We start from the raw sequence: 45547 nt of genomic DNA, 5'->3' as shown, positions 1-45547 counted from the left end.
TAAGCTATCAATCGGTGGTAATAAGCGAATATCTGGCGAGGCAGGCGTTAATGTTTCCTGCAAGGCTTTATCATGCTCTTGCTGACGAATAAGCTGATTATCACTGAGGATCTTTAACCCTTCAGGCGGTTGAGCAGCAAACAGAAACGGTGAGACAGAACAGAGTAAAACTGAGACGGGTAAATAAACCTTTAATAACGAATTCATCACAATACTTATATTATATTAACAATTGTTACAATTTCTTAACGAATGATTATGGTACTGTAAAAACGTTTGGTTTGTCTACAATTATTTTATAATTAATAAACTGAAATAGTTTATCATCCATTCTTAGTTGAATTACTATCAGTTAGTGAAGAGGATGAAATACAGAGTAAAGGAGGGCATAAATAAGTAATTTGATTATACCTTATTTTTATAATCAAAAGTAGCTATAAATTATATATTTATTCAATGGTAAAAGGCAAATTTTTTATTGATATAAAAAATCTGCCTAATTCAAAAAATTAAAGAAAATCAAAAAATCTTTAAAACTCCTCATTTTGATACGTGTTGTTGGTTAATGAGGTAATGTTATAGCGTTCAATGCCATTCATAGCTACCTCAATTGTTTCTGGTATTAACTCATTCAAATTATTTATATCCGATCTGAGCATAAATGTGGTTAATAGCATTGGAATATTAACGCCAGTGATAATTTCCATCGTCGGGTAATTTGGGATCAGCTTAACAAGAGTATTAAAAGGCGTACCGCCCTTTAAATCAACTAAGCATAAAATGGCTGATCCCGATTTAGTTAACATTGCTAACTTTTGTTCAATTTGCTGTTGAAAATCATCTAGCGATTGTCCCATTAAAAAAGGAACGGCTTCACATTGAGTTTGCTTACCGCATATCATTTCAGCCGTTTCAATTAAACTGTTAGCCATTGTGCCGTGAGTACTTACTAATACTGCAATCATGCACGACTCCTTTTAGTAATCTAAGCAACGATAATAACGACGGATTGACATTGGATGACGATTGAGGTGTTCGACATAAGCATCAATTCGGTTATTAATAGCACGAAAAACAAATGGAGATAAGTGCCCCCGATATTTTTCCGAAATACCTGGCAATTCATAATCTTTAGTATCAATTATGGTGTAATTAGCGCAGATTTGCGGTAAAAATTTAGCTACTCTTTCACTAAGTGAGCGCTGACTATCTTCACCAACGTAGACAGTAACAGCCGTATCCCTGTCTATAATTTCTAATGTTCCATGAAAAAATTCAGCAGATTCGATTGATTTTGAACGTAACCAATGCTGTTCTTCCCAGTAACACATAGCATGTGAATAGGTTGCTCCCCATTGATTACCTGCTCCAACAAAGTAATGCATGGCATCATCGTGATGTTTTTGCGCAACTTCTTGTCCAAAGGCATCGGCTTTTTTGGCAACAGCAACAATGTTTTTGGCAAAGTGCTGATCCATTTGTTGATAAAATTCATCATAGTCTGGAAATTCACCGGCTAAATACATCAGTCTGTCTGCGGTCATAAAGAATTTTAACTGTTCATTCATCGGATAAGAAATAACGTGATCTACCATTTTGCCTAATGGTGAATCAGCATTATCTAAAAAGGCTAATACCGTTGAGCCGACTTCTTTTTGAATTTTATCGATAGCCTCAACGACTTCTTGTGTTGAGCCAGTCACGGAGGAGATGATTATTAAAGAATCTTTGGTTATTCGCTTATTGCCAGTTACCAAATATTCCGCAGCATGTTGCACAAAAGTTTCTAGTGCAGATTTTTCTTTCATATGAACGACGGCTTGCATTGATGAAGCATAAGTGCCACCAATGCCTAACCAACAGATATTACGATAACCTCGTTCATGAATCTGATCAATAAACTGATTAATAAACGGACGTAATTTTAATGCGCCATTCATACTGTTAAGCTCTTTTTGTTCGTCAAATTTTCTCATACGGTGACCCTCTTAATTTTGGATTTAGTGATTTCATCAAATTCTTGATATGTTGATTTTTCTAGATTATGACCCTTTAACTGGGATAGCTGGTAACTGAGTAGATGAATAGGAATAGTCATAAATAATGATGTTAATAATTCATCACAATGGATATCAAAGTTTAGATCGTGCTCAGTAATAGAATGCGAGTGCTGTGCATATAGGGTTATTACCTGTTTTACATAGCGATTCAAAAAGGTTTTTAATGCTACGGCTCTTGCTTCTAATAACCCTTTTGGTTCAATAAATATGATGTAATCATCAGGATGTAAGCCAAGATAAGGGCCATGCATGTACTCTTCCAACTCTTTTCCAAACGCCGTGTTACGAACCGTTTCGGTGAATTTAGTTTCTCCTTCACGGGCGACACCATAAGTTGCCCCATAGCCAATAAAAATCACTCGTTTAGCGTGATTAAATTGTCTGAGATGATGATTTACCCATGATTGTGATTGTAGGATAACTTGTGGCAATGATATCGTAACATACTGTATTTGTTTAAGATAACTTTCAAATTGTTGCTTATCCAAACACCCTGTTTTTTGACCAATAATTAACGCAATCAGCATTAAATCAAGAATAATGACACTATAGCCAGCACTGACATAGGGCATTTCTTCAACTGGCATCCCCATTGATAAAACATGATTGCTGATGTTATATATCGGACTGTTAGAATTACTAGTGAGGGTATAAATAGTTAGATTTTTTTTAATAAATTGTTCAACCAAATGAATGGTGGAATAGCTTTCCCCACCTTGTGATATGGCAAAATAGAGCGTATTAGCGTCATTATAGTGTAAGTAGTTTGCTGCCATGGAAGGATCTTCAATATAAACAGGGAGTTTTAATATTTTACTCATCAATGGTCTGGCACCATAAGCGGCGTTGGCACTCGATCCTGTAGCAAAAATGACAATCGATTGAAGTGACTTTTCAGTATTTAAATCTATCTGATCAGCAAATAACGATTGATAATGATCTAATATGCTTTGATAAAATTCTGGCTCTAAGGCGACATAGTCTGCGATACTTTTCATTTTTATTTCCTAATTATCCCAATAATCCACTCCATGCCCCTAAAATCCCGATTGCGGCAATAAGTAGAAGTATCCAATGCGCTTTGATCCCTTTTTTGACTAACATAAAGATGAATAACGTAAACATCAAAGGCAAAATTTGCGGTACAATTCCGTTAAAGATATCTTGTAGTGAGGCTGAATCATCGCCAGACCCAATTTTTAACGGCATATTTAATGTCACCATAGTAGCAACCATGGCGCCAACCACACATAGCCCTAACACTGATGCCCCATAGGATAACTTATCCATTAAACCTGTCTTTTGAACCTTTTCAATAAAAGATGCGCCAATGTTATAGCCTATAAGTAAACCAAAATAACGGGCTAAAATGGCAGGTACGTTAAAGATAAGTAAAAAAAGAAGTGGACCTAGAATATTACCTTCCAGTGCTAAAGAGGTACCAATACCTGTTGCAATAACGCGTAATGTTCCCCAAAAGAACGAATCCCCCAGACCACTTAAAGGTCCCATTAGTGCAATTTTGACATCGTTGATAGCGCTTTTATCAAAATCACTATCGGTGGCATTTTGTTCTTCCATGGCAATACAAATACCTAGTGGAAAGGTGATTAACCATGGTGTGACGTTATAAAATTCTAAATGTCGTTGATAGGCATCAGTGAGTTCGATTTTATTATGACTGTAAATCTTATCTAAAGCTGGTCTCATCGCATAGGAATAGCCTAAGTTCATTTGTCGTTCATAATTCCATGACCATTCAGCGGTAAATGAACGCCAAAACGTTCTGGATAACTCCTTATTGGTTATTAGTTTAGAACTCTTCATTTTCATAATCGATCTCCTGTGCAACTACCGCATTTCCCATAGTGGTACTGAGTTTTTGCCCACTTTCTTCTGTAATCATCTTTTTGCCATTAAATGCCGAATAACCCGTTAAAATGAGCGCAAGACATCCCCCAAAGATTGCCACCCCGGTAACGGGTACTTTCATATAAACGGCAAGTGCAAAACCAAAAATAAAGAAGGTAGCATTGGTCTTTTTAATCATGATTTTCATTAACATTGCAAATCCAAATGCCGGCAATAAACCAGTTGCAATACCTAGTCCTTCAATAATAAATTTAGGTATCATTTCCAATAGACCATTCACCGCAGAACTGCCAAATAGATAAGAAAGTCCTACGACTAAACCGATTGGCAGATTGATTGAAAAGAATCCACCTAATAAATTCATTCGATCCATACCTTTACCATTGCCTTCACTGGCGTATTTATCCGCTTTATGAACAAAGTAAGGAAGAATAAAAAGAAAACATAAGTTTTTAACCAATAAAACTAAAGAAGCAATAGGAATACCTAACGCCAAAGCAATTTCGGTACTTTTACCTGCCCCAATGGCGAACGCGGTACCCAATATACTGCCTGATATAATTTCGGGTGGAATAGAAGCGCCAATAGAAAACGAACCTACAAATGCGAGTTCTAATGTAGCACCAATAACAATACCTTGTGTGATGTCGCCCATGACTAAACCAGCTAAAGTACAAGTAACAAGTGGTCTGGATAACATTGATGAACCTAATAAGTATTCACCATTGGCTAACATCGCAATCAAAGCTAAAACAACAGCTGTTAATTCGATACTCATATTTTTGTCCCTCTTAACTATTTTTCAAATTTTTGCTTTGATTCGCTTGGGACTTGTTGAATATAGATCTCAATGCCGTCTTGTTGTAATCCTGTTAATAAATCCGCCTCAGTATCAGTTAAATTAATTGTTTTAGAGTAATTTTTTGTCCCTTCTCGAGGTTTAGTACCACCTAAATTTAGGCTACTGACTTTACCTTGCGTAGCTCGAATGAGTTTTTCAGCATCTGCAACGGATTCAACGACAATTAACATTTGATATTTATCTGTTACGCCTGAATTGATCGCCTCAATACTGTCATCAATTGACTTCATCACTAATTTTGCATTTTCTGGTTTAGCTAAACGAATAGCAGATTTACGTAATTCGTCATTAGCCACGACATCATTAGCCACTAAAATAGTGTTTGCACCAACATTTTCAAACCATGAAACAACTACCTGACCATGTAATAAACGGTGATCTACACGTAATAATTTAATCATTGATATACCTCCTAGGTGAAATCGACCACATATTTAGTATTACTAGCAAACTTGTACTCAAGCGCAATCGGTTCGTTATTAATATCAAAATAGTGATTAGTAATTTTAAAAAATGGGGCGTTAATATTGATACGTAATTGTTTGGAAAGTTCAGCATTGGCTACCATCAATTGCAAATCTTGCTCTAATTTATCGACTTTTTTCTTTCCCGAATTAATGATTTCAAGTGCTGATAGTACCTTGATAATGGAAAGCTGAAAGTCTGGAAAATTAGTTAACGGTAGCAAAAAAATGGTTTTCGTTACGCTATTTGTTGCTATCTCCAAAAAACCAATAAAGTAGATAAGTTCCGTTGATTTTATTTTTAATAATTGGCTGTAATAACAACCTGCTTGCCTGAGATAGGCTTCTTTGATCTGCTTTTTATGATTTGAATAAGCTTGAGGTTTAATTATGCCTGTCATTTCTAAAATCGTTTGGGTTGAAAGTGTAGGAGCGACAAATAATCCAACCCCTTTCTTTCTGACCACCATATTTTTTTCAACTAAACGATCAATCGCTTTACGGACTGTGGTTCGACTGACTTCATAATCTTTTTGCAACTGACCTTCTGGCGGTAACTCTGCACCCACACTATATTGTCCTGTACTTATCTGCTCCATTAATTGGAGTGCTAATTTTTCAAATAACTTCATTTGTATTCTTCCTGATAATTAAAGATATTTTTTGCAGATAAGTGATATTTAAATCGATTACCAATTAAGTACTGGTCGGTGTGTTCAAACGGTTCAAAGTCATGATCATAACTGTAACTTGATACTTTATAGATAGGTGTGCCTTCAGTAATTGCTAAATATTTGGCTTTATCGTTGAGAGCGACTTCGTATGCGATCTCTTCTCGACCATGACTGGGTATAACATGAAAATGTGTTTTTAAATATTCATAAAGCGAAATATCATTTAAATCTTGTTTAACTAAATCTTTAAATTTTTTCGAAGGAAGATAACTTATTTCATAAGATAACGGAGTTTTATTCAATAAACGTTGTCTTACTATTCTGATTAATCGCTGATTTGATTTAAAAAAGGTGTTTAATTCGGTAGGCATTGGAATGATATCATTAGAGAGTACTTTAATTTTGATGTGAACATCATCTTCTTTTTGGCACTCTTCAGTAAACGAAGACATTTTTAGCATATTCATTTCAAAGACAGTATGATTAGGGAGATGGTGATCTTCCTGAAAAACATCACCTTCCATCATTAAATCACTTAATGCTCTTCTAACTGTCGTTCGACTTACCCCAAAATATTCGGCAAGCCCTCTTTCTGTCTTTATTTGACTGATTATTTTAGGATTTGCTCTAATTTGTTCTTCGACTTCAGTTTTGACTGCAATATCACGGTATTCCAAAGATCACGCTCCATATTTGGGCTTTTTTATCCAATAGATATATCTTTAACAACCAATTACTGATTAAAAATTATCTAAAAAAATACATGCCGTCAATTTTAAGTACCAAAAGTGTAGCCGAGATCACAATATTTATTATTAACTACATAAAATCAGGACAATAACGATTTAGTGTGAATTAACTAATAGGTGAAGTAATTAAAATAGAATAATTACAGATAATTTAGACAAGATAGGTGCAAGCTTATCTATGATTAAAGTGGAATCGCTTCCACCTCAATCTATTAAAATTATGGACGAAAATAATATTTATAAATTTGTTGAACTTGGTGTGAGTTATGTTTTATCAGATAAAGTGTAAGCGATTATTCTCGATTCTCTTCTCATCAAAACCTAGATAACAAAAAAGCCCGCTCATAAGAGCAGGCTTTTTGTTCAAATTGGTCGGCGAGAGAGGATTCGAACCTCCGACCCACTGGTCCCAAACCAGTTGCGCTACCAAGCTGCGCTACTCGCCGTCAGATTTATTATGCATTGCATAAATGGGGTGGCTAATGGGACTCGAACCCACGACAACTGGAATCACAATCCAGGGCTCTACCAACTGAGCTATAGCCACCGCTGAAGTAGGACGAAATATTACGCATAAAAAATAATATTGTCCAGTATATTTTTAAAAAAACTCTTCAATTGGTTATATAAAAACCGCCTTGTAGTTTAACTCCCTAGTATATTTAAACTTTATGCGACATGATATGAATAATCTGTGTATCAGTGGCTTTCATGCTGTTACTGACAATTGCCCCTAAATTATTAATTGACGTTTCAACGCTATCACACACAATCCCTTCTTTACCGGTGACCCGAATACGATTTAAAGCCATGAGAACGGCTTTGAAAGCTGAAGATACGGATGTTGAAACTTTCATAGCGCAACTATTAGATGCACCATCACAAATAATACCAGATAAATCCCCAATCATACTACAAATAGCCATATCTACCGGTTCATACTCTCTTTTGCCTAACAACCATGCCATTCCTGCTGCTGAGCCCATAGCAGCAGTTGAAGCGGCACAAAGCGCAGATAATGGCGGATATTTACTATGGATATAGATTGCTATGGTGTGCGATAAAATAAGCGCTCTGGCTAATTGCTCTTGAGAGGCTTTTAAATGTTCAGCCACAACAACAACAGGCATGGTTGCCGTAATACCTTGATTACCAGAACCTGAATTACTCATTGCCGGCAATGTAGCTCCGCCCATTCGAGCATCAGATGCTGCTGTGGTGCGAATAATCACTTTAGACAGTAAATCATCCGCCATTAATCCATTTTTTGTATGTTCATGTAATGTAGCCGCAATACTTAATCCGTATTCTCGTTTTAACCCTTCTTCAGATAAAGCATTGTTTAATTTAGCAGCCTGTAAAATAAATTTTATATCATCAAAATTTGCATAGGTAGCAAATTCATAAATAGATTTTACCGACATTTGTTTTATTATTGGATTTTGATTTAATTGATCGGCACAATCCGAATCAGATTGATAAATTATTTCACTATTTTTTTCGATTAAAACTAAATTGGTATGTGAATTTTCAACACAAACTCTAACATGATCTGTTTCAGTGTAGATATTAGCTTCGGAGTAGATAGCTTTGTGATTTTCAGCTATATGGACACTAACTTTATTATCGGTAAGCATTTTTTTTGCTTGTATAAGTTGCTGTGAAGTAATTTTTTTTAATACTTCCAAACCAGCATCAGCGTCACCACCGATAGCCCCAATCGCAGCAGCAATAGGTAAGCCAACCATACCAGTACCGGGAACAGTGACACCCATTCCATTCTTCATCAAATTAGGGGAAACATAAGCCTCTATTTTTTTTATTTTGCTTTTGTCTATATACTGAGTTGCTACAGCTGAAGCAAATGCCAGAGAAATAGGTTCTGTACAACCAAGTGCTGGTAAAACTTCATGCTTTATTAGTTCAATTAATGCCTGCCATTGCAATTGTTGTCCAAACTTATCCATTGATTAATCGTAAAATTATTAGGTGAAAATTTAACAAATTCTTTATTATTATTTTATTATATCTTAAGTCATATTTGAATGATGATATTACACAATCTCTATATAATAGTGCAATTTTATAGCAAATAAATTAATTAAAATAGAACATTATTCATTTTCGTTTAAATTTTAATTAAAGCTATAGTTAAACTAAAGTTTTTGTTATCAACCAGGTAGTAAATTAAACAGCCAGTAATTGTTCAAAATATGTAATATTTTAGTAAAGTTACCTGACATTTTTTTTATTATTGTAATAATGTAACTACCTATAATTAAATAATAATGGCGATTATGATAAATATTTTATTAATTGATGATGATGTTGAATTATCACAAATGCTTAGTGAATATTTAACCAACGAAGGGTTTAATATCAAAAGCGTTTATTTAGGTAAAGATGGTATCGAAGAGGCACTATCAGGCAAATATCGAGCAGCTATCCTTGATGTGATGTTACCCGATATTAATGGTATTGATGTTCTAAAAAGTATCCGTCAACAATGTAATATGCCAGTTATTATGCTAACGGCAAAAGGTGACAATATCGATCGCGTTTTAGGCTTAGAACTCGGTGCTGATGATTATATTCCTAAACCTTGTTATCCACGCGAATTATTAGCGAGATTGCGTGCTGTTTTGCGTCGCTTTGATGAACGTTCAGTTGAAACCGTAGACGACAAAAAATACCATTTTAATGGTTTAGTATTAGATTTACCGCAACGGTTATGTACTTGGAATGGTCAAGTTATTGATTTAACTTCTACTGAGTTTAATTTACTTGTTTTACTTGTAAAACATAGTGAACGGGTTGTCACAAAAGAAGAATTGTCCGAAATAGGACTTGGCCGTGCACGTGAGCTTTATGACCGCAGTGTCGATGTGCATATCAGTAATATTCGTCAGAAATTACATCAAGTCGCACAAAATGTGGTAACTATCGAAACCATCAGAGCGGTTGGTTATCGTATTCGTTAATATCATAATAGGCTTAAGATGAATCGTCGATTATTTTGGAAAATACTCATTATATTTTGGGTGATTTTCTATCTTACTTTCCAGTTAACCTGGATTGCATTTTCTTATTATATAGAAAATAAAAACCAACGATTTCTCAACCATATGCCGACAAAAGTCGACATGATTGCCCAATTATTACATGTAGCAGGTGAGAACGAAACCCTCAATTTTGTTGCTCATCTACCTGAACGTGAGCGAGTTTTGTTATCAATAAAACTAATCTCGCCTCAAAATGATCAGGTTAATATCATTACTGATGAATTAGAACCACCAAATTATATTTACCAACGTACTGCGGTTGCACCTGATGGTACTCTTTATGCGGTGTCGTTTAGGGAAGATAAAGATAAAGACGATCAAGTCAAAAAAGCCCTGTTTAATATGCCAATGCCAATTTTATTAATGGGTATTTGTGTCGGATTAGTATTTAGTCTTTTCTTAGCTTGGAATCTAACCAGACCAATGAAGCTACTAAGACAAGGCTTTTTTCGGGTATCTCAAGGCGATCTTTCTGTCCGGTTATTCAATAAATTAAAACCTCGACGAGATGAACTTAGCGAATTGGGCAAAGATTTTGACATGATGGTTGAACAGCTTAATATTCTAATTTCTGATCGCCAAGCTTTACTTCACGATGTTTCGCATGAACTAAGAACACCACTTGCGCGCTTACAATTAGCCATTGGTTTAGCCCAGCAAAATAAGCAAAATATTGATAATTCCCTTGCTAGAATTGAATTGGAATCTCAACGGTTAGATCAGCTTATAGGCGAAATTTTGAATTATTCACGTGCTGAAATGAACAATCGCACTGACGAATATTTTGATTTAAAAGATTTACTTCGGGTAGTCATTAATGATGCAAACTATGAAGCAAATCACCAATCGATTAATGTCCACTTTATTTCTTCACCTATTATCCATTCAATTGTTAAAGGAAATTCTGAACAAATCCGTCGAGCTGTTGAAAATATTATTCGTAATGCGATTCGTTTTTCTAAAGCTGGTCAAGTCGTAGAAGTTTTATTAAAAGAAGTGGGTAAATACTTACAAATTGAAGTTAAAGATCGTGGTCCTGGCGTTGATCCAAATAAACTATCCAGTATTTTCGAGCCCTTTGTCCGTATACAATCGCCTCAATTAGGTAAAGGATATGGTCTAGGTCTTGCTATCGCAAGAAAAACCTTTACCATGCACAATGGTACAATTCAAGCGACTAATCGTGATGGTGGTGGATTGATTGTCACTATTCGCTTACCGTATTGGCGAAAACACTAAAAAGAGCGACTTTTTAATTAATAACACTCGATATTAACGGTTAGTACATATTCTTTAATTAGTCTCTCTAAATCAATTTTATCATGACCGATAAAATTCAACACTTGTGTGATAATATTTGGTTCATTTTCCAATATAGCCTTATATTGTTTGATATATTGACTAGCAATAGGCTTATATGACCAATGCCACTCTTCTGGCTGATAGCCTCCATGTCTTCCTTCGTTAAACGCTTGGCAAAAGCCATATTTAGGTAAATTGTCCTGAAGCCATTTATATAAAATGATACCTTTTTTATCATTTTGAAAGTATTCAGATGAAACACTGGTAATATCGATATCTGTTCCCCAATGATGACGAGAAGTACCCGGCATTGATGAATATTTTAAAATCTCGTCGGCAATCTGTTGAGGATCATTAAGCTTATCTGACAAATTACCCCACTTACGCTGCCAAATCGAGTTTTGGTAGGTATAATTACGTGTTGCACTAACAATAATAAACGGAATATCAGGATGCTCTTTTTTAAAGGCTTGATAGGCTTTAATCAGTTGCTGCGTTGGCTCTTTTTGAAGATACATGCCCTTTTTATTGACAGGTAATATTGTTGAATCTAATGCAACAAAATTACTATCTATTTTTTCATCAAACTGTCCAATTAATTTATTTAAAGGTATTGGTTGTGCCATAGTAAAATTTGAATATAAAAGTAAAGTTAATGTTTGGATTAAATAGGAAATCTTGACGTATTTTACTAATTTTTTTTTCATTGTTGATATCACTAATATTCTATTAGCCAGATAAAAGGAAAACCAGTATAATTCTTCCCTTATATTTTAAACAGCCATAATGTGTAAAAACGAGGCCATATGTTAACACCTGCTACACCAAATACGTCTGTTAATTCTTCAGATACAATTAATCTTAATACAAGTAATCTCAAAAGTGAAAAAATAAATTTACTTGATTTAACTCGTCAACAATTAAGAGAGTTTTTTATTTCATTGGGAGAGAAGCCCTTTAGAGCTGATCAAGTCATGAAATGGATTTATCATTTTGGAATCGACGATTTTGATCAGATGACCGATATCAATAAAAAATTGCGTGAACATTTAAAGACGATTGCTGAAATTAAAGCTCCAGTTATTGCTCTAGAACAACGTTCAGCTGATGGGACTATTAAATGGGCGCTTGATGTAGGGAATAATCAGATGATTGAATCCGTTTATATTCCTGAACGAGATCGCGCAACGTTATGTGTTTCATCGCAAGTTGGTTGCGCTTTAGAGTGCAAGTTTTGTTCAACCGCTCAACAAGGTTTTAACCGTAATTTATCCGTATCAGAAATTATAGGTCAAGTATGGCGTGCCTCGAATGCCATTGGTGTGACTGGAAAGTTAGCAGATAGACCAATTACTAATGTAGTTATGATGGGAATGGGCGAACCATTACTTAATTTATCAAACGTTGCACCAGCAATGGAAATAATGTTAGATGATTTTGGTTATGGTTTATCAAAACGACGTGTAACGCTTTCAACTTCTGGGGTTGTTCCTGCTTTAGATAAATTGGCCGGCATGATCGATGTTGCACTAGCAATATCACTACATGCACCAAATGATAATATTCGTAGTGAAATTATGCCAATAAATCAAAAATATAATATGGCGATGTTACGGGACTCTATTTTACGTTATCTATCAACCTCTAATGCTAATCATGGTAAAGTAACAATAGAATATGTATTACTTAACCAAATCAATGATAGTGTTGAACATGCTCACGAACTTGCTAAATATTTAAAAAATGTTCCTAGTAAAATTAATTTAATCCCATGGAATCCTTTTCCTGGTGCACCTTATTCAAGATGTTCGAATACTCGTATAGACCGTTTCATGAAAACGTTAATGGGTTATGGGTTTACAGTAATTGTCAGAAAAACACGAGGGGATGATATTGATGCGGCTTGTGGCCAATTAGCGGGTGAAGTCGTTGATCGAACCAAACGTACATTATATAAAAAACAGAATCTTGTCCAACAGACAATATAATATTACTTAAGGAAATAAGGAAAATGATGAAAAAATTAATAATATTGTTAGGCTTTTTGGCATTATCTATGCTAACAGGCTGTCAAATGAATAATAATGAAGAGTTCGATCCTGAAACCGCAGCTTTAGCTAGAATGCGCTTAGGATTAGGCTATCTTGCTAAGGCATCTGAATCAGAAGAAAATGTCAAAGCTGCACATTATAATCTAAAATTAGCAAATCAATATTCACCTAATAATCCAAAAATAATGCTAGCTATGGCAATGTTTGATCAGCATGTTGGTGAGTATAAAGAAGCGGAGATGATTTATAAGCGTATTACCATGATGGAACCTGGTAATGGTTTATATCATGTTCATTATGGTTCTTTTTTATGTGGACTTGGGCGTTATCAAGAAGCACAAAAAGAGTTTGAAAAAAGCTTAGAATACGATCGTCATAATTGGAAAGCGGATACTTATGAACAATATGGATATTGTGCTATCCAAAATAATGATAAAAAAACAGCTAACCTAATGTTTAAACAGCTTTTTCAATATGATCCAAGTCGGCGAGACAGTGTACTAAAAACAGCGAAACTTTATCACAAAAAAGGTGATATTAAAATTTCAAACTATCTATTATCAATAGTAAAACAATAAATCATAATATTAATTATAAAGACTTAACGTTATGAATTTTTTAGCGCTTTTATTATTAGCTTTGGCGATGTCCACTGATGCCTTTGCGGTTGCTGTTTGCCGTGGAGTTTCATTTCAATCTACCCCCTTTATCGGCGCCTTAAAAGTGGGTATTTTATTTGGTATCGTTGAAGCAATTACACCATTGCTAGGTTGGCTCATAGGCATGTTGACACTGCAATATATAGAACGTTGGGATCATTGGGTAGTATTTACTGTCATGCTATTTTTAGGCGTTAGTATGATTTACAATAGTTTTAAAGAAGAAGATGAGGATTTTTCAGAAAAAGAAATAGCTTCTTCTAAAAAATCTTTTCTTATCTTAATTTTTACCGCTATTTCGACTAGTCTGGATGCTTTTGCTGTCGGAATTAGTTTAGCATTAGCTAGCGTTAATATTTATATCGCAGCAAGCATGATTGGATTAGCAACCTGTGTCATGGTGACTATAGGTTTATTATTAGGAAAAAAAATTGGTTGTTTTATCGGGAAACAAGCTGAGATTTTAGGCGGATTGGTGTTAATTGCGATTGGCGTAATAACACTTTATCAGCATCTTTCAAATTAAGTTCGCAAAATTCAATACTTTTTTTTCACATTCCAACATACATTCAATTTCAATTTGTTAATTTATTCAAACTTGTAAAAAGTTTTTTTGATAAAAAGAGAATGAAAAGGTGAAAAAGAGATTGATTTGTAAATATAAAAAAACTATCCGCGTAAACGGATAGTTTTTAAAATTATTATCTTGTGTGTAAGGATAGAATTACATCATTCCGCCCATACCACCCATGCCGCCCATACCTCCAGCAGCACCTAAATCAGCTTTATCATCTTTAGGTAAATCAGTAACCATACATTCAGTTGTGATCATAAGACCAGCGACAGATGCAGCATATTGTAATGCACTACGCGTTACTTTAGTTGGATCTAAAATACCCATTGCAATCATATCACCATACTCTTCAGTTGAAGCATTGTAACCATAGTTACCTTTACCACCTTTAACTGCGTTAACAACAACAGATGCTTCTTCACCACAGTTAGTGACGATTTGGCGTAATGGTGCTTCCATTGCACGAAGTGCAACTTTGATACCTACGTTTTGATCTTCATTCGCACCTTTTAGCTCAGCAATCGCTGAAGCAGCACGAACTAACGCTACACCACCACCGGCAACAACACCTTCTTCAACAGCAGCACGAGTTGCATGTAATGCATCTTCTACACGTGCTTTTTTCTCTTTCATTTCAACTTCAGTTGCTGCACCAACTTTAATTACTGCAACACCGCCAGCTAATTTAGCCACACGTTCTTGAAGTTTTTCTTTATCGTAATCAGAAGTTGATTCTTCAATTTGTTTACGAATTTGTTCAACACGAGCATTAATTAAAGACTCTTCACCCACACCATCGATGATAGTGGTATTGTCTTTATTGATAACAACACGTTTAGCTTGACCTAAATCTTCTAAAGTTGCTTTTTCAAGCTCTAAACCGATTTCTTCTGAAATAACAGTACCAGCTGTTAAAATAGCGATATCTTGCAACATTGCTTTACGACGGTCACCAAAGCCAGGTGCTTTTACTGCTGCAACTTTAACAATACCACGCATAGTATTCACAACTAATGTTGCTAATGCTTCACCTTCAACATCTTCAGCAATAATTAATAGCGATTTACCCGCTTTTGCAACCGCTTCTAATACCGGTAATAATTCACGGATATTAGAGATTTTTTTATCAACTAATAAGATATATGGACTATCTAATTCAACCGTTGCTGTTTCTGGTTTATTGATGAAATAAGGTGATAAATAACCACGATCAAACTGCATACCTTCAACCACATCAAGTTCGTCTTGTAAACCTGTGCCGTCTTCAACAGTAATAACACCTTCTTTACCTACTTTTTCCATTGCTTGCGCAATTAAAGTACCCACAGTTTCATCTGAGTTAGCAGAAATAGTACCAACTTGTGCAATTGCTTTAGAATCTGCACATGGAGCTGATAATTTTTTAAGTTCTTCAACGGCTGCAACGACTGCTTTATCGATACCACGTTTTAAATCCATTGGATTCATTCCTGCAGCCACTGCTTTTAAGCCTTCGTTAACAATAGCTTGAGCAAGTACAGTTGCCGTTGTTGTACCATCACCAGCAGCATCATTAGCTTTCGATGCCACTTCTTTAACCATTTGTGCACCCATATTTTCGAATTTATCTTCTAATTCGATTTCGCGAGCAACTGAAACACCATCTTTAGTGATAGTTGGAGCACCAAATGATTTATCTAAAACGACGTTACGCCCTTTAGGACCCAAAGTCACTTTTACTGCATCAGCTAATACATTCACGCCTTGAAGCATTTTAACGCGAGCGTCATTACCAAATTTTACATCTTTAGCGGCCATCTTCGTATATCTCCTAAATTCTGTATATAATTTTAAATTAGTTGCCAGTTATGCTTGTACAATAGCTAAAATATCGCTTTCAGACAGGATAAGCACTTCTTCATTATCGATTTTTTCTGTTTTAACGCCATATCCTTCATTGAAAATTACGATATCACCAACTTTAACATCTAGCGGTTGTACTTGACCATTTTCTAAAATGCGACCATTACCAACAGCTAAAACTTCACCACGTGTTGATTTACCTGCAGCTGAACCTGTTAAAACAATACCGCCAGCTGACTTTGATTCCACTTCTTTACGTTTAATGATCACACGATCATGCAATGGACGAATTTTCATTAGTTATCTCCTAGCACTAATATTTAAATAGATGATAATTAAAAATAAATCTTAAAATTACGATTTAATAATGTAGTGAAGCTTACATGGGGATCTTTTTATATTCTTCAAGAGATGAATTTCAAAAAAAAGACTAATTGATTATTTATTCATCATTTTTGCGGCGAAATTCTCCTTCAATAATCTCTTCAGACTGATTAATTGATGTTGATGAAACAAGAGTAGACTTAATAGGCATCTTCTTAACAATCAATTTCACTAAAAACTCTTGCATATATGGAATCAATAAAATCGCCCCTAATATATCAGTCAAAAAACCGGGAATCAGCAGAAAAAAACCAGCAAATAGCAAAGCGAAATTTTTAATTACTTCATCTTTTAAACTCTGATGATTAGCCATTTTTTGTCGCATAATACTAAAATTTTTTAAACCTTGTGTTTTAACTAAAGAAAAGCCAATAAAGGAAGTGGCAATAATACAAATTAGTGCGAGGAATACCCCAATTGAATCAGCAACCTTTATGAAAAAACTAATTTCGCAATAGGCATAAATGAAAAAAAGAATATATAAGAAAAATCGCATGTAACAATTCCCTTAAAATAACGTGATATTGTTAGATATTAGTAATAATATAAAGCCAATAAGTTATTTTTCAACCAAACAACCTATTTTTTTAAAAATATATCACAAAAAGAATTGACGAATTATCACAGATCGTGTTTAATGTGCATCCATTGTTGCCCGGATAGCTCAGTCGGTAGAGCAGGGGATTGAAAATCCCCGTGTCCGTGGTTCGATTCCGCGTCCGGGCACCAATCCTAAAAGAACACCAGCGAAAGCTGGTTTTTTTGTGTCTAAAAAAATTTCTTCATGTTTCAACCCACCTACTGGACTTAGTCTAAATCAATTTAAACCGTAATTTTCATAATTATTTTAATGATTAATTTATCTACATTAATTATAATACATTCGATAAAAATCAATAAGTAAGTAAAAAATAATATAATCAGTTAAGTGCATAATAATAAGTTCAACTTAACTAAAAAGTGTATTCATAGATTTTTAAATCTATTTAATTAATATTGTTTTGATTAAAAATGGCACTATTTTTGCAAATTCATTTGTTACACAGCACTTAACGGTCGTTATGCTCGTGTTAAAAGTTTATTTCTATAAAAAATGGATTATGTTACGACTTATTGAGTAATGACATAATTTTTAATTATTGTGCAATAAAGGTTGAAAAAAATTTTTTAATAAAATAAAAGTTAATCGTTCTGACAATATATATTGAGACCTTTTAATAAAAAATTTATCTAAAAATATCAGTAAAATAATACCTTTAATTTTGTTTAAGTAACATAAAAATAGATTTACAATTCAATAATTGGAGTAATTATCATGAAGAATTTAAGGAAATATAAGCGTAAATTTTTGTTAGGTGTTGGGTTGATGACGATGCTTGCTAGTACACAGCTTCATGCTGCCCAAACATTAGTATATTGTGCTGAAGCTTCACCTGAAACATTTAATCCACAGTTAGTGACAAGTGGAATTTCAATGGATGCTAGCGCTGTACCTGTTTATAACCGTTTAGTAGAGTTTAAATTAGGTACAACCGAAATTGAACCTTCTTTAGCTAAATCTTGGGATATTAGCCAAGATGGTTTAACTTATACCTTTCATTTACGTGATGATGTGAAATGGCATAACAATAAAGAATTTAAACCAACACGAAATTTAAATGCTGATGATGTTATTTTTACATTTATGCGACAAAAGGATAAAAACCATCCTTATAATAAAGTTTCTGGTGGTCAATACGAATATTTTGAAAGTATGGGATTACCTGATTTAATTAAAGAGATTAAAAAAATTGATGATCATACCGTTGTATTTGTGTTAAAGCATCAAGAAGCGCCTTTTTTAGCTGATTTAGCGATGTCATTCGCTTCAATTTTATCTGCTGAATATGCCGATGCAATGCTTAAAAAAGGCACTCCCGAAAAAGTTGATTTAGTTCCCATTGGAACAGGACCATTTACTTTTGTTCAATACCAAAAAGATTCAAAAATCCTTTATAAAGCTAATCCAGATTATTTTGGTCCAAAAGCTAAATTGGATCGTTTAGTTTTTTCAATTACACCGGATGCTGCCATTCGTTATGCTAAGTTGCAAAAAGGAGAATGTCATGCTATGCCATTTCCAAATATAGCCGATGTTGAACGAATGAAATTAGATAAGAATATTGTAGTGAAAGAAATGGCAGGGGTTAACATTGGCTATTTAGCCTACAATATGGATAAACCACCATTGGATAATTTAAAAGTCCGACAAGCATTAAATATGGCTGTAAATAAGGATGCGATTATTAAAGCTGTTTTTCAAGGTGCAGCTGAACCGGCTAAAAACTTTATCCCTCCATCTATGTGGAGTTATAACGATGAAATAAAAGATTACCCTTATGATCCAGCGCAAGCAAAAGAATTATTAAAATCAGCTGGCCTAGAAAACGGATTTACTATCACTTTATGGGCAATGCCAGTACAACGTCCATATAATCCAAATGCGCGCCGCATGGCTGAAATGATTCAAGAAGATTGGGCCAAAATTGGTGTAACTGCTAAAATTGTTAGCTATGAATGGGGAGAGTATTTATCCCGTATTCGTGATGGTGAACATGATGCAGTATTAATGGGATGGTCTGGAGATAATGGTGATCCAGATAACTTTTATACTGTTTTGATGAGTTGTGATGCGGTTAAAGCAGGTTCTAACTATTCACATTGGTGCTATAAACCATTTGATGATTTATTACAACAAGCTCGCATTGAGCCTGATCATGAAAAGAGGGTCAAGCTATACAAACAAGCGCAAGTTGAAATGCGTGATCAAGCACCTGCGCTAATGATTGCTCATTCCATGGTTTATATGCCAATAAGTAAAAAGGTTAAAGGCTATATTATGGATCCTTTAGCATTACATAATTTTAACCAAGTTTCTCTCGAAAAATAGCATCAATGCAATTAACCATAAAAAGGTGGTTAATTGCGGCATTAGCTTTTTTGAGGTTGAAATAGTAAATATTATTTTTATAAAAAATTATCTATCATATAAACAATAAGTTAGAAGCAAAATTTAAGAGCAATTATATGTTCCAATTTATTTTAAAGCGGTTAGGTGTACTAATTACGACGTTTATTTGTATCACGCTGCTTACTTTTATTTTTGTCCACCTTATTCCAGGGGATCCTATTATAGTGCTTGCTGGAGAGCGAGGGTTATCCCAAGAACGCCATGCTGAATTAATGATTCAACTGGGTTTGGATAAGCCACTTTATCAGCAGTATTTTCAATATATTATCAATATGTTTCATGGAGATTTAGGAATATCTTTCAAAAGCCAAACTCCTGTATGGGACGAATTTGTACCCCGATTTAAAGCAACATTTGAGTTGGGATTTTGTGCAATGTTGTTTGCTATCTGTTTTGGCATTCCAATCGGCGTTCTTGCCGCAGTCAAACGTGGCTCAATATTTGATCACACAGCTATAGGCTTGTCTTTAACAGGTTATTCCATGCCAATTTTCTGGTGGGGGATGATGCTAATAATGTTAGTCTCAGTACACTTAAACTTAACCCCAGTATCTGGGCGTGTCAGTGATATGCTATTTTTAGATGAAAGTAACCCTTTAACTGGTTTTATGTTAATTGATACTTTCTTATGGGGTGAAACAGAGGATTTTATCGATGCTGTTACTCACCTAATTTTACCCGCTATTGTGTTAGGTACCATACCTTTAGCAGTCATTGTCCGAATGACCCGTTCTTCGATGTTAGAAGTATTGAGTGAAGATTATATCCGAACAGCACGTGCTAAAGGAGTTAGTCGAATTCGTATTATTCTTGTTCATGCGTTACGTAATGCGATGATTCCTGTTATTACAGTTATCGGTTTACAAGTTGGTTCAATGCTAGCTGGGGCAATATTGACCGAAACAGTTTTTTCATGGCCTGGAATTGGCCGTTGGCTCATAGAAGCGTTACAACGCCGAGATTATCCCGTTGTGCAAAGTGGTGTATTAATTGTTGCAGGTATGATTATTTTGGTGAATTTATTAGTTGATATGTTATACGGTGTTATCAATCCACGTATTAGACATAAATAAGAGTATGAATACAAATGAATAAACAGAATATTACTGAAAAAACCAATACACAGCCAGACGCCAATTCTATTGCACCTAAACCTTTAACGCCTTTTTGTGAATTCTGGTTCTATTTTTCAAAAAATAAAGGAGCAGTCGTTGGTTTAGTTTTTATTGCTATAGTTGTCTTGCTAGCTATATTTGCTAATTTTATCGCTCCCCATTCACCTTCTGAACAATTTAGAGAGGCTTTATTAGCTCCTCCTGTCTGGATGAAAGATGGTAGTTGGCAATTTATTTTAGGAACTGATGATGTAGGTAGAGATATTTTGTCTCGGCTCATTTATGGTGCTCGTCTATCTTTATTAGTAGGTTGCTTGGTTGTCATTATTTCACTTATTTTGGGCATTACTTTAGGCTTAATTGCTGGGTATGTTGGTGGCTTCATCGATAACATTATTATGCGAGCGGTTGATATTATGCTCGCTTTACCGAGTTTACTACTTGCACTGGTTTTAGTTGCAATCTTCGGTCCATCTATTACTAATGCTTCAATTGCATTAGCTTTTGTAGCATTACCACATTATGTACGTTTAACTCGCGGTGCGACGCTTGCTGAAATTAATAAAGATTATGTTATTGCTTCCCGAGTTGCTGGTGCTGGAGCCTTACGGCAAATGTTTATAAATATCCTACCAAACTGTTTAGCACCGTTAATTGTTCAAGCCTCGTTAGGATTTTCCAATGCAATTTTAGATATGGCCGCATTAGGTTTTTTAGGTATGGGCGCACAACCACCAACACCAGAATGGGGAACAATGCTTGCTGACGTATTGCAATTTGCACATTCTGCATGGTGGGTTGTCACCTTCCCCGGCTTAATCATTTTAATGACAGTGTTAGCTTTCAACTTAATGGGAGATGGTTTGCGGGACGCACTTGATCCTAAATTGAAGCAGTAATGGAGATACAGTCATGGCATTATTAGAAGTAAAAGAATTATCAGTAGAATTTAGTGGCTTTAAAGCCGTAGATCATATTAGTTATAATGTTGAAGAAGGAGAAGTAGTCGGAATAGTCGGAGAATCTGGCTCCGGTAAATCAGTTAGTTCACTCGCCATAATGGGATTAATTGATTTTCCTGGCAACGTAGCTGCTAAAGCATTACATTTTGATGGCAAAAATCTTCAACAACTTTCCAACAAAATGCGTCGTAAAATTGTGGGTGCAGATGTGGCTATGATCTTCCAAGATCCAATGACTAGCTTGAATCCATGTTTCACCATCGGTTATCAAATTATTGAAACATTAAAAATTCACCAAGGTGGCAATAAAAAAGCACTTAAAGCAAGAGCGATTGAGTTGCTTAAATTAGTGGGTATTCCAGATGCTGAAAATCGTTTAAGTGTTTATCCGCATCAGTTGTCAGGCGGGATGAGCCAACGTGTAATGATCGCAATCGCAATTGCATGCAATCCTAAACTCTTAATTGCTGATGAGCCGACAACCGCATTAGATGTTACCATTCAGGGGCAAATTATTGAGTTATTGCTTGAGTTACAACGTAAAAATAACATGGCATTAGTTCTTATAACCCATGATTTAGCATTAGTTTCCGAAGCCGCACAAAAAATTATTGTGATGTATGCAGGGCAAGTTGTAGAGATAGGTAATGCTGAAATTATCTTTAAAGAACCGTTACATCCTTATACCCAAGCATTATTACGCTCACTTCCTGAATTTGCTCAAGATAAAGAACGGTTAGAATCGTTAGCAGGTGTTGTACCGGGTAAATACGATCGACCTACGGGCTGTTTACTTAATCCTCGTTGTCCTTATGCAAATGAGCGCTGTTATACCGAGGAACCAATATTAATCAGTTATTCAAAAACCAGGAAAGTAAAATGTCATTATCCATTATCGCGCGAAGGAATACCTCAATATGAACAACAATAATATGGAAAATAGCGAATTATTGCTTGATGCCAGAAACTTGAAAAAATATTATTCTGTAAAAACCGGTTTCTTTTCGGAACCAAAACAAGTCAAAGCGGTTGATGGTGTTTCTTTTACATTAGGTAAAGGCAAAACCCTTGCGATTGTTGGGGAATCAGGATGTGGTAAATCCTCATTAGCCCGATTACTAACCATGATTGAAAAACCAACTTCTGGTGAAATGTATTTTAAAGATCAGAATCTATTGAATGATGATCCTCAAGCGCAAAAATTACGTCGACAAAAAATACAAATCGTTTTCCAAAACCCCTATTCATCATTAAACCCACGTAAAAAAATCGGCTCGATATTAGAAGAACCTCTTATTATCAATACAGATTTAACGGCAAGTGATCGTAAAGCAAAAGTACTATCAATGATGCAAAAAGTTGGATTAAAAGAAGAGTTTTATAATCGTTATCCTCATATGTTTTCGGGTGGACAACGCCAGCGTATTGCTATCGCAAGAGGTTTAATGCTGGATCCCGAAGTCGTGGTTGCTGATGAACCCGTTTCAGCATTGGATGTTTCAGTGCGAGCACAAGTACTCAATCTAATGATGGATTTGCAACAAGATCTTGGGTTATCTTATATATTTATTTCTCACGACCTTTCGGTTGTTGAGCATATTGCTGATGAAGTCATGGTGATGTATTTAGGTCGTTGTGTTGAACAAGGTCGAAAAGATGAAATCTATCATCATTCTCAACATCCATACACACAAGCACTTTTATCGGCAACACCAAGATTAAATCCCGATCTAAGGCGAGATAGAATTAAATTAGAAGGAGAATTACCAAGCCCACTAGATCCACCTTTAGGTTGTGCTTTTCATGCTCGATGCCGTTGGGCATTTTCACGTTGTACATCTCAGCAACCAAAGCTTATTAATTATAATGAACATAAAGTTGCTTGTTTTTGCGTAGAAGAAAAAATTAATAACGGCTTATTCAACAAACATATGAATGAGTTAACCGTTAAAAATAATGTATAGATATGAATTTTTATTAATACGAGTTTTTACTAAACATAGATAATTTATGACTTATTATACTAATATATTTTCCCCTGAAACCTATCATGCTTTCACGCATTCCGATAAATCAATATCCGGTTTTCGTATTCGGCAAGAAGGGCTCGCTAAAAAGCTTAAGCCTGGAGATATTTTAATTTGCTATATAACACGATTATCTCGTTGGTGTGGTTTACTTGAAATTATTGATGGTCCTTTTCACGATTCTACACCCATTTTTTTAGATGAAGATGATCCTTTTACAGTTCGTTTTCATGTCTGTACTAAAGTTTGGTTACCGTTGGCTGAAACAATTCCTATTCATATTGATGAACTTTGGCAAAAACTTACTTTTACAAAATCACATAATAAAAAAAGCAGTGCTTGGACAGGGCTATTAAGAACCAGTTTAAATAAACTTAATGATAAAGATGGTAAGTTACTAGCAAGCACATTATTAAAACAGTCAAATATTGCCATACCCTATCTTTTAGATGAAATTGATAAGAAAAAACTAAAAATTCATACTGTTAATCGTGAAGATAAAGTAATTGAAGTTTCTATCCCAGAAAATGATGAATCTTTAGTGGAGAATGAACAAACTCAAACTACTGAAGTCCGCGAATCGATTAAAATGCAAGCTCTAATTGCTCAAATCGGGGCTTGTATGGGGCTTAAAGTTTGGCTGCCAAAAGCAGATCGAAGTCGAGTTTTAAAAGAATGGAAAAATAACACTGAAGTTTTATTAGATAAATTACCGCTTAATTACGATGAAACAACATTAAGTACCATTGAACAAATTGACGTAATTTGGCTAAAAGGTCGCTCAATTGTTCGAGCTTTTGAAGTAGAGCATACTACATCTGTTTATTCAGGTTTATTACGTATGGCTGACTTATTAGCATTACAACCGAATATGAATATTAATTTACATATCGTTGCGCCCGATAACCGACAAGAAAAAGTCTTTCAAGAAATCCGACGACCAGTATTCTCTTTACTCGAAAAAGGTCCTTTATCTGAAAGCTGTAGTTATATTTCATACAGTAGCCTAAAAGAGCTTAGTAAACAAAAACACTTAGATCGGATGACTGATAACGTATTAGATGATTATGCTGAATATCAAGAATAATAATATAAACAGTAATTAAAGTGCATTTATGAAAAGCTAGATAGGTGTAATGAATATAAAAAGATAACATACAATCTTTTAAAACTAATTACACCTGCCTTTTCAATTTTATATTTGAATTCTTATTTACTCTCCTATGGGGATAAATCCCTAAAATTTAGAGCATTCTTCTCCAATTGCATATGCAGTTATGCATCCCTCTGACAAATCCCATATATGCTTAAGCCAGTCAATACTAACTTCAATAATTAGATCATTGACTGAAAATGGAGTTTCATAAGGATCAAATAAAGGCACTTCCGGTTGTAATTTATTATCAATAATTTTTACGTCAAACAGTTCACGATAAGGTTCTATAACTTTATTAAGTACGTATAAATCTGGTCCGATAAGGTGAATAATAATAGAAAATATACCTTCCTCACATAAAACTAGCTATTGCTGGCTTTTTATCAAATACGATTTGGAAGTAAATATTCTCATTTGTTCTGTAATAAACTAATTTTTTACAGTATGTTTCATATTTTTGTGAACTAGATCACAAAAATAATTTTATTTTTATAATAATGTCCAATCTTTATCTTTACATTAATTTATCAAAAATAATGGATTGCAAACAATTACAGAAAAAAATCATTGATATCACCATTTGGAAAAAAGGCGAACAACGAGCACCACATAAACCTTTATTACTTCTGTATGTCTTATCAAAATATAAACAAAGTCATACACGTTTATTTAATTATAAAACTGAAATTGAGGAACCATTGCTTGATCTCTTGATGCGTTTTAGTCCTCGACGTACACATTACTATCCTAATATGCCTTTTTGGCGATTGAAAAATGATGGATTCTGGCAATTAACCAATATCGAAAATTGCATAAATATCAATAATCCAAGTAAAGAACCAACCAGTAAACAGCTAGCCTTATCACAAGTTTATGGGGGATTTGATGAACCATCCTATCAATGTCTAATAAAAAATCCATCAGCTATCGATCAAATAGCAGAACAGATTTTAAGTCAGCATTTTCCTGAAAGTGTGCAAGAAAATTTAATCAATCGACTTGATTTTAGTTTTATAAATTTTAATCGCCAACGAGATCCAAAGTTCAGACAGTTAGTCTTACGAGCTTACAATTACCAATGTGCAATTTGTGGTTTTGATTTAAGGTATGATTCAGTATCCATTGGTCTTGAAGCAGCTCATGTAAAATGGAAACAGCATGGCGGTCCTTGTGTTATCAATAATGGTTTAGCGCTTTGTTCATTACATCATTCGGCTTTTGATATGGGAGTAATTGGGCTTGATAGTAGTTTAAAAATTAAAATATCAAATGGTATTAACGGTAATCAAATTGTCGAGAGACTATTTTGGGATTTTGAAGGAAAAGATATTAAGCGACCTAGATCGAAGGAAGATCATTTACATGATCGGTTTGTTGAATGGCATTTGAGAGAAGTGTTTAGGAAGTAAATATGACTAAAATTGATAATCTAATGCATACTTCTGTTTGAAATAATTTATCCATTAATTAAAATAACTATCAAAATATACTCATTAGAAATATTCAATTAATCAGTTATTCCATACTTATTTGTAATGCTGATTTTTTGAAATGAATCATGAATACTCTATTAATATTCATACTTTTATGATTCAGCTAATTCATATCAACTTGATATTGTTTCTCATAATTTTAATATTTTTATAATTTTATTATGATTACTTAACTTTCCATCAAATAACATAGAACATCATAAAAATACTTGTTCCTTTGACAACAAAACACTTTTTTATGATATTATCCGCTCTTATCTTGTTCAACATTAGAAAGTGCCTAGATATGTCAAAAACATTCAGTCCAACAAAGCGCCTTTTAGTTAAAGGTATTCTTGCGACTTGTTTATTGTCTGTCACTCGTGTTGGTCTTGCTTCAGCAATGGCACAAGTGGTCGCTGTTCGTATTTGGCCTTCCTCTACTTACACACGAATTACGTTAGAATCCAATAGTAAGCTTAAATATAAAAGTGCTGCATTATTTAACCCTGATCGATTAGTGATCGATATTGATAATATCAATTCTAATCCTGTTTTAAAAAGTATTTCATCGAAAGTATTAAGTCACGATCCTTACATCAAATCAATTCAAGTTACCCAGCTGGATGCTAAAACGGTCAGAATCATGATCGAAGCTAAGCAAGGAATAGACCCCAATACTTTTACGTTACCCCCTGTAGCCGAATTTAAAAACCGTTTAGTCATCGATCTTTACCCTTCAAAGCAATCTTCAATAACGGATGATGATCCTTTATTAGCACTGTTAGAAGAATATACAAAAGGCGATCTAAACCAACAGCAAGCTGAGATCAAACCACCCATTAATAAAAAGAAAAATAGCCCGATTATTGTGATGCTCGATCCCGGTCATGGCGGTGAAGATCCGGGTGCGATTGGCTATAACAAAACCAGAGAAAAGGATATTGTTTTACAAATTGCACGCAGAACTTTTAATTTATTGAAAAAAGAGCCGAATGTTAAAGTCTATATGACCCGTAATGAAGATGTGTTTATTCCATTGAAAGTGCGAGTGGCTAAAGCGCGATCTTTACATGCCGATCTTTTTATTTCTATCCATGCAGATGCATTTACTAGTCGATCAGTTAGAGGATCTTCTGTATTTTCATTATCCACCCGTGGGGCGACAAGTTCAGCAGCAAATTATTTGGCTCAAACACAAAATAATGCCGATCAAATAGGTGGTGTGAGTCGCAGTGGTGATAAATATTTAGATAATACTATTTTAGATTTAGTCCAAAAAACAACTATTAGCAACGGGGTATTATTAGGTAATGCTATATTAAATCGACTAAAAGGCGTCAATAGTTTACATAAACCTTCACTTGAAAAAGCAGGTTTTGCTGTTTTGAAAGCCCCTGATATTCCTTCTGTTTTAGTCGAAACCGCTTTTATTAGTAATATTAACGAAGAAAAAAAATTAAAAACCGCTTCTTTCCAGAATCAAGTTTCAAAAGCGATTGTTAGTGGTATTAAAGATTACCTGAAAAAGCGTAAAAATTAATATTTCTTTTTCAGGTAAGAATTAAAATTATCGTCAATTAAACTTTAGTAATAATCGTTAAACATCTATCCGCATTTAATTGTGGAATAGTCAGTTTAATATTCTGTTTAAGTTCAAACCCTTCAGGGATAGGATCTTGTTCACTACCTTTTAAAGCATAAAACGATCCCTGTTGATTGGGTAGATGCTGACACCAAGTGAGCATATCTTGTAATGAAGCAAACGCTCGGCTAATGACACCATCAAACTTTTGTTCAGTATAGTCCTCTATGCGGCTTTGCACCGGATTAATATTATTCAGTTTTAATTCAAATTTTACCTGTTTTAAAAAGCGGATACGTTTTCCTAAACTATCAACCAAATCAAATTGTTTATCAGGATTGATGATCGCTAATGGAATACCAGGTAACCCAGGTCCTGTTCCAACATCAATAAAATGTTCGCCCACTAAATAGGGCGATACCACTAAACTATCCATAATGTGTTTTATTAACATTTCATTGGGATCACGCACAGCAGTTAAATTATAGGCCTTATTCCACTTATTCAGCATTTCAACATACTCAATAAGCAGATCAATTTGCTGATCTGTGATCAAAAGATCTGTTTGATCAATCAGATTAGTGAGTTTCTTTTTTAACATAATTCTTCTTTTTTAAATAAACTAATAACATTGATATTGCCGCCGGTGTTATGCCTGAAATACGTGAAGCTTGCCCGATCGATACTGGTTTATGTTGTTTCAATTTAGCGACAACTTCGTTTGATAATCCAGAAATTTCAGCATAATCAATATGATCAGGAATTAATGTTTCTTCGTTACGTTTTTGGCGTTCGATTTCTTCAATTTGAAGTTTGATATATCCATCATATTTAACTTGAATTTCAACTTGTTCTGCAGCACTAGGATCAGTTAATCCAGGCGCAAATAGTGATAATGATTTCAATGTGTTATAGCTCATTTCAGGGCGTTTAAGTAACTCTTCACCATTTGCTTCTTTGGTTAAATTAGCACTTAAAACGGCATTCACTTCATCAATAGTTTCAATATGTGGATGCACCCATATATCACGTAAACGCGCTCTTTCTTGTTCTATCGCTTCAAATTTTTCGTTAAATTTTTGCCAACGATAATCATCAACCATGCCTAGCTTACGACCAATTTCAGTTAAGCGAATATCAGCATTATCTTCACGTAACATCAAACGATATTCAGCACGAGAAGTAAACATTCGGTAAGGTTCATTGGTGCCTAACGTACAAAGATCATCAACCAGTACACCTAAATAAGCTTGATCACGCGTTGGATACCATTGATCTTGATCATAAACGAATCGTGCAGCATTTAAACCTGCTAACATGCCTTGAGCAGCTGCCTCTTCATACCCTGTTGTTCCATTAATTTGTCCGGCTAAAAATAGTCCTTTGATCACTTTACTTTCAAGTGTAGGTTTGAGATCACGAGGATCAAAATAATCATATTCGATCGCATACCCAGGTCTGATGATATTAGCCTTTTCAAGACCTTTCATACTACGTACAAAAGCAAGTTGTGTATCAAATGGTAAACTGGTTGAGATCCCATTTGGGTATATTTCGTTACTATCTAATCCTTCTGGCTCTAAATAGATCTGATGTGAATTACGATCTGAAAAACGCATAATTTTGTCTTCAATTGAAGGACAATATCTTGGCCCTACGCCTTCAATCACCCCTGTGTACATTGGACTTCGATCTAAGCTATTACGAATGATCTCATGTGTCGTTTCGTTTGTGCTTGTTATATAACATGGGATCTGTTTTGGGTGCTGATTAGCATTACCTAAAAACGAAAATACCGGAACAGGATCATCACCATATTGTGTACCTAATTTAGAAAAATCAATTGTTCGGGCATCAATACGCGGTGGTGTACCTGTTTTTAATCGTCCCATTCTAAATGGGTATTGATGTAATGATTTAGATAGTCCAATTGAAGCAGGATCGCCTGTTCTTCCTCCACTGTAATTATCTAAACCAATATGGATTTTTCCATTTAGAAAGGTTCCTGCAGTTAAAACGACGGCTTTAGCTTTAAAAGAAACGCCCATTTGCGTTTTAACTCCAGTGATCTGATCGTTCTCAATGATCACATCTTCTACGGATTGTTGAAAGAGCATCAAGTTTTCTTGGTTTTCAAGTGTTGTTCTGATCACCTTTCGATAAAGCGATCGATCTGCTTGTGCACGTGTTGCCCTAACAGCAGGCCCTTTGCTGCTATTAAGGATCCTAAATTGGATCCCTGCAAGATCAATAGCGTGAGCCATTAAACCGCCCATGGCATCGATTTCTTTTACCAAGTGACCTTTACCAATACCACCTATAGCAGGATTGCATGACATTTGTCCTAATGTATTGATATTATGGGTTAAAAGTAGTGTTTTGCGGCCCATTCTTGCTGATGCCATGGCAGCTTCTGTGCCAGCATGACCACCGCCGACAATAATGACATCAAAAAGATCCGGATAAAACATATAAAGCCTCGTTGTTAATTTCTATATAGATGATCGTTATTTCAGAAATGTTGTTTTGATCTAAATTAGCGTTAGCGATTTTACTCATCTTTTTGAATACGTCAAATGATCTAATTTGATCGCCATTTAAATTAAATAAGATCTTTTATGTGATCTTTTTATTTTTATTACTACTAATGTGGATCCTTTCTGTTGATAACTCGATATAGTGATTATTTTATAGGATCTTATTGATCGTGCAACGTTGTTAATTGATCGGATCTTTGTCGATCTAAACTTGTTGATAATTACCTTAGTTATCCACAATTGGTTTTATCTTTTAGGTTATTAATAGCCTTATCACAGCTTATTACTTTCTTTTAACACAGAGTTATCCACAAAAATATATTTTGATTGCTTGTTTTTTGGTCTTTTTATTGACCGTTTTTTAATAGTTTACTGATAAAATATGCTGAGGGATTTTTGGATAACATTTTTTTATTTTTTAAAATTGTTCCTTTTTTATAAAATTCTTTTATTTTTACAAAAGCAAATTTATACTTAACTAGATTAATTTTTTAGTGTGAGGTTACTTTATTACTCTTTCACAATTACCGTTGCCTTTTTCATTACCAAACAGTGAAACTTTTGAAAGTTTTTATATAGGTGATAATCAATTACTACTTGATTCTTTGCAAACTTTATTGGTTAAGCAAGGTTTCAATGTATTTTATATGTGGTCGGCAAGCGCTGCTGGTCGTACTCACCTATTGCATGCATCAAGTCAAAACAAACTGGCTAGTTATATTCCTTTAAAACAGTATTTTCACCTTGTTCCCGAAATCTTACAAGGATTGGATAATTATGATTTAGTTTGTTTAGATGATATTGATGCTATTGCAGGCAATCGGAATTGGGAAGAAGCTATTTTTGATTTATTTAACCGTCTCACTGAAAAAAATATTAGTAAATTATTGATTACTGCCAGTGCTCCACCTAAACAGGTTTCTTTTATATTACCTGATCTGGTTTCACGACTCAGTTGGGGGCAAGTTTATCAATTAAAAGAACTGAGTGATGATGATAAGCTAAAGGCGTTACAACTACGAGCACAATTAAGTGGTTTTGAATTATCGACTGAAGTTGGATTATTTTTATTAAAGCGTGTCCATCGTGATATGCGTACCCTGTTTTCTTTGTTAGAAAAGTTTGAAGTAGCAACATTAGCGGAACAACGTAAGTTAACGATTCCTTTTATTAAAAATATTTTGGATTTGTAATATGAGTAACAAGCCTGAAGCTATCGTTTTTTTTGATTTAGATGGGACTTTATTTAATAGTCAAATAGAGGTTTTAGCAAGTTCAGTTGAGGCAATAAGAAAGCTAAAGCAAAATAATATTATTCCAATGCTTGCAACAGGTCGTACACCTTGTGAAGTGACCGATTTAATGAAAAAATTGTCGATTGATTCTATTATCGGTATGAATGGGCAAATTGTTCTATATAAAGGCGAGAAAGTTTTTACGAATAATATCGATAAAGATTTAATCGCCAGAATGTATCAGTTTTCAAAACAGCAAATGAATATTCCTTTAGCTTTTTATAATGATGAAACAATGCGTATTTCTGAGTGTACTAAAGCAGCAAAAACGTTTTATCACTATCTTAAACAACCTATTCCCCCTGTTGATGATCTGCTTTATCTAAAAGAACCTATTCAAATGATGTTATTGCTGTGCGAAGAAGGTGAATCTGTTTATCGTGATGTTTTTCCGGAATTAACATTTATACGTAACACACCTTATTGTGTTGATGTTTTTAATCATGGTGGTTCCAAAGGCAATGGTATTAATCAGTTATTGCAAAAAAAAGGATTTACTGATGTGCCTACCTACGCATTTGGTGATGGGATGAATGATTTTGAGATGTTTACGACCGTTAATCACCCGATAGCAATGGCTAATGCTGTAGACAAATTAAAAGAACAAGCTGAATTTGTCACTGATTCCAATGATAATGATGGGATTGCAAAAGCCTTAAAAAAATTTGGTTTGATTTAAATGTTATTATTGATAAATCACCCCTAAAGATACAGCTTGGTTTGCACCGGTCACTTCTGGAATATTCGACGGAATATTATTAAGTCGACAATAAGCAAGCCAAGCGAATGCTATTGCTTCCATATCATCACTGTTTATTCCTTTTTCGCTGGTAGTTAACACATCCCAATTGGGCAATAACACAGATAGCCTTTGCATAATAAGAGGGTTTTTTGCGCCTCCACCACACACTAAAAGTTCACATGGTAATTCTGTGTTGATGGATAATTTTGTTATTTCTTGCGCGATAGATAATGCAGTCAATTCAACCAGTGTTGCTTGAATATCCTCAGATTTTAATGTGATACCTGTCAATTTTTGACGTAACCAAGATAGGTTAAACAGTTCTCGTCCTGTGCTTTTAGGGGCGGGTAATTGAAAATAATCTTCATTTAATAACTTATTGAGAAGTTTGGTATCATTCTTTCCTGTTTTTGCCCATTTAGCATCGTTATCATAATTTTTACCAAGACAAGCATTTATCCAACCGTCAAGCAATACATTACCCGGTCCGGTATCGTAACCGATGACGGTTTGATGAGGAATAAGTACCGTGATATTACTTATTCCACCAATATTTAATATCACACGATTAATTGACGGATTTTCAAGTTGTGATTTATGAAAAGCAGGTACTAAAGGTGCGCCTTGTCCACCATAAGCAATATCTTTTCGTCTAAAGTCAGCGACGGTAGTAATGCCTGTTAGGGCGGCAATGATATTGGCATCGCCAATTTGCATCGTAAAAGGGTTTGCACCAAATGGTGAATGGTAAATAGTTTGTCCATGACAACCAATTGCATTAATTTTATTACGCTCTATTTTATGGTGTGTTAAGAATTGATTCACATGATGGGCATAAAGTAAGCCTAACTGGTGATCCAGTTCACCTAAATCTTGTAATGAAGTCTGTTTGGTTTCACAAAGGGTTAGTAATTGTTGTTTAATGTCTTCTGGCATAGAATAACATTCGCTGGCTATTGATTTAACTTTTCCTGCAGTAATATCAACTAATGCAATATCTACCCCATCCATGCTGGTACCTGACATAATTCCAATATATAAATTGTGCATAATACTAACCTTGTCGTATGATTTGACCCGTTTTTATATCCCTAATTTCAGAAGGTGAAGCCCTGTGTCCAGTTTCACCTTGTAATATGGGAAACTGTTCACCAAATTGTAATGCAACTTCGTTTGCGGTAAAACAAGGCGGATAATTTGAAAGATTAGCGCTTGTTGAAACTAAGGGCTTACCAAATAGGTCGCATAATGTACATACCAATGGATGATCAGTAACACGTACTGCAATTGAATCAAATTGACCGGTTAAAAACTGTGGGGTATTTTTATTTTTAGGAAAAATCCAAGTAACCGCACCTGGCCAACTTGCTAAAGCTAACTGTTTTTGTTGATAGGTCAATGCTGACTCATCGATGTAAGGGATAAGTTGATCATAATGACTGGCAATGAGAATTAAACCTTTTTCAATAGGACGGCGCTTTAAATCAAGCAGTTTCATTACTGCAGTTTGACAATCAGGATCGCAACCCAATCCAAAAACAGATTCAGTTGGATAAGCTACAACTTCGCCTTTTTTTAGTAAGTCATCGATTTCTTTTATTGATAATAAATTTACCATTTCTAGTTGGATACAGAATTATATGATATGAAAATCATATTAAACCGAGGTGTATTGAATTGCAAATTGGCTCAGTCAATTTTGAAATATTGTTGATACGGGAAGTAAAAAATCAAATTTAACAGAGTTATTAATTTATTACCAATTCATTTGAGGAAAATGTTTAGCGGTCAATTCAACCATCTGTTGCAGATTAATGATATGCAATCTTTTATCAATAAACGGATCAAGTCCACGCGCTGTAATATCATTATCTAAGATATAACAATGTTGAGTTTTTTCTAAAATAGCATTAAGAATAGGGGTATTTTGTAACGCAATAAATACGCCATTTTGCCAAAATAAGACCGCATCTTGGGCAGAAATAAATTGAGGATCGATTATTGATTGGTTATCTGTTGAAATTGTGTGTAGCATGTTTTTTCACTTATTATGTCAAGACATAATATTAAAGTTAAAATTTAATCAAAAATTGAGTTAATTTTGGTTAGTACCTCTTTAGTTGTTATTAGTATATAATAACAACTATTTATTAAGCAAAATATCCGTTATGAAACCTATTATTTTAGCCGACGAACAACAAACTATCTTCTTTGGTAAGCAATTAGCAAAGCAGTGTTTAAGTTATTTATTGAACAATAATAGTACAATAGTTATTTATTTAATTGGTGAGCTAGGGGCTGGAAAAACAACATTTAGTCGAGGTTTTTTACAACAATTAGGGCATGTTGGTAATGTAAAAAGCCCAACCTATACCTTAGTGGAATCTTATCAATTTGATGATTTTTCAGTTTATCATTTCGACTTATATAGGCTTTATGATCCAGAAGAACTTGAGTTTATGGGGATTCGTGAATATTTTGCTTCGCGATCCATTTCTTTAATAGAGTGGCCACAACAAGCCCAAGGTATTTTGCCAATTGCGGATATTGAAGTTCATTTAAGCTATTTGAAACTTGAACGTACAGCGACTTTGTTGGCAAAAACAGAAAAAGGTCAAGCTATTATTAATCAAATACACTTAGCGGATACATGATGAAAAAACTTCTTACTTTTATGATGTTATTGTTGCTTTGCAGTTCTGCTTATGCTGCTAAAGTGGTGATTGCCGTTGATGCAGGACATGGTGGCAAAGATTCAGGTGCGATAGGTAAAAATAAATTATATGAAAAGACAGTAACCCTTTCTATTGCTAAAAAACTGACTGCGTTACTCAATAACGATCCAAAATTTAAAGGTGTATTAACTCGAACCAGTGATAATTTTATTTCGGTATCCAAACGTTCAGAGATTGCGCGTAATAGTAAAGCCAATTTACTTATATCCATTCATGCCGATGCTGCTCCTAACCGTAGTGCAACTGGTGCTTCAATTTGGGTTTTATCAACTAAGCGAGCTGATACTGAACTTGGTCGTTGGATTGAGCAAGAGGAAAAACAGTCACAGTTATTAGGTGGTGCAGGCGATGCATTAAGTGATGGTCATGATGCTCATTTAAGTCAAGCGGTACTTGATTTGCAATTTTCTTATTCACAGCGTGTAGGCTATGAGCTAGCAACTCAAGTCTTAAAAGCAATGAAGGGTACGATCAAATTGCATAAAAATAAACCTGAACATGCAAGTTTAGGTGTATTGCGATCCCCAGATATACCATCTATTTTAGTTGAAGTTGGTTTTATCTCAAATATAGGGGAAGAAAAATTAATTGGTAGTAGTGCGCATCAAGATAAAATTGCCAAAGCAATCTATCAAGGCATAAAAAATTATGTAAAACAAAATCCTAAGTTTGGAGAAAGACATTAATGGCTATTCATATTCTATCACCTCAGTTAGCAAATCAAATTGCAGCTGGTGAAGTGGTAGAGCGTCCGGCATCAGTTATTAAAGAATTAATTGAAAATAGTTTAGATGCTGGTAGTACGCAAATTGATATTGATTTAGAGCAGGGCGGATGTAAATTAATTCGTATTCGAGATAATGGCTGTGGAATTAATAAGGAAGAATTAGCTTTAGCATTAGCTCGTCATGCAACCAGCAAAATTAATACATTAGACGACTTGGAGGCGATAATAAGTCTGGGATTTAGAGGAGAAGCACTTGCTAGTATCAGCTCAGTTTCCCGATTAACGCTAACTTCTCGAACTGCGGAACAATCTGAAGCCTGGCAAGTTTATGCTGAAGGTCGAGATATGTCTCCAACTATTAAACCTGCTGCACATCCAGTAGGTTCAACGGTTGAAGTGTTAGATCTATTTTATAATACCCCCGCTAGACGTCGTTTTTTGAAAACCGAAAAAACGGAATTTATGCATATTGAAGAGTTTATCAGACGTATTGCGTTGGCGCGTCCTGATGTGACATTTAACTTGCAACATAATGGTAAATTAGTTAAACAATATCGTGCATCTGAGTTAGAAAAACGTGTTGAACTCGTATGCGGTCGTGCTTTTATGCAAAAAGCAGTAAAGTTAGATTGGCAACATGATGATTTATTGATTCAAGGATGGGTTGCAAGTAATGAAGTTAGCGATCTACAATATTTTTATGTTAACGGGCGTGTAATAAAAGATAAATTACTCAATCATGCTCTACGGCAAGCTTATATTAGCCGAACAAACGAACAACAAAGTTATGTTGTATTTTTAAAACTTGATCCAAAGCAAGTTGATGTGAATGTTCATCCAGCTAAACATGAAGTTCGTTTTCATGAGGCTAGACTTGTTCATGATTTTGTTTATCAAGCTATTGTTATGGCACTGGAGTCGTCAGTTGAATCAACATTACCTTTAGAGGATAATCAAACTAAAATATCAATTACACCGAATAGACAAGCGGCGGGTGATAATATTTTCAATCGACAAAATAACCAGACATCTTATTCTACGAATAAGCCATTTCCACAAAAGATAACCAATAATGTAAAAGAAAATAATGCACTGTATGGACAACTTGTTAATATTGATGACCAGCAAAACAAACAAAATCTAAATCTAAATCAAAAACAACAGATTGATTTACCACAGGAACATCACATTACTGAACCACAAAAAGCGGTGATTGAAACTTTATTTCCGAAACGAACAACGCCATTACAGTCATCACTACATCATCAGTTTGATAGTTCATCGTTAGTGCAATTTGGTCGAGTTTTAACTGTTATTCAACCCGATATTGCATTACTTGAAAAATATGAAGACAGCGAGCAAAAATTAATGTTAATGAAGCTGCCAGTTGCAAAGCAAAAAGTGAATGCGATTAAATTGTTATCGCAAGAATCTGAAAAACTACTGATTCCATTAACAATTTTAATTAATCGCAAAGAAGAGCAAGTTCTTACTCACTATAAGGCACAATTAACTTTTTTAGGTTTTGAGTTTAGTTTTGAAAAAGCTAAATTACATTTGCAAAATGTTCCTAAAATGTTACGTACGACAAATTGGCAACAGTTACTACCTGCTTTAATTACTTTTTTATCTGCAGATGAAAATACAACTATCGATCCTACTCAAATTGCCAGTTGGTTAGCTATTAAATGTGAAGATAATAGTTTGGTCAGTTGGAGTGTCGCTAACGTAATTCAATTGCTAGCTCAATTAGAACAGGTAGATATTAAGTTATTAGAACAAGAAACATTTTTATACCCTATTGATATTCAAACTTTTATGCAATCAATTTTATCATGAGTAAACCAAAAATTATTTCATTAATGGGGCCGACTGCATCAGGTAAGACAGCTTTTGCTATGGCGCTTTATGATCGTTATCCTATCGATATAATTAGCGTGGATTCAGCATTGATTTATCGTGGTATGGATATCGGTACGGCAAAACCTACTTTATCTGAACAACAAAAATATCCTCATAAATTGATTGATATTTGTGATCCCTCTGAAAGTTATTCTGCTGCGAATTTTCGGCATGATGCTATTTTGGAAATTGAAAAATCATTAAAAAATGGTCGAATTCCACTATTGGTGGGGGGAACAATGCTCTATTTTAAAGCTTTAATTGAGGGACTTTCACCTCTGCCAGCAGCGAATAGTGAAATACGTCAGCAAATTGAGGAAAAAGCCAATAAATATGGTTGGCAATCGATTCATGAAGAGTTAAAAAAAGTTGATCCCGTTTCGGCTAATAGAATTCATCCTAATGATCCACAGCGTCTTAATCGTGCTTTAGAAGTTTATTTAATTTCTGGAAAAAGTTTAACTGAATTGACACAACATAGTGGTGAACTATTACCTTACGATATTATGCAATTTGCTATCATGCCAAAAGATAGAGCTGAGTTGCATCAACGTATTGAACAACGTTTTTTACAGATGCTGGAGTTAGGATTTGAAGACGAAGTTAAACGATTAATGGAACGAGCAGATTTACATACTAATTTACCCTCTATACGTTGTGTCGGTTATCGTCAAATGTGGGAATATTTAAGTGGTGAAATAAGTTATGATGAAATGGTATTTAAAGGGATTTGCGCCACACGGCAATTAGCGAAAAGACAGATTACTTGGCTTAGAGGATGGAAACAACCAATCACATGGTTAAACGGTGATAATATGGATTCAATTTTTCTAAAAATATAATGATGTAAATTGTTTTAATTTTCTTTTTTTAAGCTTTTAAGTTAGAATAGAAAATTGCATTTTCTTAAAAATTTTTGGATAATTGTCAAGATTCGGTATAATTTTTGTATTTTTTAGTTTAAATACATTAAAATTTTAGTTATTTGTGCATTAATCGCTTTTCGTTAGTTTTATAGCGATGCTTTTTATGTTATTTTGATAATACAGAAGTATCTTATGTCGCATTAAATACTATTATTTTTTGCGTTTACAATTATTTTATCTTCATTATTATTTCATCTATAAAGGATAAACTCATGTCAAAAGGGCAGTCATTACAAGATCCTTATTTAAATTTGCTTCGTCGCGAGCATATTCCTGTCTCAATTTATTTAGTTAACGGGATCAAATTACAAGGTCAAATTGAATCATTCGATCAATTTGTTATTTTATTAAAGAATACGGTAAGCCAAATGGTTTACAAACATGCTATTTCAACAGTCGTACCATCAAGACCTATTTCAGGATTGGTATCTCAGCCTGAAGAGGAAACTGAAAGCTGATAATTTCAGTGGAGAGTTCGATTGTTTGAACGATATAAAGGTGGTGAATCCGCCTTATTAGTGCATGTGTTCTTTCCTAAAGAAAGCGATATTGAGGATCTTAAAGAGTTTGAAATATTAGTTTCTTCAGCTCAGATAGATATTCTCGATATCGTGACAACTTCAAGAAAAGCGCCTCAAGCCAAATATTTTATTGGTGAAGGTAAAGCTATTGAAATTGCTGAAAAAGTGAAAGAATTAGATGCCTCTGTTATTTTAGTCAATCATACCCTAACGCCTACCCAAGAACGAAATCTCGAAAAATTGTGTGAATGTCGTGTTATCGATAGAACAGGACTAATTCTTGATATATTTGCACAACGCGCAAGAACCCATGAAGGAAAATTACAAGTTGAGTTAGCTCAATTACAGTATCTATCGACGCGTTTAGTTCGTGGCTGGACTCATCTTGAGCGACAAAAAGGGGGAATAGGGTTAAGAGGCCCAGGCGAAACGCAATTGGAAACCGATAGACGATTAATTCGTCATCGTATTCAATTAATCTTATCTAAACTTGCTAAAGTTGAAAAACAACGCAACCAAAATAGACAATCCCGAAATAAAGCTGATATTCCAACTGTATCTTTAGTGGGTTATACTAATGCAGGTAAATCAACGCTATTTAATGCATTAACTCATGCTGATGTTTATGCTGCAGATCAGTTATTTGCAACACTTGATCCAACTTTACGCCGAATAGTTGTTGATGATGTAGGCGAAGTCGTGCTGGCTGACACGGTTGGTTTTATACGCCATTTACCGCATGATCTTATTGCTGCATTTAAAGCAACCTTGCTTGAAACTCAAGAAGCAGCCTTATTATTACACATTGTTGATGCCGCTGATCCCAACTTTTTAGATAACATGCAAGCGGTTGATGAGGTTTTGTTGGAAATAGACGCTGATGAAATTCCAACATTAATCGTCATGAACAAAATTGATTTAATCGAAGGCAAACAACCATGTATTGATCGTGATGAAGATGGTTTGCCAATTCGTGTTTGGATTTCTGCTGAAAATGGTTTAGGATTAGATCTCTTATTTAAGGCATTAACAGAAAGACTTGCTAGGCAAATTCAAGTTTGCCAATTAAACTTACCAATTCATTTAGCAAAACTAAGAAGCCGTTTATATCAGCTAAATGCAGTTGAACATGAAGTAATTAATGGAGATGGTAGTTTCCATTTAGATGTAAGGATGCCATCAATCGAATGGAATCGCCTATGTAAACAAGAGCCAGATCTGTTATACTTAATTAATACGCAAAATAACAACTAATTGTTAAATGGAGCATATAAAATATGGCGTGGAATCAGCCCGGCAATAACGGACAAGATAACGATCCATGGGGAAATAACAACCGAAAACCTTCTGGTTCATCGGCTAGTTTATTAAATAAAATCAAAGATATCCTCAAAAATGGTCATTCGAGTAACAACAATGGTAGTTCTTCAGGAAAGAAATTACCGATGAATACTTCTAAAATTATAGGTATCGTAATTGTTGTATTAATTTTTATTTGGGCGCTTAATGGTTTTTATACTATAAATCAAAGTCAACGAGGTGTGATTACACGTTTTGGTCAAGTTCAACCTGAAATTATTCAGCCAGGATTAAATTGGAGAATACCATTAGTAGACAAAGTTTATGCTGTTGATACTCAAGGTACTAAAAATTTCAATGTAAAAGGATTTATCGTCACGACAGGTGAAAACTTAGTGTTCGTTGAAATGAACGTACAATATCGTATTAGTAATCCTTTAAAATATTTATTCAATGTCACAAATGTTGAAGATAGTCTGCGACAAGCGGCTGACAGTGCACTTAGAACCGCTGTGGGTAGTTCAAATATAGACGCAATCATTTCTGATGGGCGTTCTGTGCTTGAAAGTAGTACTAAAGATGAATTAGTTAATGTGATTACGCATTATGATATGGGTATCAATATTGTAGACTTGAACTTCCAAGTAGCGCGTCCACCTGATGAAGTGCAAGATGCTTATGATGATGCTATTCGAGCTCAAGGTGACAGTGAGCGTGAAATTAAAAAGGCTGAAGCCGATAAAGTTCAGATAGTGCAGCAAGCAGAAGGTCGTTCAGCGAGAATTCTAGCCGATGCTAATGCTTACAAAGTACGTATTGAACTTGAAGCTGCGGGTGATGTTGCGCGTTTCGAAAAAATTCTACCGCAATATAAAGCAGCACCTGAAATCACCAAAGAACGTTTGTATATTGAAACTATGGAAAGGGTATTAACCAAAACCAACAAAGTTATTGTTAATGATAAAAGCGGTAACATTATGGTTTTACCATTGGAAAAGTTATTTCAAAATAAAAGAATAACAAATTCTAATCCACCAACATTATCAAATACTAACAGTGATTATAACTTTAAAACGTCTTCTTCAGATGCCATAAAAAATCAGTCTCAAGCAGCATCTGAATTACCAAAAGACCATAACAGTAGCAATAACTCAAATAGCGTAAGAAATACTACGCGGACTATGGGACGTTAAGGAGAAAAATATGCGAAAATTATTAATTCCTATAGTTTTAATATTAATCGGTGTGTATATTTCAAGCGTTTATGTTATTGAAGAAGGTACACGTGGTGTTGTTTTAAGATTCAATAAAATCATTGGATTATCTGAGCCTGGGTTACATTTTAAAATCCCTGGTATGGATACGGTCAAAGTAATTGATGCTAAAATTCAAACAACTAATAGCTCTAATAACAATAAAGAACAACGATTTTTCAATGTGCAAAAGAAAGAGTTAATTGTTGACTATTTTGTGCAATGGAAAATTATTGATTTTAATCGTTATTATGAAACAGTCGCCGGTGGTAATAATGTCGAAGACTTATTATTAGCAAGACTGAATGGTCGTTTACGTGCTGAAATTGGTAAATTAAGTAATAAAGATATTATCAATGATTCTAATGCGGATACACAATCTCGTAATTCTTTGATGAATCGCGTAAAAGATGCACTAAATGGTGGTGCTCAAGAAATAGCTGAAAATGCTTCAACAGATGTACATAAAGATATCGAAGGTAATAAAACGAGTTTACGAGCGTTTGGTGTCGAAGTCATTGATGTGCGAATCAAGCAAATTAATTTTCCTGCTGAGGTTTCAGGTTCAATCTATGCCAGAATGCGAGCAGAACGTGAAGTTATTGCACGAGATAAACGTTTTGAAGGTGTAAAAAAAGCTGAAGAAACAAGAGCAAAAGCTACATTGCAAGAAACAGAAATACTTTCAGAAGCAGAACGCCAATCACGAGTAATTCGTGGTGAAGGCGATGCAATTGCTGCTAAGCTTTATGCGGATGCTTTTGGCAAAGACAAAGAATTTTTTAGTTTTATTCGAAGTTTAAAAGCTTATGAACAAAGTTTCACTGGTAGTGATATTATGGTCATTAGTCCAGATAGTGAATTTTTTCAATATATGAAATTAAAATCTAATAATTAACTGAATGAGTAAAAATCTATGAGTAATAATGTTGTTGTGTTAGGAACACAATGGGGTGATGAAGGCAAAGGTAAAGTTGTTGATTTACTCACAGAAAAAGCAAAATATGTTGTCCGTTATCAAGGTGGGCACAATGCAGGACATACATTAGTCATTAATGGTGAAAAAACGGTATTGCATCTTATTCCTTCAGGAATATTACGTAACGATGTCATTAGTATTATTGGTAATGGTGTTGTACTTTGTCCAGATGCTTTAATGAAAGAGATGAAAGAGTTAGAGGATAAAGGCATACCCGTCAAAGAAAGATTACTCATTTCTGAATCATGTCCTTTGATTTTGCCTTACCATATTGCTCTTGATCAAGCTCGTGAAAAAGCCCGTGGTAGTAAAGCGATTGGGACAACAGGTCGTGGGATTGGTCCGGCATATGAAGATAAAGTAGCTCGTCGAGGTCTTCGTGTAGGCGATTTACGTGATCGTCAAGCGTTTGCAGAAAAATTGAAAGAAGTGATGGAATATCACAACTTCCAATTAGTCAACTATTACAAAGTAGAAGCGGTTGACTATCAAAAAGTGCTAGATGACACATTAGCGATCGCTGATATTTTAATTGCGATGATAGCTGATATTCCTGCACTGTTAGAAGAAGCTCGCAAAAAAGGCGAAAGAATTATGTTTGAAGGTGCGCAAGGGACATTACTTGATATTGATCATGGTACTTACCCTTTTGTGACTTCATCAAATACTACTGCAGGTGGGGTAGCAACGGGTTCAGGCTTTGGACCTCGTTATGTTGGTTATGTACTGGGAATTGTAAAAGCTTACTCTACTCGTGTTGGCGCAGGTCCTTTTCCAACAGAACTTTTCGATGATGTTGGCGAGTATCTTTGTAAACAAGGGAATGAATTTGGCGCAACAACTGGACGTCGTCGCCGTACAGGATGGCTTGATGCTGTCGCTGTTAGAAAAGCAGTACAACTAAACTCGGTTTCAGGATTTTGTTTAACTAAACTTGATGTTTTAGATGGATTAAAAGAAGTTAAAATCTGTGTAGGATATCAATTACCAAATGGTGATGTGATCAAAAACGCACCGGCTTCTGCTGAAGAGTGGAGCTTAGTTAAACCCGTCTATGAATCAATGCCTGGATGGAGTGAATCAACCTTTGGTATAAAAAGCTATGATGCTTTACCACAAGCAGCAAAAACTTATATTAAAAGGATAGAGGAATTAACCGAGACGCCAATTGATATTATTTCAACGGGGCCTGATCGAAGTGAAACCATGATTTTACGTGATCCTTACCAAGCATAATAATAAATTGATTAAAATCGGGAATTATCCCGATTTTTTATTTCAGCAAATAAATAATTGTGGTTGAGGAAACAATGTCTAGAATAGGAACACCATTATCAACAACGGCGACGAAAGTCTTAATTTGTGGTGCAGGTGAGCTGGCTAAAGAAGTTGCCATTGAACTACAACGATTTGGTTGCGAGGTGATTGCCATTGATCGTTATGCCAACGCACCTGCAATGCAAGTTGCACATCGCTATCATATTATCGACATGTTAAACGGTCGTGAGTTAAAAAGCGTAATTGAAAGCGAACAACCAGATTATATCGTGCCTGAAATTGAAGCCATTGCAACAGATACATTAGTAGAGTTAGAAGAACAAGGTTTTACGGTTATCCCTACAGCAAAAGCGACGCAATTAACGATGAATCGCGAAGGTATTCGTCGTTTAGCCGCTGAAAAATTAAAATTACCGACTTCTCCTTATCGTTTTGCCACAAATTTTTTAGAGTTTGAAAAAGCTGTTAATGAAATTGGTTTTCCTTGTTTGGTTAAACCCGTTATGAGCTCTTCAGGTAAAGGACAATCTTTAATACATAACAATAATGATCTTGAATCAGCTTGGCGATATGCTCAAGAAGGCGGACGAGCGGGCGGTGGAAAAGTTATCATTGAAGGTTTTATCGATTTTGATTATGAAATTACCTTATTAACAGTAAGACATATTGATGGCGTATCGTATTGTGAACCGATTGGACATCGACAAGAAAATGGTGATTACCGTGAATCTTGGCAACCACAACACATGTCACCCCAAGCACTTAACTTAGCAAAAGAGATTGCATCAAAAATAACGGAAGCCTTAGGTGGTAGAGGATTATTTGGGGTTGAGTTATTTGTAAAAGGTGATCAAGTATGGTTTAGTGAAATTTCACCTCGTCCTCATGACACAGGAATGGTGACTTTGATTTCACAAAATCTATCCGAATTTTCGTTACACGTAAGAGCTATTTTAGGGTTGCCTATTCCAACGATTGAACAATATGGGGCAAGTGCATCTGCTGTATTAATGGTAGAAGGTGACTCAAATCAAGTTTCTTATATTCATTTAGCCCAAGCACTAAGCGTTGAACAAACCGATCTACGCCTATTTGGTAAACCTGAGGTTAAAGGGGCAAGAAGAATGGGGGTTGCATTAGCAAGGGCAAATAATATTAGCGAAGCGATAGAAAAAGCTAAACAGGTGGCAAATCAGATAAAATTTATACTATAACGCCTTGTTTTGAATAAAAAGCGACCACTCAACCCAAAAATAATAAAAAAACCAAAATAAGGGTTGACGACATCAAGTGAAATGAGTAACATACGCAACCCTTGAGACAGCAAACTAAATCAACAAAACTTGATAAGGTAAAAAAGCTGTCAGCTCTTTAAAAAGAAGAAACAGACAATCTGTGTGGGCACTTGCGAGACGAAAAATTAAAAGTCTACGGACTCAAAAAATTAAGTCTTGATAAGTGACACTGAAGA

Annotated in this window: 43 protein-coding genes, 3 tRNA genes and 2 pseudogenes; 26 read left to right on the top strand and 22 right to left on the bottom strand. The window is 34.8% G+C overall.

Annotated elements, in window-relative coordinates:
- From ACKJXD_RS10945 to ACKJXD_RS10890, 12 genes and pseudogenes are all read right to left on the bottom strand, one after another.
- Nucleotides 1-207, bottom strand: a pseudogene (locus ACKJXD_RS10945) (hypothetical protein); the annotation flags it as partial.
- 323 nt (nt 208-530) lie between these two features.
- On the bottom strand, nt 531-965 hold the full coding sequence (locus ACKJXD_RS10940) for a PTS sugar transporter subunit IIA (RefSeq protein ID WP_430876298.1): 435 nt from the start codon (nt 963-965) through the stop codon (nt 531-533).
- Between the two features lie 12 nt (nt 966-977).
- Nucleotides 978-1976, bottom strand: coding sequence for an SIS domain-containing protein (locus ACKJXD_RS10935; protein WP_220216172.1), 999 nt, complete (start codon nt 1974-1976; stop codon nt 978-980).
- Nucleotides 1973-3058, bottom strand: coding sequence for an SIS domain-containing protein (locus ACKJXD_RS10930; RefSeq protein WP_430876297.1), 1086 nt, complete (start codon nt 3056-3058; stop codon nt 1973-1975). Before ACKJXD_RS10930 ends, ACKJXD_RS10935 begins: the two co-directional genes overlap by 4 nt.
- 13 nt (nt 3059-3071) lie before the next feature.
- A complete protein-coding gene (locus ACKJXD_RS10925; RefSeq protein ID WP_411599405.1) occupies nt 3072-3893 on the bottom strand; it encodes a PTS system mannose/fructose/sorbose family transporter subunit IID in 822 nt (273 codons plus the stop codon).
- Entirely contained in the window at nt 3874-4710 is an 837-nt protein-coding gene (locus ACKJXD_RS10920; protein ID WP_294829508.1) for a PTS mannose/fructose/sorbose/N-acetylgalactosamine transporter subunit IIC, read from the bottom strand. The genes ACKJXD_RS10925 and ACKJXD_RS10920 overlap by 20 nt, the downstream gene beginning before the upstream one ends.
- Nucleotides 4711-4727: 17 nt before the next feature.
- Entirely contained in the window at nt 4728-5195 is a 468-nt protein-coding gene (locus tag ACKJXD_RS10915) for a PTS sugar transporter subunit IIB (RefSeq protein WP_411590433.1), read from the bottom strand.
- 11 nt (nt 5196-5206) lie between these two features.
- Nucleotides 5207-5890, bottom strand: a complete 684-nt coding sequence (locus tag ACKJXD_RS10910) for a GntR family transcriptional regulator (RefSeq protein WP_267350013.1) — start codon at nt 5888-5890, stop codon at nt 5207-5209.
- Entirely contained in the window at nt 5887-6609 is a 723-nt protein-coding gene (locus tag ACKJXD_RS10905) for a GntR family transcriptional regulator (RefSeq protein ID WP_430876296.1), read from the bottom strand. Before ACKJXD_RS10905 ends, ACKJXD_RS10910 begins: the two co-directional genes overlap by 4 nt.
- Before the next feature lie 441 nt (nt 6610-7050).
- Nucleotides 7051-7127 (bottom strand) — tRNA-Pro (locus ACKJXD_RS10900).
- 25 nt (nt 7128-7152) lie between these two features.
- Nucleotides 7153-7228 (bottom strand) — tRNA-His (locus ACKJXD_RS10895).
- A 115-nt stretch (nt 7229-7343) separates the two neighbouring features.
- The gene (locus ACKJXD_RS10890; RefSeq protein WP_220216179.1) at nt 7344-8648 is read right to left on the bottom strand and encodes a serine dehydratase subunit alpha family protein; all 1305 of its coding nucleotides are present in this window, start codon (nt 8646-8648) and stop codon (nt 7344-7346) included.
- Between the two features lie 333 nt (nt 8649-8981).
- Between ACKJXD_RS10890 and ACKJXD_RS10885 the strand changes: the two genes are divergently transcribed.
- Both ACKJXD_RS10885 and ACKJXD_RS10880 read left to right on the top strand, forming a co-directional pair.
- A complete protein-coding gene (locus tag ACKJXD_RS10885) occupies nt 8982-9662 on the top strand; it encodes a response regulator transcription factor (protein ID WP_363317373.1) in 681 nt (226 codons plus the stop codon).
- Nucleotides 9663-9680: 18 nt separating this feature from the next.
- Nucleotides 9681-10982 carry an ATP-binding protein gene (locus tag ACKJXD_RS10880; protein ID WP_220216181.1) on the top strand — a complete coding sequence of 434 codons (1302 nt, stop codon included), beginning with the start codon at nt 9681-9683 and terminating at the stop codon, nt 10980-10982.
- A gap of 17 nt (nt 10983-10999) precedes the next feature.
- Here ACKJXD_RS10880 and ACKJXD_RS10875 read toward each other — a convergent pair whose 3' ends face one another.
- On the bottom strand, nt 11000-11752 hold the full coding sequence (locus tag ACKJXD_RS10875; protein WP_220216182.1) for a M15 family metallopeptidase: 753 nt from the start codon (nt 11750-11752) through the stop codon (nt 11000-11002).
- Between the two features lie 99 nt (nt 11753-11851).
- Between ACKJXD_RS10875 and ACKJXD_RS10870 the strand changes: the two genes are divergently transcribed.
- The 3 genes from ACKJXD_RS10870 to ACKJXD_RS10860 are packed head-to-tail and all read left to right on the top strand — an operon-like array spanning nt 11852 to nt 14281.
- Nucleotides 11852-13033, top strand: coding sequence for a bifunctional tRNA (adenosine(37)-C2)-methyltransferase TrmG/ribosomal RNA large subunit methyltransferase RlmN (locus ACKJXD_RS10870; protein ID WP_294826766.1), 1182 nt, complete (start codon nt 11852-11854; stop codon nt 13031-13033).
- Between the two features lie 23 nt (nt 13034-13056).
- Nucleotides 13057-13674 (top strand): hypothetical protein, encoded by a 618-nt coding sequence (locus tag ACKJXD_RS10865; RefSeq protein WP_220216184.1) that lies wholly within the window; start codon nt 13057-13059, stop codon nt 13672-13674.
- Nucleotides 13675-13705: 31 nt separating this feature from the next.
- Nucleotides 13706-14281 (top strand): manganese efflux pump MntP family protein, encoded by a 576-nt coding sequence (locus ACKJXD_RS10860; RefSeq protein WP_430876295.1) that lies wholly within the window; start codon nt 13706-13708, stop codon nt 14279-14281.
- Nucleotides 14282-14479: 198 nt separating this feature from the next.
- Here the strand turns inward: ACKJXD_RS10860 and groL are convergent, their stop codons facing one another.
- From groL to ACKJXD_RS10845, 3 genes are all read right to left on the bottom strand, one after another.
- On the bottom strand, nt 14480-16126 hold the full coding sequence (groL, locus tag ACKJXD_RS10855) for a chaperonin GroEL (RefSeq protein ID WP_220216186.1): 1647 nt from the start codon (nt 16124-16126) through the stop codon (nt 14480-14482).
- A gap of 48 nt (nt 16127-16174) precedes the next feature.
- Entirely contained in the window at nt 16175-16468 is a 294-nt protein-coding gene (locus tag ACKJXD_RS10850; RefSeq protein WP_034915350.1) for a co-chaperone GroES, read from the bottom strand.
- Nucleotides 16469-16613: 145 nt separating this feature from the next.
- Complete coding sequence (locus ACKJXD_RS10845; protein WP_430876294.1) at nt 16614-17051, bottom strand: FxsA family protein; 438 nt, start codon at nt 17049-17051, stop codon at nt 16614-16616.
- Nucleotides 17052-17208: 157 nt separating this feature from the next.
- Between ACKJXD_RS10845 and ACKJXD_RS10840 the strand changes: the two genes are divergently transcribed.
- The 7 genes from ACKJXD_RS10840 to ACKJXD_RS10810 all read left to right on the top strand — a co-directional run bounded on the left by ACKJXD_RS10840 (nt 17209) and on the right by ACKJXD_RS10810 (nt 24756).
- A tRNA-Phe gene (locus ACKJXD_RS10840) sits at nt 17209-17284 on the top strand.
- Between the two features lie 586 nt (nt 17285-17870).
- Nucleotides 17871-19484 carry an ABC transporter substrate-binding protein gene (locus ACKJXD_RS10835; RefSeq protein WP_430876293.1) on the top strand — a complete coding sequence of 538 codons (1614 nt, stop codon included), beginning with the start codon at nt 17871-17873 and terminating at the stop codon, nt 19482-19484.
- Nucleotides 19485-19621: 137 nt separating this feature from the next.
- Entirely contained in the window at nt 19622-20638 is a 1017-nt protein-coding gene (gene dppB / locus ACKJXD_RS10830) for a dipeptide ABC transporter permease DppB (RefSeq protein WP_430876292.1), read from the top strand.
- Between the two features lie 14 nt (nt 20639-20652).
- Nucleotides 20653-21579: a dipeptide ABC transporter permease DppC gene (gene dppC / locus ACKJXD_RS10825; protein ID WP_430876291.1), complete on the top strand. Its 927-nt coding sequence runs from the start codon at nt 20653-20655 to the stop codon at nt 21577-21579.
- Nucleotides 21580-21592: 13 nt separating this feature from the next.
- The gene (dppD, locus tag ACKJXD_RS10820; RefSeq protein ID WP_430876290.1) at nt 21593-22573 is read left to right on the top strand and encodes a dipeptide ABC transporter ATP-binding protein; all 981 of its coding nucleotides are present in this window, start codon (nt 21593-21595) and stop codon (nt 22571-22573) included.
- Nucleotides 22560-23606, top strand: a complete 1047-nt coding sequence (locus ACKJXD_RS10815) for a peptide ABC transporter ATP-binding protein (protein ID WP_430876289.1) — start codon at nt 22560-22562, stop codon at nt 23604-23606. The genes dppD and ACKJXD_RS10815 overlap by 14 nt, the downstream gene beginning before the upstream one ends.
- 46 nt (nt 23607-23652) lie before the next feature.
- On the top strand, nt 23653-24756 hold the full coding sequence (locus ACKJXD_RS10810; protein WP_430876288.1) for a hypothetical protein: 1104 nt from the start codon (nt 23653-23655) through the stop codon (nt 24754-24756).
- A 150-nt stretch (nt 24757-24906) separates the two neighbouring features.
- Here ACKJXD_RS10810 and ACKJXD_RS10805 read toward each other — a convergent pair whose 3' ends face one another.
- Nucleotides 24907-25170, bottom strand: a complete 264-nt coding sequence (locus tag ACKJXD_RS10805; protein ID WP_430876299.1) for a DUF6389 family protein — start codon at nt 25168-25170, stop codon at nt 24907-24909.
- A gap of 191 nt (nt 25171-25361) precedes the next feature.
- Between ACKJXD_RS10805 and ACKJXD_RS10800 the strand changes: the two genes are divergently transcribed.
- Both ACKJXD_RS10800 and ACKJXD_RS10795 read left to right on the top strand, forming a co-directional pair.
- Nucleotides 25362-26234 carry a phosphorothioated DNA-binding restriction endonuclease gene (locus ACKJXD_RS10800; RefSeq protein ID WP_430876287.1) on the top strand — a complete coding sequence of 291 codons (873 nt, stop codon included), beginning with the start codon at nt 25362-25364 and terminating at the stop codon, nt 26232-26234.
- Between the two features lie 370 nt (nt 26235-26604).
- Nucleotides 26605-27840 carry an N-acetylmuramoyl-L-alanine amidase gene (locus tag ACKJXD_RS10795; protein WP_430876286.1) on the top strand — a complete coding sequence of 412 codons (1236 nt, stop codon included), beginning with the start codon at nt 26605-26607 and terminating at the stop codon, nt 27838-27840.
- A gap of 37 nt (nt 27841-27877) precedes the next feature.
- Here the strand turns inward: ACKJXD_RS10795 and rsmG are convergent, their stop codons facing one another.
- Entirely contained in the window at nt 27878-28483 is a 606-nt protein-coding gene (rsmG, locus tag ACKJXD_RS10790) for a 16S rRNA (guanine(527)-N(7))-methyltransferase RsmG (protein ID WP_430876285.1), read from the bottom strand.
- Entirely contained in the window at nt 28461-30353 is a 1893-nt protein-coding gene (mnmG, locus tag ACKJXD_RS10785) for a tRNA uridine-5-carboxymethylaminomethyl(34) synthesis enzyme MnmG (protein WP_294826807.1), read from the bottom strand. The genes rsmG and mnmG overlap by 23 nt, the downstream gene beginning before the upstream one ends.
- A 575-nt stretch (nt 30354-30928) precedes the next feature.
- Between mnmG and hda the strand changes: the two genes are divergently transcribed.
- On the top strand, nt 30929-31612 hold the full coding sequence (hda, locus tag ACKJXD_RS10780; protein ID WP_220217257.1) for a DnaA inactivator Hda: 684 nt from the start codon (nt 30929-30931) through the stop codon (nt 31610-31612).
- Nucleotide 31613: 1 nt separating this feature from the next.
- Nucleotides 31614-32393: a Cof-type HAD-IIB family hydrolase gene (locus ACKJXD_RS10775; RefSeq protein WP_430876284.1), complete on the top strand. Its 780-nt coding sequence runs from the start codon at nt 31614-31616 to the stop codon at nt 32391-32393.
- Nucleotides 32394-32399: 6 nt separating this feature from the next.
- On the opposite strand, the gene ACKJXD_RS10770 is transcribed toward ACKJXD_RS10775, so the two are convergent.
- The 3 genes from ACKJXD_RS10770 to tusB all read right to left on the bottom strand — a co-directional run bounded on the left by ACKJXD_RS10770 (nt 32400) and on the right by tusB (nt 34491).
- A complete protein-coding gene (locus ACKJXD_RS10770; RefSeq protein ID WP_430876283.1) occupies nt 32400-33506 on the bottom strand; it encodes an anhydro-N-acetylmuramic acid kinase in 1107 nt (368 codons plus the stop codon).
- Between the two features lie 4 nt (nt 33507-33510).
- Complete coding sequence (locus tag ACKJXD_RS10765) at nt 33511-34074, bottom strand: Sua5/YciO/YrdC/YwlC family protein (protein WP_294826817.1); 564 nt, start codon at nt 34072-34074, stop codon at nt 33511-33513.
- Nucleotides 34075-34212: 138 nt separating this feature from the next.
- Nucleotides 34213-34491: a sulfurtransferase complex subunit TusB gene (tusB, locus tag ACKJXD_RS10760; protein WP_430876282.1), complete on the bottom strand. Its 279-nt coding sequence runs from the start codon at nt 34489-34491 to the stop codon at nt 34213-34215.
- A 133-nt stretch (nt 34492-34624) separates the two neighbouring features.
- On the opposite strand from tusB, the gene tsaE reads away from it, so the two are divergent.
- The 10 genes and pseudogenes from tsaE (at nt 34625) to purT (ending at nt 45290) form a co-directional block, all read left to right on the top strand.
- Nucleotides 34625-35110, top strand: a complete 486-nt coding sequence (tsaE, locus tag ACKJXD_RS10755) for a tRNA (adenosine(37)-N6)-threonylcarbamoyltransferase complex ATPase subunit type 1 TsaE (protein WP_430876281.1) — start codon at nt 34625-34627, stop codon at nt 35108-35110.
- A 41-nt stretch (nt 35111-35151) separates the two neighbouring features.
- A pseudogene (locus ACKJXD_RS10750) lies at nt 35152-35856 on the top strand (N-acetylmuramoyl-L-alanine amidase); the annotation flags it as partial.
- Nucleotides 35857-35876: 20 nt separating this feature from the next.
- Nucleotides 35877-37757, top strand: coding sequence for a DNA mismatch repair endonuclease MutL (gene mutL / locus ACKJXD_RS10745; protein ID WP_430876280.1), 1881 nt, complete (start codon nt 35877-35879; stop codon nt 37755-37757).
- Nucleotides 37754-38662, top strand: coding sequence for a tRNA (adenosine(37)-N6)-dimethylallyltransferase MiaA (gene miaA, locus ACKJXD_RS10740; protein WP_294826833.1), 909 nt, complete (start codon nt 37754-37756; stop codon nt 38660-38662). Before mutL ends, miaA begins: the two co-directional genes overlap by 4 nt.
- Before the next feature lie 296 nt (nt 38663-38958).
- Nucleotides 38959-39204 (top strand): RNA chaperone Hfq, encoded by a 246-nt coding sequence (gene hfq, locus ACKJXD_RS10735; RefSeq protein ID WP_220216206.1) that lies wholly within the window; start codon nt 38959-38961, stop codon nt 39202-39204.
- 21 nt (nt 39205-39225) lie between these two features.
- Nucleotides 39226-40521, top strand: coding sequence for a ribosome rescue GTPase HflX (hflX, locus tag ACKJXD_RS10730; RefSeq protein WP_220216207.1), 1296 nt, complete (start codon nt 39226-39228; stop codon nt 40519-40521).
- 23 nt (nt 40522-40544) lie between these two features.
- The gene (gene hflK, locus ACKJXD_RS10725) at nt 40545-41759 is read left to right on the top strand and encodes an FtsH protease activity modulator HflK (protein ID WP_430876279.1); all 1215 of its coding nucleotides are present in this window, start codon (nt 40545-40547) and stop codon (nt 41757-41759) included.
- 10 nt (nt 41760-41769) lie between these two features.
- The gene (gene hflC / locus ACKJXD_RS10720; protein WP_430876278.1) at nt 41770-42717 is read left to right on the top strand and encodes a protease modulator HflC; all 948 of its coding nucleotides are present in this window, start codon (nt 41770-41772) and stop codon (nt 42715-42717) included.
- Nucleotides 42718-42735: 18 nt separating this feature from the next.
- Nucleotides 42736-44034 carry an adenylosuccinate synthase gene (locus tag ACKJXD_RS10715; RefSeq protein WP_220216210.1) on the top strand — a complete coding sequence of 433 codons (1299 nt, stop codon included), beginning with the start codon at nt 42736-42738 and terminating at the stop codon, nt 44032-44034.
- A 74-nt stretch (nt 44035-44108) separates the two neighbouring features.
- A complete protein-coding gene (purT, locus tag ACKJXD_RS10710; protein ID WP_430876277.1) occupies nt 44109-45290 on the top strand; it encodes a formate-dependent phosphoribosylglycinamide formyltransferase in 1182 nt (393 codons plus the stop codon).
- Nucleotides 45291-45547: the final 257 nt, after the last annotated feature.

Source organism: Gilliamella sp. G0441 (genome assembly GCF_050589305.1).
Taxonomy (GTDB): Bacteria; Pseudomonadota; Gammaproteobacteria; order Enterobacterales; family Orbaceae; genus Gilliamella.
The sequence above is the reverse complement of the archived record's forward strand: the minus strand, read 5'-3'. Positions and strand labels throughout refer to the sequence as shown.

What these genes read in the sequence shown, in the direction of transcription:
- ACKJXD_RS10940 (WP_430876298.1), bottom strand. Translation starts at nt 965, where the DNA reads ATGATTGCAGTATTAGTAAGTACTCACGGCACAATGGCTAACAGTTTA.
- ACKJXD_RS10935 (WP_220216172.1), bottom strand. Translation starts at nt 1,976, where the DNA reads ATGAGAAAATTTGACGAACAAAAAGAGCTTAACAGTATGAATGGCGCA.
- ACKJXD_RS10930 (WP_430876297.1), bottom strand. Translation starts at nt 3,058, where the DNA reads ATGAAAAGTATCGCAGACTATGTCGCCTTAGAGCCAGAATTTTATCAA.
- ACKJXD_RS10925 (WP_411599405.1), bottom strand. Translation starts at nt 3,893, where the DNA reads ATGAAAATGAAGAGTTCTAAACTAATAACCAATAAGGAGTTATCCAGA.
- ACKJXD_RS10920 (WP_294829508.1), bottom strand. Translation starts at nt 4,710, where the DNA reads ATGAGTATCGAATTAACAGCTGTTGTTTTAGCTTTGATTGCGATGTTA.
- ACKJXD_RS10915 (WP_411590433.1), bottom strand. Translation starts at nt 5,195, where the DNA reads ATGATTAAATTATTACGTGTAGATCACCGTTTATTACATGGTCAGGTA.
- ACKJXD_RS10910 (WP_267350013.1), bottom strand. Translation starts at nt 5,890, where the DNA reads ATGAAGTTATTTGAAAAATTAGCACTCCAATTAATGGAGCAGATAAGT.
- ACKJXD_RS10890 (WP_220216179.1), bottom strand. Translation starts at nt 8,648, where the DNA reads ATGGATAAGTTTGGACAACAATTGCAATGGCAGGCATTAATTGAACTA.
- ACKJXD_RS10880 (WP_220216181.1), top strand. Translation starts at nt 9,681, where the DNA reads ATGAATCGTCGATTATTTTGGAAAATACTCATTATATTTTGGGTGATT.
- ACKJXD_RS10875 (WP_220216182.1), bottom strand. Translation starts at nt 11,752, where the DNA reads ATGAAAAAAAAATTAGTAAAATACGTCAAGATTTCCTATTTAATCCAA.
- ACKJXD_RS10870 (WP_294826766.1), top strand. Translation starts at nt 11,852, where the DNA reads ATGTTAACACCTGCTACACCAAATACGTCTGTTAATTCTTCAGATACA.
- ACKJXD_RS10865 (WP_220216184.1), top strand. Translation starts at nt 13,057, where the DNA reads ATGATGAAAAAATTAATAATATTGTTAGGCTTTTTGGCATTATCTATG.
- ACKJXD_RS10860 (WP_430876295.1), top strand. Translation starts at nt 13,706, where the DNA reads ATGAATTTTTTAGCGCTTTTATTATTAGCTTTGGCGATGTCCACTGAT.
- groL (WP_220216186.1), bottom strand. Translation starts at nt 16,126, where the DNA reads ATGGCCGCTAAAGATGTAAAATTTGGTAATGACGCTCGCGTTAAAATG.
- ACKJXD_RS10850 (WP_034915350.1), bottom strand. Translation starts at nt 16,468, where the DNA reads ATGAAAATTCGTCCATTGCATGATCGTGTGATCATTAAACGTAAAGAA.
- ACKJXD_RS10845 (WP_430876294.1), bottom strand. Translation starts at nt 17,051, where the DNA reads ATGCGATTTTTCTTATATATTCTTTTTTTCATTTATGCCTATTGCGAA.
- ACKJXD_RS10835 (WP_430876293.1), top strand. Translation starts at nt 17,871, where the DNA reads ATGAAGAATTTAAGGAAATATAAGCGTAAATTTTTGTTAGGTGTTGGG.
- dppB (WP_430876292.1), top strand. Translation starts at nt 19,622, where the DNA reads ATGTTCCAATTTATTTTAAAGCGGTTAGGTGTACTAATTACGACGTTT.
- dppC (WP_430876291.1), top strand. Translation starts at nt 20,653, where the DNA reads ATGAATAAACAGAATATTACTGAAAAAACCAATACACAGCCAGACGCC.
- dppD (WP_430876290.1), top strand. Translation starts at nt 21,593, where the DNA reads ATGGCATTATTAGAAGTAAAAGAATTATCAGTAGAATTTAGTGGCTTT.
- ACKJXD_RS10815 (WP_430876289.1), top strand. Translation starts at nt 22,560, where the DNA reads ATGAACAACAATAATATGGAAAATAGCGAATTATTGCTTGATGCCAGA.
- ACKJXD_RS10810 (WP_430876288.1), top strand. Translation starts at nt 23,653, where the DNA reads ATGACTTATTATACTAATATATTTTCCCCTGAAACCTATCATGCTTTC.
- ACKJXD_RS10800 (WP_430876287.1), top strand. Translation starts at nt 25,362, where the DNA reads ATGGATTGCAAACAATTACAGAAAAAAATCATTGATATCACCATTTGG.
- ACKJXD_RS10795 (WP_430876286.1), top strand. Translation starts at nt 26,605, where the DNA reads ATGTCAAAAACATTCAGTCCAACAAAGCGCCTTTTAGTTAAAGGTATT.
- rsmG (WP_430876285.1), bottom strand. Translation starts at nt 28,483, where the DNA reads ATGTTAAAAAAGAAACTCACTAATCTGATTGATCAAACAGATCTTTTG.
- mnmG (WP_294826807.1), bottom strand. Translation starts at nt 30,353, where the DNA reads ATGTTTTATCCGGATCTTTTTGATGTCATTATTGTCGGCGGTGGTCAT.
- ACKJXD_RS10775 (WP_430876284.1), top strand. Translation starts at nt 31,614, where the DNA reads ATGAGTAACAAGCCTGAAGCTATCGTTTTTTTTGATTTAGATGGGACT.
- ACKJXD_RS10770 (WP_430876283.1), bottom strand. Translation starts at nt 33,506, where the DNA reads ATGCACAATTTATATATTGGAATTATGTCAGGTACCAGCATGGATGGG.
- ACKJXD_RS10765 (WP_294826817.1), bottom strand. Translation starts at nt 34,074, where the DNA reads ATGGTAAATTTATTATCAATAAAAGAAATCGATGACTTACTAAAAAAA.
- tusB (WP_430876282.1), bottom strand. Translation starts at nt 34,491, where the DNA reads ATGCTACACACAATTTCAACAGATAACCAATCAATAATCGATCCTCAA.
- tsaE (WP_430876281.1), top strand. Translation starts at nt 34,625, where the DNA reads ATGAAACCTATTATTTTAGCCGACGAACAACAAACTATCTTCTTTGGT.
- mutL (WP_430876280.1), top strand. Translation starts at nt 35,877, where the DNA reads ATGGCTATTCATATTCTATCACCTCAGTTAGCAAATCAAATTGCAGCT.
- miaA (WP_294826833.1), top strand. Translation starts at nt 37,754, where the DNA reads ATGAGTAAACCAAAAATTATTTCATTAATGGGGCCGACTGCATCAGGT.
- hfq (WP_220216206.1), top strand. Translation starts at nt 38,959, where the DNA reads ATGTCAAAAGGGCAGTCATTACAAGATCCTTATTTAAATTTGCTTCGT.
- hflK (WP_430876279.1), top strand. Translation starts at nt 40,545, where the DNA reads ATGGCGTGGAATCAGCCCGGCAATAACGGACAAGATAACGATCCATGG.
- hflC (WP_430876278.1), top strand. Translation starts at nt 41,770, where the DNA reads ATGCGAAAATTATTAATTCCTATAGTTTTAATATTAATCGGTGTGTAT.
- ACKJXD_RS10715 (WP_220216210.1), top strand. Translation starts at nt 42,736, where the DNA reads ATGAGTAATAATGTTGTTGTGTTAGGAACACAATGGGGTGATGAAGGC.
- purT (WP_430876277.1), top strand. Translation starts at nt 44,109, where the DNA reads ATGTCTAGAATAGGAACACCATTATCAACAACGGCGACGAAAGTCTTA.